Source organism: Kitasatospora sp. NPDC001603 (genome assembly GCF_040298365.1).
Lineage (GTDB): Bacteria > Actinomycetota > Actinomycetes > Streptomycetales > Streptomycetaceae > Kitasatospora.
The window spans coordinates 1-53,760 of sequence record NZ_JBEPAA010000041.1 but is presented as its reverse complement, the minus strand read 5'-3'; the positions used below and the strand labels follow the sequence as shown (position 1 = coordinate 53,760).

General features: G+C 73.0%; 61 protein-coding genes and 1 tRNA gene (1 of these 62 only partly in view). 36 read left to right on the top strand and 26 right to left on the bottom strand.

What is annotated here, in order from left to right; translation table 11 throughout:
- Window positions 1-157: the 5' end (the start) of an NAD(P)-dependent oxidoreductase gene (locus ABT263_RS24425; RefSeq protein WP_352293211.1), read on the bottom strand. 503 nt of this gene lie to the left of the window's left edge; the window shows 157 of its 660 coding nt (coding positions 1-157); its start codon is at window positions 155-157; its stop codon lies beyond the left edge, outside the window.
- Window positions 158-286: 129 nt separating this feature from the next.
- On the opposite strand from ABT263_RS24425, the gene ABT263_RS24420 reads away from it, so the two are divergent.
- Both ABT263_RS24420 and ABT263_RS24415 read left to right on the top strand, forming a co-directional pair.
- Window positions 287-682 (top strand): winged helix-turn-helix transcriptional regulator, encoded by a 396-nt coding sequence (locus ABT263_RS24420; RefSeq protein WP_352293209.1) that lies wholly within the window; start codon window positions 287-289, stop codon window positions 680-682.
- A 133-nt stretch (window positions 683-815) separates the two neighbouring features.
- A complete protein-coding gene (locus ABT263_RS24415; RefSeq protein WP_352293207.1) occupies window positions 816-1,418 on the top strand; it encodes a DinB family protein in 603 nt (200 codons plus the stop codon).
- Window positions 1,419-1,484: 66 nt separating this feature from the next.
- Here the strand turns inward: ABT263_RS24415 and ABT263_RS24410 are convergent, their stop codons facing one another.
- Both ABT263_RS24410 and ABT263_RS24405 read right to left on the bottom strand, forming a co-directional pair.
- Window positions 1,485-1,919, bottom strand: coding sequence for an RNA polymerase sigma factor (locus ABT263_RS24410; RefSeq protein ID WP_352293205.1), 435 nt, complete (start codon window positions 1,917-1,919; stop codon window positions 1,485-1,487).
- Window positions 1,920-2,623: 704 nt separating this feature from the next.
- Window positions 2,624-3,136 (bottom strand): hypothetical protein, encoded by a 513-nt coding sequence (locus ABT263_RS24405; protein WP_352293203.1) that lies wholly within the window; start codon window positions 3,134-3,136, stop codon window positions 2,624-2,626.
- 255 nt (window positions 3,137-3,391) lie between these two features.
- On the opposite strand from ABT263_RS24405, the gene ABT263_RS24400 reads away from it, so the two are divergent.
- Window positions 3,392-4,423, top strand: coding sequence for a hypothetical protein (locus tag ABT263_RS24400; RefSeq protein WP_352293201.1), 1,032 nt, complete (start codon window positions 3,392-3,394; stop codon window positions 4,421-4,423).
- Between the two features lie 19 nt (window positions 4,424-4,442).
- Here the strand turns inward: ABT263_RS24400 and ABT263_RS24395 are convergent, their stop codons facing one another.
- Both ABT263_RS24395 and ABT263_RS24390 read right to left on the bottom strand, forming a co-directional pair.
- Entirely contained in the window at window positions 4,443-5,033 is a 591-nt protein-coding gene (locus ABT263_RS24395; RefSeq protein ID WP_329487842.1) for an isochorismatase family protein, read from the bottom strand.
- Between the two features lie 159 nt (window positions 5,034-5,192).
- Entirely contained in the window at window positions 5,193-6,509 is a 1,317-nt protein-coding gene (locus ABT263_RS24390; protein WP_352293200.1) for a nicotinate phosphoribosyltransferase, read from the bottom strand.
- A 152-nt stretch (window positions 6,510-6,661) separates the two neighbouring features.
- On the opposite strand from ABT263_RS24390, the gene clpS reads away from it, so the two are divergent.
- The 7 genes from clpS (at window position 6,662) to ABT263_RS24355 (ending at window position 11,442) form a co-directional block, all read left to right on the top strand.
- Window positions 6,662-6,955, top strand: coding sequence for an ATP-dependent Clp protease adapter ClpS (gene clpS, locus ABT263_RS24385; RefSeq protein WP_329487840.1), 294 nt, complete (start codon window positions 6,662-6,664; stop codon window positions 6,953-6,955).
- Between the two features lie 59 nt (window positions 6,956-7,014).
- Window positions 7,015-7,590, top strand: a complete 576-nt coding sequence (locus ABT263_RS24380) for a DUF2017 domain-containing protein (protein WP_329487839.1) — start codon at window positions 7,015-7,017, stop codon at window positions 7,588-7,590.
- Between the two features lie 187 nt (window positions 7,591-7,777).
- Window positions 7,778-9,232, top strand: a complete 1,455-nt coding sequence (locus ABT263_RS24375; protein ID WP_329487838.1) for an amino acid permease — start codon at window positions 7,778-7,780, stop codon at window positions 9,230-9,232.
- Window positions 9,233-9,320: 88 nt separating this feature from the next.
- Window positions 9,321-9,752: a M67 family metallopeptidase gene (locus tag ABT263_RS24370; protein ID WP_329487837.1), complete on the top strand. Its 432-nt coding sequence runs from the start codon at window positions 9,321-9,323 to the stop codon at window positions 9,750-9,752.
- Window positions 9,753-9,890: 138 nt separating this feature from the next.
- Window positions 9,891-10,010 carry a putative leader peptide gene (locus ABT263_RS24365; protein ID WP_327677307.1) on the top strand — a complete coding sequence of 40 codons (120 nt, stop codon included), beginning with the start codon at window positions 9,891-9,893 and terminating at the stop codon, window positions 10,008-10,010.
- Window positions 10,011-10,113: 103 nt separating this feature from the next.
- Window positions 10,114-10,392, top strand: coding sequence for a MoaD/ThiS family protein (locus ABT263_RS24360; protein WP_030394231.1), 279 nt, complete (start codon window positions 10,114-10,116; stop codon window positions 10,390-10,392).
- An 81-nt stretch (window positions 10,393-10,473) separates the two neighbouring features.
- Complete coding sequence (locus ABT263_RS24355) at window positions 10,474-11,442, top strand: PLP-dependent cysteine synthase family protein (protein WP_329487836.1); 969 nt, start codon at window positions 10,474-10,476, stop codon at window positions 11,440-11,442.
- Window positions 11,443-11,488: 46 nt separating this feature from the next.
- On the opposite strand, the gene ABT263_RS24350 is transcribed toward ABT263_RS24355, so the two are convergent.
- Window positions 11,489-11,941: a type II toxin-antitoxin system PemK/MazF family toxin gene (locus ABT263_RS24350; protein WP_352293198.1), complete on the bottom strand. Its 453-nt coding sequence runs from the start codon at window positions 11,939-11,941 to the stop codon at window positions 11,489-11,491.
- A gap of 184 nt (window positions 11,942-12,125) precedes the next feature.
- On the opposite strand from ABT263_RS24350, the gene ABT263_RS24345 reads away from it, so the two are divergent.
- Both ABT263_RS24345 and ABT263_RS24340 read left to right on the top strand, forming a co-directional pair.
- Complete coding sequence (locus tag ABT263_RS24345; protein ID WP_329487833.1) at window positions 12,126-12,317, top strand: helix-turn-helix transcriptional regulator; 192 nt, start codon at window positions 12,126-12,128, stop codon at window positions 12,315-12,317.
- Between the two features lie 183 nt (window positions 12,318-12,500).
- A complete protein-coding gene (locus tag ABT263_RS24340) occupies window positions 12,501-13,247 on the top strand; it encodes an MBL fold metallo-hydrolase (RefSeq protein WP_352293196.1) in 747 nt (248 codons plus the stop codon).
- A 4-nt stretch (window positions 13,248-13,251) separates the two neighbouring features.
- On the opposite strand, the gene ABT263_RS24335 is transcribed toward ABT263_RS24340, so the two are convergent.
- Window positions 13,252-14,166: a branched-chain amino acid transaminase gene (locus ABT263_RS24335; RefSeq protein WP_352293194.1), complete on the bottom strand. Its 915-nt coding sequence runs from the start codon at window positions 14,164-14,166 to the stop codon at window positions 13,252-13,254.
- 172 nt (window positions 14,167-14,338) lie between these two features.
- Between ABT263_RS24335 and ABT263_RS24330 the strand changes: the two genes are divergently transcribed.
- The gene (locus ABT263_RS24330) at window positions 14,339-15,418 is read left to right on the top strand and encodes a LuxR C-terminal-related transcriptional regulator (RefSeq protein ID WP_352293191.1); all 1,080 of its coding nucleotides are present in this window, start codon (window positions 14,339-14,341) and stop codon (window positions 15,416-15,418) included.
- 37 nt (window positions 15,419-15,455) lie between these two features.
- Here ABT263_RS24330 and ABT263_RS24325 read toward each other — a convergent pair whose 3' ends face one another.
- The 4 genes from ABT263_RS24325 to ABT263_RS24310 all read right to left on the bottom strand — a co-directional run bounded on the left by ABT263_RS24325 (window position 15,456) and on the right by ABT263_RS24310 (window position 21,613).
- Complete coding sequence (locus ABT263_RS24325) at window positions 15,456-16,736, bottom strand: LLM class flavin-dependent oxidoreductase (RefSeq protein ID WP_352293189.1); 1,281 nt, start codon at window positions 16,734-16,736, stop codon at window positions 15,456-15,458.
- Entirely contained in the window at window positions 16,733-17,788 is a 1,056-nt protein-coding gene (locus tag ABT263_RS24320; RefSeq protein WP_352293187.1) for an LLM class flavin-dependent oxidoreductase, read from the bottom strand. The genes ABT263_RS24325 and ABT263_RS24320 overlap by 4 nt, the downstream gene beginning before the upstream one ends.
- A gap of 408 nt (window positions 17,789-18,196) precedes the next feature.
- Window positions 18,197-19,474: a PTS transporter subunit EIIC gene (locus ABT263_RS24315; protein ID WP_329487827.1), complete on the bottom strand. Its 1,278-nt coding sequence runs from the start codon at window positions 19,472-19,474 to the stop codon at window positions 18,197-18,199.
- 849 nt (window positions 19,475-20,323) lie between these two features.
- Window positions 20,324-21,613 (bottom strand): PTS transporter subunit EIIC, encoded by a 1,290-nt coding sequence (locus tag ABT263_RS24310; protein WP_352293185.1) that lies wholly within the window; start codon window positions 21,611-21,613, stop codon window positions 20,324-20,326.
- Window positions 21,614-22,013: 400 nt separating this feature from the next.
- Here ABT263_RS24310 and ABT263_RS24305 point away from each other — a divergent pair, with 400 nt between their 5' ends.
- The 4 genes from ABT263_RS24305 (at window position 22,014) to rdgB (ending at window position 24,353) form a co-directional block, all read left to right on the top strand.
- Entirely contained in the window at window positions 22,014-22,247 is a 234-nt protein-coding gene (locus ABT263_RS24305; RefSeq protein ID WP_030060521.1) for a PTS sugar transporter subunit IIB, read from the top strand.
- A 194-nt stretch (window positions 22,248-22,441) separates the two neighbouring features.
- On the top strand, window positions 22,442-23,167 hold the full coding sequence (gene rph, locus ABT263_RS24300) for a ribonuclease PH (protein WP_352293183.1): 726 nt from the start codon (window positions 22,442-22,444) through the stop codon (window positions 23,165-23,167).
- A gap of 170 nt (window positions 23,168-23,337) precedes the next feature.
- Window positions 23,338-23,727: a hypothetical protein gene (locus ABT263_RS24295; RefSeq protein ID WP_329487824.1), complete on the top strand. Its 390-nt coding sequence runs from the start codon at window positions 23,338-23,340 to the stop codon at window positions 23,725-23,727.
- Window positions 23,728-23,747: 20 nt separating this feature from the next.
- Window positions 23,748-24,353, top strand: coding sequence for an RdgB/HAM1 family non-canonical purine NTP pyrophosphatase (rdgB, locus tag ABT263_RS24290; RefSeq protein ID WP_352293180.1), 606 nt, complete (start codon window positions 23,748-23,750; stop codon window positions 24,351-24,353).
- Between the two features lie 66 nt (window positions 24,354-24,419).
- Here the strand turns inward: rdgB and ABT263_RS24285 are convergent.
- From ABT263_RS24285 to ABT263_RS24275, 3 genes are all read right to left on the bottom strand, one after another.
- A tRNA-Leu gene (locus tag ABT263_RS24285) sits at window positions 24,420-24,506 on the bottom strand.
- 12 nt (window positions 24,507-24,518) lie between these two features.
- Window positions 24,519-25,220, bottom strand: coding sequence for an HNH endonuclease signature motif containing protein (locus ABT263_RS24280; protein WP_352293178.1), 702 nt, complete (start codon window positions 25,218-25,220; stop codon window positions 24,519-24,521).
- Window positions 25,221-25,295: 75 nt separating this feature from the next.
- Window positions 25,296-25,781, bottom strand: coding sequence for an HPP family protein (locus tag ABT263_RS24275; RefSeq protein WP_329487821.1), 486 nt, complete (start codon window positions 25,779-25,781; stop codon window positions 25,296-25,298).
- Window positions 25,782-25,853: 72 nt separating this feature from the next.
- On the opposite strand from ABT263_RS24275, the gene ABT263_RS24270 reads away from it, so the two are divergent.
- Entirely contained in the window at window positions 25,854-26,480 is a 627-nt protein-coding gene (locus ABT263_RS24270; protein WP_352293176.1) for a CGNR zinc finger domain-containing protein, read from the top strand.
- 243 nt (window positions 26,481-26,723) lie between these two features.
- Window positions 26,724-29,156: a chitinase C-terminal domain-containing protein gene (locus ABT263_RS24265; protein ID WP_352293244.1), complete on the top strand. Its 2,433-nt coding sequence runs from the start codon at window positions 26,724-26,726 to the stop codon at window positions 29,154-29,156.
- Between the two features lie 109 nt (window positions 29,157-29,265).
- Here ABT263_RS24265 and bcp read toward each other — a convergent pair whose 3' ends face one another.
- Entirely contained in the window at window positions 29,266-29,742 is a 477-nt protein-coding gene (bcp, locus tag ABT263_RS24260; protein ID WP_352293174.1) for a thioredoxin-dependent thiol peroxidase, read from the bottom strand.
- 143 nt (window positions 29,743-29,885) lie between these two features.
- Between bcp and ABT263_RS24255 the strand changes: the two genes are divergently transcribed.
- The 3 genes from ABT263_RS24255 to ABT263_RS24245 all read left to right on the top strand — a co-directional run bounded on the left by ABT263_RS24255 (window position 29,886) and on the right by ABT263_RS24245 (window position 32,025).
- Window positions 29,886-30,227 carry a DUF3618 domain-containing protein gene (locus tag ABT263_RS24255; protein ID WP_352293172.1) on the top strand — a complete coding sequence of 114 codons (342 nt, stop codon included), beginning with the start codon at window positions 29,886-29,888 and terminating at the stop codon, window positions 30,225-30,227.
- Between the two features lie 190 nt (window positions 30,228-30,417).
- Window positions 30,418-30,720: a GroES family chaperonin gene (locus tag ABT263_RS24250; RefSeq protein WP_057237824.1), complete on the top strand. Its 303-nt coding sequence runs from the start codon at window positions 30,418-30,420 to the stop codon at window positions 30,718-30,720.
- 114 nt (window positions 30,721-30,834) lie between these two features.
- Entirely contained in the window at window positions 30,835-32,025 is a 1,191-nt protein-coding gene (locus ABT263_RS24245) for a winged helix DNA-binding domain-containing protein (protein WP_352293170.1), read from the top strand.
- A gap of 48 nt (window positions 32,026-32,073) precedes the next feature.
- Here ABT263_RS24245 and ABT263_RS24240 read toward each other — a convergent pair whose 3' ends face one another.
- Window positions 32,074-34,467 carry a transglycosylase domain-containing protein gene (locus ABT263_RS24240; protein ID WP_352293168.1) on the bottom strand — a complete coding sequence of 798 codons (2,394 nt, stop codon included), beginning with the start codon at window positions 34,465-34,467 and terminating at the stop codon, window positions 32,074-32,076.
- A 331-nt stretch (window positions 34,468-34,798) separates the two neighbouring features.
- Here ABT263_RS24240 and ABT263_RS24235 point away from each other — a divergent pair, with 331 nt between their 5' ends.
- The 8 genes from ABT263_RS24235 (at window position 34,799) to ABT263_RS24200 (ending at window position 42,764) form a co-directional block, all read left to right on the top strand.
- Window positions 34,799-35,599, top strand: coding sequence for an ABC transporter permease (locus tag ABT263_RS24235; RefSeq protein WP_352293166.1), 801 nt, complete (start codon window positions 34,799-34,801; stop codon window positions 35,597-35,599).
- A complete protein-coding gene (locus tag ABT263_RS24230; protein WP_352293164.1) occupies window positions 35,592-36,509 on the top strand; it encodes an ABC transporter permease in 918 nt (305 codons plus the stop codon). Before ABT263_RS24235 ends, ABT263_RS24230 begins: the two co-directional genes overlap by 8 nt.
- A gap of 35 nt (window positions 36,510-36,544) precedes the next feature.
- Complete coding sequence (locus ABT263_RS24225) at window positions 36,545-37,504, top strand: ABC transporter ATP-binding protein (RefSeq protein ID WP_329487814.1); 960 nt, start codon at window positions 36,545-36,547, stop codon at window positions 37,502-37,504.
- A gap of 127 nt (window positions 37,505-37,631) precedes the next feature.
- On the top strand, window positions 37,632-38,927 hold the full coding sequence (locus tag ABT263_RS24220) for a DUF445 domain-containing protein (protein WP_329487813.1): 1,296 nt from the start codon (window positions 37,632-37,634) through the stop codon (window positions 38,925-38,927).
- A gap of 62 nt (window positions 38,928-38,989) precedes the next feature.
- Window positions 38,990-40,060 (top strand): adenosine deaminase, encoded by a 1,071-nt coding sequence (locus ABT263_RS24215; protein ID WP_352293162.1) that lies wholly within the window; start codon window positions 38,990-38,992, stop codon window positions 40,058-40,060.
- Window positions 40,061-40,217: 157 nt separating this feature from the next.
- Complete coding sequence (locus ABT263_RS24210) at window positions 40,218-40,748, top strand: hypothetical protein (protein ID WP_352293160.1); 531 nt, start codon at window positions 40,218-40,220, stop codon at window positions 40,746-40,748.
- Between the two features lie 81 nt (window positions 40,749-40,829).
- Window positions 40,830-41,666: a DUF4097 family beta strand repeat-containing protein gene (locus tag ABT263_RS24205; RefSeq protein ID WP_352293158.1), complete on the top strand. Its 837-nt coding sequence runs from the start codon at window positions 40,830-40,832 to the stop codon at window positions 41,664-41,666.
- Window positions 41,667-41,714: 48 nt separating this feature from the next.
- Window positions 41,715-42,764, top strand: coding sequence for an ABC transporter ATP-binding protein (locus ABT263_RS24200; RefSeq protein ID WP_352293156.1), 1,050 nt, complete (start codon window positions 41,715-41,717; stop codon window positions 42,762-42,764).
- 73 nt (window positions 42,765-42,837) lie between these two features.
- Here the strand turns inward: ABT263_RS24200 and ABT263_RS24195 are convergent, their stop codons facing one another.
- The 4 genes from ABT263_RS24195 to ABT263_RS24180 form a co-directional block, all read right to left on the bottom strand.
- Window positions 42,838-43,164, bottom strand: a complete 327-nt coding sequence (locus ABT263_RS24195) for a nuclear transport factor 2 family protein (RefSeq protein ID WP_352293154.1) — start codon at window positions 43,162-43,164, stop codon at window positions 42,838-42,840.
- A 40-nt stretch (window positions 43,165-43,204) separates the two neighbouring features.
- Window positions 43,205-43,774 carry a PH domain-containing protein gene (locus ABT263_RS24190; protein ID WP_352293152.1) on the bottom strand — a complete coding sequence of 190 codons (570 nt, stop codon included), beginning with the start codon at window positions 43,772-43,774 and terminating at the stop codon, window positions 43,205-43,207.
- Between the two features lie 62 nt (window positions 43,775-43,836).
- A complete protein-coding gene (locus ABT263_RS24185; protein WP_352293150.1) occupies window positions 43,837-44,022 on the bottom strand; it encodes a DUF397 domain-containing protein in 186 nt (61 codons plus the stop codon).
- Window positions 44,023-44,026: 4 nt separating this feature from the next.
- Window positions 44,027-44,872 carry a helix-turn-helix domain-containing protein gene (locus tag ABT263_RS24180; protein WP_352293148.1) on the bottom strand — a complete coding sequence of 282 codons (846 nt, stop codon included), beginning with the start codon at window positions 44,870-44,872 and terminating at the stop codon, window positions 44,027-44,029.
- Window positions 44,873-45,146: 274 nt separating this feature from the next.
- On the opposite strand from ABT263_RS24180, the gene ABT263_RS24175 reads away from it, so the two are divergent.
- Complete coding sequence (locus tag ABT263_RS24175) at window positions 45,147-45,509, top strand: ATP-binding protein (protein ID WP_329487804.1); 363 nt, start codon at window positions 45,147-45,149, stop codon at window positions 45,507-45,509.
- A complete protein-coding gene (locus ABT263_RS24170) occupies window positions 45,506-45,781 on the top strand; it encodes a hypothetical protein (protein WP_352293146.1) in 276 nt (91 codons plus the stop codon). Before ABT263_RS24175 ends, ABT263_RS24170 begins: the two co-directional genes overlap by 4 nt.
- 102 nt (window positions 45,782-45,883) lie before the next feature.
- Here the strand turns inward: ABT263_RS24170 and ABT263_RS24165 are convergent, their stop codons facing one another.
- Both ABT263_RS24165 and ABT263_RS24160 read right to left on the bottom strand, forming a co-directional pair.
- Window positions 45,884-46,624 (bottom strand): CDP-alcohol phosphatidyltransferase family protein, encoded by a 741-nt coding sequence (locus ABT263_RS24165; RefSeq protein ID WP_352293242.1) that lies wholly within the window; start codon window positions 46,622-46,624, stop codon window positions 45,884-45,886.
- A gap of 156 nt (window positions 46,625-46,780) precedes the next feature.
- Complete coding sequence (locus tag ABT263_RS24160) at window positions 46,781-47,212, bottom strand: DoxX family protein (protein WP_352293144.1); 432 nt, start codon at window positions 47,210-47,212, stop codon at window positions 46,781-46,783.
- A gap of 105 nt (window positions 47,213-47,317) precedes the next feature.
- On the opposite strand from ABT263_RS24160, the gene ABT263_RS24155 reads away from it, so the two are divergent.
- Window positions 47,318-47,872 (top strand): TetR/AcrR family transcriptional regulator, encoded by a 555-nt coding sequence (locus ABT263_RS24155; protein ID WP_352293142.1) that lies wholly within the window; start codon window positions 47,318-47,320, stop codon window positions 47,870-47,872.
- A gap of 54 nt (window positions 47,873-47,926) precedes the next feature.
- On the opposite strand, the gene ABT263_RS24150 is transcribed toward ABT263_RS24155, so the two are convergent.
- Together ABT263_RS24150 and ABT263_RS24145 are read right to left on the bottom strand one after the other, a co-directional pair.
- Window positions 47,927-48,646, bottom strand: coding sequence for a YidC/Oxa1 family membrane protein insertase (locus ABT263_RS24150; RefSeq protein WP_352293140.1), 720 nt, complete (start codon window positions 48,644-48,646; stop codon window positions 47,927-47,929).
- Between the two features lie 90 nt (window positions 48,647-48,736).
- Complete coding sequence (locus ABT263_RS24145) at window positions 48,737-49,030, bottom strand: DUF6412 domain-containing protein (protein ID WP_329487799.1); 294 nt, start codon at window positions 49,028-49,030, stop codon at window positions 48,737-48,739.
- 242 nt (window positions 49,031-49,272) lie between these two features.
- On the opposite strand from ABT263_RS24145, the gene ABT263_RS24140 reads away from it, so the two are divergent.
- Together ABT263_RS24140 and ABT263_RS24135 are read left to right on the top strand one after the other, a co-directional pair.
- Window positions 49,273-49,557: a type II toxin-antitoxin system Phd/YefM family antitoxin gene (locus ABT263_RS24140; protein ID WP_329487798.1), complete on the top strand. Its 285-nt coding sequence runs from the start codon at window positions 49,273-49,275 to the stop codon at window positions 49,555-49,557.
- Entirely contained in the window at window positions 49,550-49,972 is a 423-nt protein-coding gene (locus ABT263_RS24135) for a type II toxin-antitoxin system VapC family toxin (RefSeq protein ID WP_329487797.1), read from the top strand. The genes ABT263_RS24140 and ABT263_RS24135 overlap by 8 nt, the downstream gene beginning before the upstream one ends.
- Window positions 49,973-50,049: 77 nt before the next feature.
- Here ABT263_RS24135 and ABT263_RS24130 read toward each other — a convergent pair whose 3' ends face one another.
- Window positions 50,050-51,153 carry a Gfo/Idh/MocA family protein gene (locus ABT263_RS24130; RefSeq protein WP_352293138.1) on the bottom strand — a complete coding sequence of 368 codons (1,104 nt, stop codon included), beginning with the start codon at window positions 51,151-51,153 and terminating at the stop codon, window positions 50,050-50,052.
- Window positions 51,154-51,364: 211 nt separating this feature from the next.
- On the bottom strand, window positions 51,365-52,417 hold the full coding sequence (locus ABT263_RS24125) for a lytic polysaccharide monooxygenase auxiliary activity family 9 protein (RefSeq protein ID WP_352293136.1): 1,053 nt from the start codon (window positions 52,415-52,417) through the stop codon (window positions 51,365-51,367).
- 431 nt (window positions 52,418-52,848) lie between these two features.
- Here ABT263_RS24125 and ABT263_RS24120 point away from each other — a divergent pair, with 431 nt between their 5' ends.
- Window positions 52,849-53,628, top strand: coding sequence for an HAD-IIA family hydrolase (locus ABT263_RS24120; RefSeq protein ID WP_329487794.1), 780 nt, complete (start codon window positions 52,849-52,851; stop codon window positions 53,626-53,628).
- The last annotated feature ends 132 nt before the right edge of the window (window positions 53,629-53,760 follow it).

Here is a 53,760-nt window from a genome sequence, read left to right as displayed (position 1 = left end):
CGGTGTCCGCGAGGTCGCGGTGGCGCTCGGGGTCGCGCACGGCGGCGGTGACGGTCAGCCCGCGCCGCCGGGCCTCGGCGACCACGGCGCGCCCGACCTGCCCGCCCGCGCCGAACACGATGACGTCTGTTCCGACCTGCTCGCCGGTGCTGCTCATGGCGGTCTCCGTCCGCTCGCCGGGGGCGCTGTCGCCCGCCGTTGCCGGGACGGTAGACCGGGGGGTGCCGGTTACTTCAACGGTACCGGCGCGGGGCCGGCCGGACGCCGCGTCGGCTACCTTCGGGGCATGACCCGGCCCGTACTCGAACCGCTGCCCCCGGACTTCTTCGACCCGGACTGCCCGGTGCCGACGATCCCGGTGCTGGGCGGCCGGAAGTGGTCCTGGAGGATCATGCGCTGTCTGGAGGGCGGCCCGCGCCGCTTCTCCGAGCTGCGGGTGCCGCTGGTCGGCATCACCTCGAAGGTGCTGGCCGAGTCCTTGCGCGCGATGGAGCAGGACGGCGCGGTGAGCCGCACCGAGTACGACGAGAACCCGCCCCGGGTGGAGTACGCGCTGACGCCGCTCGGCCGCACGCTGCTGGAGCCGATGGACGCGCTCTGCGACTGGAGCCGCCGGAACCTGGCCGGCCTGCTGGAGGCGCGGGAGGCGTACGAGCGGGACGAGGCCGGGCGGAACGGCTGAGCCGGGCGGGACGGCTGAGCGGGGCGGTGCGGCTGAGCGGTGCGGCGCGGCCGTGCGGCGCTGGCAGGATGTCGGCGGTCGCTGGCGGCCGGGCCGCTGGTGGCGGGCCGTTCCCCGCGGCCATCCTGGACGCATGACCAGCCCTGAGAACGCCCCCGCCCCGAAGGCTCCGGCCGCCGCCCCCGGAACCGTCGGCACCCCCGACGCCGTCGTCCCGGACACCAAGGACTGGACCTGGGTCCTGGAGCGGGCCTGCCCGGACTGCGGCCTGGACTCCGGGGCCGTGGCCCGCGAGGCCGTCCCCGGGCTGATCCGGGCCAACGCGGAGGCCTGGGTGGCGGTCCTGTCCGGTGACGGTGAGGCGCTGCGCCGGCGGCCCCGCCCGGAGACCTGGTCGGACCTGGAGTACGCCTGCCACGTGCGGGACGTCTTCCGACTGTTCCACGTCCGGCTGAACCTCATGCTCGACCGGGAGGGCCCGGACTTCCCGAACTGGGACCAGGACGAGACGGCCGTCGCCGAACGCTACGGGGAGCAGCGGCCGGACGCCGTCGCGGCGGATCTGGCCGCGGCGGCGCGGATCCTGGCGGACGCCTTCGAGCGGGTCACGGACGAGCAGTGGCGGCGCACCGGCAACCGCAGCGACGGCGCGCGCTTCACGGTGGAGTCGTTCGCCCGCTACCTGGTCCACGACCCGGTCCACCACCTCTACGACGTGACGGGCGAGCGGGTCTGATCCACCGGTCGCGGGTCCGGGCGCCGGTACGCGGCGCGGCGGCCCGGCGCGAGGGCTCGGCCGGGGTCACCAGCCGGAGGCCTCACGCAGCATGGTGCGGCGGAGTCGGCCGGCCACGCTGGCGGTGTCGGTGCCGATGACATCGGCGATCTCGGGTGCGGCGAGGCCGACCACGTAGTGCAGGATCGCCAGGTCGTCGTCGGCGGCCGGGTGGTCGGGTCCGGGCCGGCGGGTGTGGTCGCCGACCGTGCCGCGCAGGATCTGCCAGGCGTGCGCCGTGGGGTTGGAGCTGCCCAGCAACTCCCGCCAGTGGACGGCGATTTCGGCGAAGGCCTGTTGGACCGCGCCGGCCGCCTCGGTCTGGTCCGGCAGCCATACCCGGGCGTAGCTGAGGTACCGCGGTCGGTGCAGTTCGCAGAAGGCCGCGAACTCCAGCGGTACGGCAGGCGGTTCGTCGAGCCCCGGGGGAGGCTCGGCGGTGCTGTCATGACGGTTGGTCATCTCGGCTTCTCGGCAAGTGAGATGGGCTTCTGACGGTCGATCATCTGTGCTCACTCTACGGTAGGCGCTCGGTGCGCTGGGTGACCAATCGGATTGAATGCCCGGAACGCACCGCCGCTCGGCCGGTTCCGGCGGTGGCCGGATGCGGGCGAGCGGACGGCAAGGTGGTGCGGGGCCGGTGGTGGAGTGGGGCGCAGTGGTGCGGCAGGCGCGGATCTGAGTGCGTCGTGGCCGGTCAGAGGGGTGGGGCGAGGGAGTCGCGGGGCGGTTGATGAGCCACCGTAGGCGGTTCGGCGGCTCACGTCCACGCCATCGGCGTGAAGCCGCACGCGCGCAACCGGTCGCGCGCGTGGCGGGCCTGGGCAGGTGTTCGGACGGTCCCCGGGGCGGGTCGGCGAAGGGGTGGTGCGCTCGCGCCGCCGGGGGGCGGTGCCGGGTGGGAGCCGGCCGGCCGGGGAGGGGTCGCGCGGGGCCGGATGAGGCCTGACGGAGTCCCCGGTGCAGCCCTGTGGGGCTGTGCGTGCTGGGCGGGGCTGTGCGGAGACGGTGGGGACGGGTGGGCCGGGACCGGGGTCGGGTCGAAGCGGTGCGGTCGAGGCGGCGGGGCGGGCGGTCCGGCCCCCTCCGGCCGCCCTGTCCGTGTCGGTGGCGCTCCGGCGCCCGGCGCGCGGGCGCGTGACGCGGGTCGCTCGTCCGAGCGAACGTCAGCCGGTGCGCCCGGCCTCGGAAGTGGTGATCCGGCCGTCCGCCGCGGCGGCCCGTCCGAGCTGGGCGGGAAACGCCTCGACGGCCCGCCGCCGGGCCAGTTCGGCCGCCGCCGCGGCGGCTCCGGCGGCGCTCGCGCTGGCGGCCGGGTCCGGCCCGGTGGGGTCGTCGGTCCGTCGTTCGCGGCCGACCGCGATGCGGGCGGCCTGGTCCTCGGCCGCCTGTCTCGCGGCCAGGTAGGCCTGGACGGCGGCCATCCCGTAGACGGGCTGGATCAGCTGGTGGCCCTTGAAGAAGGGCCTGGCCGGGGCGAATCCGGCGGCGACCACCAGGTCGCGGATCTCGGCTATCTCCGCCTCGCTGCGGGCGGTGAAGCGAACCTCCCAGCCCTTCTTGTACGTATGGCCCTGTTCGCCGCTGCGGCGGGCCGGGTCCGGCCGGCGGACGTATCCGGGCAGGCGGCCAAGGCGGAGCTGGGCCGCGCGGAGGCCGGCGGTCTCGTCACGTGACATGCACCAAGAGTAGGCAATCCGGGGAGTGGGAGTGACGTCCGGACGCGCTTCATCGTATGCCCTTGGTCACGCACGGTCAGACACCCTGGTGGTCGATCGGCATCGATCAATGATGACAAGTATATGAACGCCTATTACGCCGAATGAGTGAGGGTATGAGGACTTTAGTGCGGGCTGGTCCCGGTTTCGCGACGGTTGGGTAACAGTGCGTCAGGTGGCCGATGGTCGGTGCGGGCGGTTGGGGATGGTGTCGGCATGAGCTACCGGATCCCCTCGCCGCCGCCCTCCCTGGAGGAACTGGCGAAGCGTCAGCAGAACGTCATCACCGCCAGCCAGCTGCGCGCCCGGGGCGTGCCGGCCCGGGTGGTCACCGAGCACTGCCGCCGCGGCGGCCCCTGGCAGCGGCTGCTGCCCAGGGTCTACCTCCTGCAGTCCGCCGAGCCGACCCCGGAGCAGCGGATGTGGGCGGCCCTGCTCTACGCCGCGCAGAACGGGCGCGAGGAGGGCCGCCGGGAGGGCGCGGTGATCACCGGGACGGCCGCGCTGGCGCTCTACGGCTTCGCTGCCGTGCCCCGGCTGCCCGCCGTCACCGGGGTGGACGTCCTGGTGCCCCGCCAGCGCCGTCTGAAGGACGCCGGCGGGGTGCGGATCCGGCGCACCGAGCGGGAGTTGGTCGCCAGCTCGGTGCACGGCCTGGCCTGCGCGCCGGTCGCCCGGGCGGTCGCCGACGCGCTGCGCGAGTGGACGGCGGACGGCGCCGCGCCGGCGTTCGGCGAGGGCGTCGCGCTGCCGGTCCGCGCGGTGCTGCGGGAGGCCGTGGCGCGCCCCGGCATCCGCTGCACCGTCCGGGAGTTGGTCGCCGAGCTGACCGAGTCCGGGCTGGCCGCCGACCTGCGGGTGCGGGCCGCGCTGGACGAGCTGCTGGCCGCCGAGCGGGAGGCGGTGCTGGAACGGGTCGGCGCCCTGCTGGACGAGTGGCTGCTGCCCGCCCCGCTGACCGGTCCCGAGCTGCGGATGCGCGGCGGCACCTACATCGCCGTCCCGGACCTCTACTGGCCGCGGTCGGGGGTGGCGGTGGAGGTCGACTCCGAGCTGCGCTGCGTCAGCGAGGGGGAGGCCGCCTGGGTGCGTGCCGGCCAGCACCGGATGGAGTACCTCGGGGTCCGGGTGGTCTACCTCTCCGGTGCGCGGCTGGCCGACGAGCCGGAGGCCGTCGGCGCCGAGCTGCGCGAGGCCTTCCGGCAGGGCGGCACCGACGTGGTGGAGCTGCTGGTCACCGAGCGGTGAGCCGGCGCCGCTCCGGGGCTCAGCCCCGAACCGTCGGCGTCCCGACCAGTTCGACGCCGGCCGCCCGCAGCTCCTCCAGCGCGGCGGCGGTGGTCCGCGGCGACACGCCGGCCGTGAGGTCGAGCAGGATCCGGGTCGCGAAGCCCGCCCGGACGGCGTCCAGCGCGGTGGCCTTGACGCAGTGGTCGGTGGCGAGCCCGACCACGTCGACCTCGCTGACCTGACGCTCGCGCAGCCACTCGATCGGGCCGCGGTTGTTCTCGTCGACGCCCTCGAATCCGCTGTACGCCGCCGCGTAGGCGCCCTTGTCGAAGACCGCCTCGATCGCGCCGGAGGTGACGGAGGGCGCGAAGTTGGGGTGGAAGCCGACGCCCTCGGTGCCCGCCACGCAGTGCACCGGCCAGCTGTTGACGTAGTCCGGGTGGTCGGAGAAGTGGTCGCCCGGATCGATGTGGTTGTCGCGGGTCGCGAGGACGTGCTGGTAGCCGGCGGGGGACTCGGCGATCAGGTCGGTGATCGCGGCGGCCACCTCGGCCCCGCCGGCGACGGCCAGGCTGCCGCCCTCGCAGAAGTCGTTCTGCACGTCGACGACGATCAGTGCCCGGTGCATGGCTTGCATCCTCGGTGGTGTGGTGGGGGCGGTGCGCTGGTTCTCCGCGCTTCCGGTGGAACTCTACGGTCGACTGTAGGCAGTGGCACCCGGTGGCGGAAGGCCCGGGGAGCGCCCGGGCCCTCCGCCGCCGGTCGTGCGGCCCGCGCCGACCGGCGGTCAGACGATCAGTTCGGTCGGCAGCACCGGGTCGCCCTTGGACAACTGGGTCGCCGACAGCGGCAGCCCGGCCAGGGCCCGGACGAGCCGCTCGCGGGCCGCGCCGAGCGGCTCCCGGCCGACCACCTCGCCGGCCCGCACCAGCGGTACCTGAAGGAGGTGCGGTTCCAGCTCGGCCGGGATCGGCCCGGTGCCGACCACCTCGGCCTCGGCGACGCCGTCCTGGTCGGGGCGGCGGGCCGCCCACTTGCGGCCGCCGACACTGCTCTTGGCGCCCGCCGAGCGCTTGGCGACCGGCAGCAGCGGTCCGTCCGGCACCTGGGCGCGGGCGACCAGCTTGTAGACCATCGCGCAGGTCGGGTGGCCGCTGCCGGTGACCAGGCTGGTGCCGACGCCGTAGCCGTCGACCGGGGCGGCGGCCAGCGCGGCGATCGCGTACTCGTCCAGGTCGGAGGTGACGATGATCCGGGTCTTCTCGGCGCCGAGCTCGTCCAGCTGACGGCGGACCCGGTGGGCCAGCAGGGTGAGGTCACCGGAGTCGATCCGCACCGCGCCGAGCTCGGGGCCGGCCACCTCGACGGCGGTGCGCACGGCCTCGCGCAGGTCGAAGGTGTCGACCAGCAGGGTGGTGCCCCGGCCCATCGAGGCGATCTGCGCCCGGAACGCGCCCCGCTCGTCGTCGTGCACCAGGGTGAAGGCGTGGGCGGCGGTGCCGGTGGTCGGGATGTCGTAGGTGAAGCCGGCCTCCAGGTCGGAGGTGGCCGCGAAGCCGGCCACGTACGCGGCGCGGGCGGCGGCCACGGCGGCCTGCTCGTGGGCGCGCCGGGCGCCCATCTCGATGCACGGGCGGCCGCCGGCGGCCGCGGTCATCCGGGCGGCGGCGGCCGCGATCGCCGAGTCGTGATTGAGGATCGAGAGGATCACCGTCTCCAGGATCACCGCCTCGGCGAAGCTGCCCTCGACGGTGAGCAGCGGCGAACCGGGGAAGTAGACCTCGCCCTCCGGGTAGCCGTGGATGTCGCCGGTGAACCGGTAGTCGGCCAGGAAGCGCAGGGTGTCCTCCTCGACCACGCCCTGGCCGGCCAGCCAGTCGAGCTGCGCGCTGGTGAAGCGGAAGTTCTCGACGGCGTCGAGCACCCGCCCGGTGCCGGCCATCACGCCGTAGCGGCGGCCGGCCGGCAGGCGGCGGGTGAACACCTCGAAGACGGAGCGGCGGTGCGCGGCTCCGCTGCGCAGGGCGGCCTGCAACATGGTGAGCTCGTAGCGGTCGGTGAGGAGCGCGGTCGAACCGGCCGCGCGCACTGAAGTGGCGTCCATGGGGATGATGCTACTACCACTTAGCGTCAGATTGACGATTTCTCGTCGGGGGTCTTCGCGGACCCCGGGCCGGAATCGCCCGGAGGTTCCCCGGATGGCAGCATGGGGGCTGAAGGGGTATGTGCGGGAAGAACGGCGAGGAGGACCCAGCGGTGAGTGTCGCGCCCGTGGAGATCGAGCGCCCGGAGGTCGAAGGCCTGCCGGTGGCGGAGCCGGACACGCCCTGGGTGACCATCGTGCACAACGACCCGGTCAACCTGATGAGCTACGTCCAGTACGTGTTCCAGGCCTACTTCGGCTACCCGAAGGACAAGGCCCGGAAGCTGATGATGGAGGTGCACAGCAAGGGCCGGGCGGTGGTCTCCAGCGGGTCCCGCGAGGAGATGGAACGCGACGTGCAGGCGATGCACGGCTACGGACTGTGGGCCACGCTGCAGCACGACTGACCCGCGGACCGCGTCCCCGCACCCCACCGAAGACGACGAAGACGGGCTGACCGATACAGATGGCTGGGTTGTTCGAGAGTGCCGGCGGCGGGAGCGCGGCGATCGCGCTGGACGAGCTGGAGGCCTCCATCCTGCGCTCGCTGGAGGTGCAGATGCTGGAGCTGATCGGACCGGGCCCGGGCGGGGACTCCGACGACCCGCTCGCCGCGCTGTTCGCCGACGGGCCGACCGAGGCCCCCGCCGACCCGGCGCTGGCCCGGCTCTTCCCCGACGCCTACGGCGACCCGGAGAAGCCGGACGACGCCGAGGCCAGGGAAGCCGCCCGGGAGTTCCGCCGCTACACCGAGCTGGACCTGCGGGCCCGCAAGCGCGAGGACGCGCTGCAGGTGGTCCGCGCGCTGGACGGTCTCGGCGGCGAGGGCGGCGTGCTCAAGCTGGCCGCCGCCGACTGCCTGCGCTGGCTGGGCGCGCTCAACGACCTGCGGCTCACCCTGGGGGTGCGGCTGGAGGTCGAGGAGGAGGACGAGCAGGGCCTGTACGACCTGCCGGACAGCGACGAGCGCAAGCCGCTGGTGATGGCCTACCTGTGGCTGGGGGCGCTGCAGGAGTCGCTGCTGGAGGCGATCGCGGACTGATCCCGCCCCGCCGCCGGGCCGCCGTGACCCCCCGTCCGCATGCTGGACGGGGGGTCACGGCTTTTCCGCTCAAAACGGGCGGAATCATATGACGACATGCTCAAATATCGCTCAGATGAACACCGCTATCCGGAACCTGCGTGGTACGACTGCTCCACCCCACGAGACCCACCCAGGACGGTGCACCATGGCCGAACAGATCTACGACGAGGTCGTCGACTCCAAACCGGACGAGGAGGGCTACGAGCGGGGTCTGGGCAGTCGCCAGATCCAGATGATCGCCATCGGCGGCGCCATCGGCACCGGGCTCTTCCTCGGCGCCGGCACCGCGATCTCCAAGTCCGGACCGAGCCTGATCCTCTCCTACGCCGTGGCCGGCGTGGTGATCTTCGTGATCATGCGGGCCCTCGGCGAGCTGCTCACCTACCGCCCGGTCGCCGGCAGCTTCGCCGAGTACGCCCGGGAGTTCCTCGGCCCCTTCGCCGGCTTCGTGACCGGCTGGACGTACTGGCTGTTCTGGGTGGTCACCGGCATGGCCGAGACCACCGCCGCCGCCGTCTACGTGAAGTTCTGGGCGCCCGGCATCCCGCAGTGGCTCAGCGCCCTCACCTTCCTGGTCATCCTCTACGGGGCCAACCTGATCTCGGTGAAGCTGTTCGGCGAGATCGAGTTCTGGTTCTCGATGGTCAAGGTCACCGCCATCATCGGCATGATCCTGATCGGCATCGGCGTGCTGACCCTCGGCTTCAGCGACGCCGGTGACACCGCGTCGATCACCCACCTCTGGGACAACGGCGGCTTCTTCCCCAAGGGGATCGGCGCCACCGTGATGACCCTGCAGATCGTCATGTTCGCCTACCTCGGCGTCGAGCTCGTCGGCGTCACCGCCGGCGAGAGCGAGAACCCGCAGAAGACCCTGCCGCGCGCCATCAACACGCTGCCCTGGCGGATCGCGCTCTTCTACATCGGCGCCCTGGTGATCATCCTGTCGCTGGTGCCGTGGACCGAATTCCAGCCCGGCGTCAGCCCGTTCGTCGCCGCCTTCGGCAAGATCGGCATCCCCGCCGCGGCCGGCATCATCAACTTCGTGGTGCTCACCGCGGCACTCTCCTCCTGCAACTCCGGCATGTACTCCACCGGCCGGATGCTGCGCGACCTCGCCCTGCGCGGCCAGGCCCCCGGCCGGCTCACCAAGCTCAACTCCCACCGCAGCCCCGCCGTCGCGATCACCCTCTCCTCGCTGCTGATGGGCGCCGGCGTGGTGCTCAACTACCTCGTCCCGGCCAAGGCGTTCGAGTACATCACCTCGGTGGCCACCGTCTGCGGACTCTGGACCTGGGCGGTCATCCTGGTCTCCCAGATCCGCTACCGGAAGGCCTGGAAGGGCGGCCACCTGCCGCCCCCCGGCTTCAAGGCGCCCGGCGGCCTCTGGAGCAGCTGGGCCGCCCTCGGCTTCCTCGCCCTGGTGATCGTCCTGATCGCCCTCGACAAGGACAACCGCATCTCGCTGTACGTCTTCCCCGGCTGGGCCGTCCTGCTCGTGGTCGGCTACCAGGTGCTCAAGCGCCGCCGCCCGCAGGCCGTCCACGCCGTCGCCCACGACCACCTGCACGCCCGCAACGGCAACGGCGGCGGCCACTGAGCCGCCCGCCGTCCGCCTCCCGGACCGGCGCCGACCACGCCCCGGACGCCCCGGCGGACACCCGCCGGGGCGTGGCTATCCTGACCGCATGCTGACCATCACCCGAGAACTGCGCGACGCCATCGTCGCCCACGCCCGCGCCGACCACCCGGACGAGGCCTGTGGCGTGGTCGCCGGACCGGCCGGCAGCGGACGGCCCGAGCGGTTCGTCCCGATGCTCAACGCCGCCCGGTCGCCCACCTTCTACGAGTTCGACTCGGGCGACCTGCTGAAGCTCTACCGCGAGATGGACGACCGGGACGAGGAGCCCGTGATCGTCTACCACTCGCACACCGCCACCGAGGCCTACCCCTCGCGCACCGACGTGAGCTACGCCTCCGAGCCGTTCGCCCACTACGTCCTGGTCTCCACCGCCGACGGCAACGGCCCGGACGACCCGTACCAGTTCCGATCGTTCCGCATCGTGGACGGCGCGATCACGGAGGAAGACGTCCAGGTCGTCGAGGCCTACCAGCCCTGACCGGCACCCCCCTGGGCGCGGCCCGCCGACCGTCCGAGCGACGGCGGCGGGCCCTGCCGTCTCAACCAAAGAAACGGAAACATCCGGATTCCGAGACAGGCATGTCGGAGCGAGCCCGGGAATCTATACGATGAGCCCATGCGTTCCGTCGATGTGAGCACTCAGGCCCCGGGCACCCGCCTCGTGGCGCGCCTGCACGTCGACCTGTGCCGGCTCGCCAGCGCGATCTGTCCCGGCACGCCGGCGCGCTCGCGCTGAGCCGCCCGCCCAGGCCCGCCGCACGCCCTGCGCACCGGGCCGGACCCGACCTGCCGCGCCCGCTGCGGCCCACCCACCTCACGACTCGCACAGGAGCGCACCCATGGCCATCGAGGTCCGCATCCCGACCATCCTCCGCACCTACACCGACGGCGCCAAGGCCGTCGAGGGCACCGGCAGCAACCTCGGGGAACTCTTCCAGGACCTCGACGCCCGCCACCCGGGCATCGCCGCCCGCCTGCTGGACGGCGGCGAGCTGCGCCGCTTCGTCAACGTCTACCTCAACGACGAGGACGTCCGCTTCCTGGAGGGCATCTCCACCGCCCTCGCCGACGGCGACAGCGTCACCATCCTGCCCGCCGTGGCCGGCGGCGCCCGCTGACCTCCGGCCCTCCCGCCCGCCGGCCGCGCGGGCGGGAGGACCGCCGCACCCGACCCTCACCGCCGTTGCCGGAGGCACCCCTTGCGTTACGACAGCCCGCTCGAAGCCGTCGGCAACACCCCGCTCGTCCGCCTGCCCCGACTCTCCGCCGCCGTCCCCGGCAACACCGACGGCCTGGTGACCCTCTGGGCCAAGCTGGAGGACCGCAACCCCACCGGCTCCATCAAGGACCGCCCCGCGCTGCACATGATCGAGCGCGCCGAGGCCGCCGGGCTGCTCACCCCCGGGTGCACCATCCTGGAGCCCACCAGCGGCAACACCGGCATCTCGCTCGCCATGGCCGCCAAGCTCAAGGGCTACCGGATGGTCTGCGTGATGCCGGAGAACACCAGCGAGGAGCGCCGCGAACTGCTGCGCATGTGGGGCGCGGAGATCATCCCCTCACCGGCCGCCGGCGGCTCCAACACCGCGGTGCGGATCGCCAAGGAGATCGCCGCCGAGCACCCCGACTGGGTGATGCTCTACCAGTACGGCAACCCCGACAACGCCGGCGCCCACTACGCCACCACCGGCCCCGAGATCCTCGCGGACCTGCCCTCCGTCACCCACTTCGTGGCCGGCCTGGGCACCACCGGCACCCTGATGGGCGTCGGCCGGTTCCTGCGCGAGAAGGTGCCCGGGGTGCGGATCGTCGCCGCCGAGCCCCGCTACGACGACCTGGTCTACGGCCTGCGCAACCTCGACGAGGGCTTCGTCCCCGAGCTGTACGACGCCGAGGTGCTCACCACCCGCTTCTCGGTCGGCTCCGCCGACGCCGTCCGCCGCACCCGTGAACTCCTCCAGCAGGAGGGCATCTTCGCGGGCGTCTCCACCGGCGCCATCCTGCACGCCGCGATCGGCGTCGGCCGCAAGGCCGCCACCGCCGCGGAGCGCGCCGACATCGTCTTCGTCGTCGCGGACGGCGGCTGGAAGTACCTCTCCACCGGCATCTACACCGCCGAGTCGACCGAGGCCGCGGTCGAGGCCCTGCAGGGCCAGCTCTGGGCCTGACGAAGGCTCCGGGCCCGTCCCTGCGGCCCGGCCCGGCCGGACGCCCCTAGCCCGAGACCGCCTGCCGGGCCCGGGCCCAGATCCGCCCGTCGACCACACCCGCCCGGCGGCGGAAGGCCGAGAGCGGCACCTCGCGCAGCTCGTCGGTCTCCAGCCAGCTGGTCCGCCCCTGGCGGTCGCCCACCGAGCCGGGCGGCAGCGCCAGCACGCCCGGCCGCTCCGCGTGGTGCTTGCTGGTGATCTTCGCGACGGTCGCGGTCCGGCCGCCGACCCGCAGCACCAGGCAGGGGCGGTCCTTCGCCCCCGAGCCGTCCTCGAACGGCACCTCCGCCCACCAGATCTCCTGCGGCGCCGGGCCCGGGCGCCCCTTCGCCGGGCGCGGCCGCGGCGCCGGCCGGGTCGGCGCGGGCCCGCCGCGCGCCCGCCGCACCAGCACCGACACGACAACGGCCAGCAGCGCGGCACCCGCCACGGCCAGCAGCACCCAGAAGCCAGTCATCCGCCAGACCGTACCCGGCACCCGGCCGGCCCCACCACCACGACGGCTGTGACAGTCGGGCATTTATCCGTTCCCTGCTCCCGGTTCGTCACGGAATGACCACGGAGTCCGTTGTGCGCCGGATGCCGCTCCCGGGGCCCGGAAAGCTGATCACGCACGTCCCCCCTGCACCCCGAGGTGACCCGTGAGCCGCAGCACCGACCTGTGGTCGTACGCCGAGATCGCCCGCCACATCAACGTCCAGCCGGAGACCGTCCGCAACTACCGCCGGCACGGCCTGCTCCCCGACCCCGATGCCGTCGACGGCAACGGACACCCCCGCTGGCACCCCGACACGATCAAGGCCTGGGCCCGCCGGCGCCCCGGCCACCGCTGAACCACCGCACCGAGCCGCCCCCGGCGTTCTGGTGATTCCAGCCACAGCCCGGCACGGAGACGGGGGCAAAGTGCCCCTCCGCCCTTACTCTCGACACGCGAACGCAGTGCTACCCGCCGGTTCACCGGCCGGTACTGCCATTGACCAGCAGCAGCCGAAACGTGTCGGGGCGGAGGGGCTCGGATGAAACTGACCGTGGTGGGGTGCTCGGGGAGCTTCCCGTCCGCCGACTCGCCGTGCTCCAGCTACCTCGTGGAGGCCGACGGCTACCGCGTCGTACTCGACCTCGGCAACGGCGCGCTCGGCGCCCTGCAGAAGTACGTCAGCCTCTACGAGGTCGACGCCGTCCTGCTCAGCCACCTGCACGCCGACCACTGCGTCGACCTCTGCGCCTACTGGGTCGCCCGCAACTACCGGGCCGAGGGCTGCCCCGACCCGTTGCCCGTCTACGGCCCGGCCGGCACCGCCGAGCGGATGGCCCGCGCCTACGACATGCCCGAGAACCCCGGCATGAAGGGGGTCTTCGACTTCCGGACCCTCACCCCCGGCGCCTTCGACCTCGGCCCGTTCCGGATCGAGGTCGCCCAGGTCAACCACCCCGTCGACGCGTTCGCCTTCCGGCTCGAACACGCCGGCCGCGCCCTCGTCTACTCCGGCGACACCGGCGAGAGCGCCGCGCTCGTCGAACTCGCCCGCGACAGCGACCTCTTCCTCTGCGAAGCCGCCTACATCGACGGCCGCGACACCTACCGGGCCGTCCACCTCAACGGCCGCGAGGCCGGCGAACACGCCACCGCCGCCCGCGCCCGCCGGCTCGTCCTCACCCACATCCCGCCGTGGACCGACGCCGAACACAACCGCCGGGACGCCGCCGCCGCCTTCGCCGGACCGGTCGACATCGCGAGAGCCGGCGCCGTCTACGACCTCTGAACGCTCACCCCACCGGCGTCAGCCAGCGCCGGTAGCGCGGGTCCTCGCCGGAGACCGCCGCCGCGTACGCCTCGCGCAGCCGCTCCGTGACCGGGCCGGGGGAGGACGGCAGCTCGCGGTCGTCCAGTGACCGCACCGGCACCACCCCGGCCGCCGTCCCGCACAGGAACACCTCGTCCGCCGCGTACAGGTCCGAGCGCAGCAGACCCTCCACCCGCACCGGCACCCCCAGACCGGCGGCCAGCTCCAGCACGGTGTCCTGGGTGATCCCCTCCAACGCGCCCGCGCTCGACGGCGGCGTCCGCAGCACCCCGTCACGCACCAGGAACACGTTCTCGCCGGTGCACTCGCTCACCGAACCGTCCGACCCCAGCAGCAGCGCCTCGTCGTACCCCGCGTCGCTCGCCTCCCGGCGGGCCAGCACCGAGTTCAGATACGGCCCGGTCGCCTTCGCCGCGGGCGGCACCGCGTTCGGGTCGTTCCGCCGCCAACTGCTCGTCTTGACCCTGATCCCACCACCGCCGTCCGGCAGTTGGGACTGCCACTGCCAACTCGCGATCGCCGTGGTGGTGGGCGAGAAGCGCATGTCCAGGCCCATCGAGCCGTACCCCAGGAACGCGAAGTGCCGCAGATAGCACGACCGGTGGCCGTTCGCCCGGACCAGCTCCACCGTCGCCTTGGTCAAATCCTCCACACTGTAGGGGAGTTCCATCCGCAGCATCCGCGCACTGCGGTCCAGCCGGCGCAGGTGCTCGGGCAGCCGGAACACCGCCGGACCGTCCGCCGTCTCGAACACCCGGGTGCCCTCCAGCACCCCCGTGCCGTAGTGCAGGCCGTGCGTCAGCACATGCGTCCGCGCCTGCTGCCAGGGCACCAGCGCGCCGTCCATCCAGATCGTCGAAGCCTCGGGAAGAGCCATGGCCCCATCCTGGCCGCCGACGGACCGCGGCCGGGCCCTCCCGGCGCTGCCGCAACCGGACATGACCGGGAGCGGAACCGGCCCGCCGCCCCGCCCCTCGGAAACCCCGGCCCGCCGTCTCGCTCCTCGGAAACCCCGGCCCGCCCGCGCCCGGCCTCACTACGCTGCGCCGATGGAGCGCATGGAGAGTGCGGCGCGGGCCGACCACCCCGCCGGCGGCCCCGACCGCGACGCCACCCGGCTCTACGCCCGGCTGCTCGCCGAACCCGGCCGCCCGGCCGCCGACCTCGGCCTCGGCTGGGACGAGCCCCGCTTGGCCGCCGCCACCGCCGAACTCCGCGCCCTCGGCCTGCTCCAGCCCACCGCGGCCGCCGGGGCGGACGGCACCGGCACGGCCGGACACGCCGCCGTCTCCGTCGACACCGCCGTCCGCCAGCTGCTGCTCGACGCGGACACCCAGGTCACCGCCCTCGTCGAGGCCCTGGGCCGGGCCCGCGACTCCGTCGACCGCCTGCACACCGGCTACCTGCCGGTCCAGCACCGCCGGCCCGGCGGCGCCGCCCTCGAACTCGTCCGCGGCGCCGACCGGATCGCCGCCCTGCTGGAGGACGCGGCCCGCGGCGCCCGCACCCGGGCCCTCTCCCTCCGGCCCGGCCAGGACCTCTCCGGCCCGGCCCTGGCGGGCAAGCTGGCCCGCGAACGCCTCGCTCTCGACCGCGGCGCCGCCCTGCGCTCCGTCTACCCGGCAGCCGCGCTGCGCCGGCCCGCCGTGCTCGCGCACGTCCGGGAGCTGACCGGGGCCGGGGCGCGGATCAGGGTCGCGCACTCGCTGCCGCTCCGGCTGATCGTGGTCGACGCCCGGCTGGCGATCCTGCCCGCGCCGGGCGACCTGTCGGACGAGGTGTCCGAGGACGGGCCGGACGCGGCCGCTCTCCGGGTCCGGGGCCGTGCGGAGGCCGCCGTGGTGGTCCGCGAGCCGGCCCTGGTCGCCCTGGTCGCGGAGCTGTTCGAGTACTTCTGGTCGGCGGCCTCGACCCCGCCGGAACTGCATCCGGGGGCGGCGGGGAGGACGGACCGTCATGACGTGGTGCTGCGGCTGCTCGCGGCCGGGCTGACGGATGCCGCGATCGCCCGGAAGCTGGAGGTCTCCGAGCGGACGGTGCGCCGGCTGGTCGCCGAGCTGACCGCCGACCTGGGCGCGGAGAGCCGCTTCCAGGCCGGCGTCCACGCGGCCCGCCTCGGCCGGATCTGAGGCCGTTCCGGGCGGGGTGCCCGCCCGTCCGAGGCGCTCAGCGCCGCCCGGGGACGGGCAGGCCGAGGTGGTCGCGCAGGGTCGTCCCGGTGTACTCGGTGCGGAACACCCCGCGTTCCTGGAGCAGCGGCACCACCTGGTCGACGAAGTCGTCCAGGCCGCCCGGGGTGAGGTGCGGGACGAGGATGAAGCCGTCCGCCGCGTCGTTCTGCACATAGGCGTCGAGCTGCTCGGCGACCGCCGCCGGGGTGCCGATGAAGGACTGCCGGCCGGTCACCTCGATCACCAGCTCGCGGCTGCTGAGCCGCTTCTCGGCGGCGACCGCGCGCCACCGGGCGGCGATCTCCAGCGGGTCCCCGATCCTGGTCCGGCCCTGGACGACGGTGCTGTCGACCACCGGGTCGGCGGTGGGCAGCGGGCCGTCCGGGTCGTGGTCGGACAGGTCGATGCCCCAGACCTGCTCCAGGTAGGCGAGGGCGGTCCGCGGTCCGACCTGGGCGCGGCGGATCTCGGCGGCCCGCTCGGTCGCCTCCTCGTCGGTGTCGCCCAGGACGTAGGTGACCCCGGGCATGATCTTCAGCTCGTCCGGCTTGCGCCCGTACGCGGCCAGCCGGCGCTTGACGTCGGTGTGGAAGGCCTGGCCGGCGGTGAGGGTCGAGTGCCGGCTGAAGATGATGTCGGCGGTGGCGGCGGCGAACTCCCGGCCCTCGTCGGAGTCCCCGGCCTGGATCACCACCGGGTGGCCCTGCGGCGGGCGCGGCAGCGACAGCCGGCCCTCGACGTCGAACTGCGGGCCGCTGTGCCGGACCAGCCCGCCGTCCCAGAACTCCCGTGCCAGCTGGACGAACTCGGCGGCCCGGGTGTACCGGTCGGCGCGGTCGAGGAAGCCGCCGCGGCGGAAGTTCTCGCCGGTGAAGGCGTCCGAGGAGGTGACCACGTTCCAGGCCGCCCGGCCGCCGGAGAGGTGGTCGAGCGACGCGAACCGGCGGGCCAGCTCGTACGGCTCGTTGAAGGTCGCGTTGACGGTGGCGGCCAGGCCGAGGTGGGTGGTGACGGCGGCCAGCGCGCCGAGCACGGTGATCGACTCGGGCCGGCCGACCACGTCCAGGTCGTGGATCAGGCCGTTGACCTCGCGCAGCCGCAGGCCCTCGGCGAGGAAGAAGAAGTCGAACCGGCCGCGCTCGGCGGTCTCCGCGAGGTGGCGGAAGGAGGCGAACTCGATCTGGCTGCGGGACGCCGGGTCGGTCCAGACCGTGGTGTTGTTGACGCCGGGGAAGTGCGCGGCGAGGTGGATCTGCTTCAGCGGTCGGTCCGTCATCGGGTCACCTCGGCGTGGGCGGCGGCGGTCGCCGTGGGAACGGCGGGAGCGGGAGTGGCGGGGGCGTACCGGTTGGCCGGGCGGGCCAGGCCGAGGTGGTCGCGCAGGGTGGTGCCGGTGTAGCCGGTGCGGAACAGGCCGCGCTCGCGCAGGGCCGGGACGACGTGGTCGGCCACCGCGGCGAGGTCCCGGGCCGGGTCGGCGGGGACGAGGTGGAAGCCGTCGACGCCGCCGCCGCCCTCGGTGACCTCCCTGATCAGCGCGCTGATCGAGGGGCCGTCGGGGAGGTCCGCGGTGAGCCGGGCGAGGATCCGCAGGCCCTCGCCCGCCCGCAGCCGCAGTTCGGTGGCGGCGGTCAGCCGGGCCGCCGGGCCGGGGGCGTCCAGCAGGACGACGTCCGCGTACCGGGCGGCCGTCTCCACCCGGGCCCGGCCGCCGGCGGGGGCGTCCGGGGCGAGGTCGGCGGCGGAGACCGGGACGGCGATCACCGGTCGGCCCTGGGGCGGCCGAGGGGTGATGGAGGGGCCGCGGACCGAGAAGTGCGGGCCCGTGAAGTCGATGTAGTGCAGCTTGTCCCGGTCGATGAACCGGCCGGTGGCCACGTCGCGGATCTCCGCGTCGTCCTCCCAACTGTCCCAGAGCCGCGCGGCGACCTCGGCGGCGTCGGCCGCCTCCGCCCAGAGCTCGTCGGCCGGGGCGACGCCCTTGCGCCCGAAGGCCCGGGCCTGCGCCTCGGTGTCGGAGATCCCGATCAGCCAGCCGGCCCGGCCCTCGCTCACCCAGTCCAGGGTGTTGACCGATATCGAGGTGTGGAACGGCTCGGTGTGCGTGGTGGTGACGGTCGGGACCAGGCCGAGCCCCCGGGTCAGCGGCGCGAGCCGGGCGAAGGTGGCGAGGGCGTCGAGCCGGTGCGGCTCGGGTGCGTAGGAGTCGTCGAGGGTGACGAAGTCGAGCGCGGCGCGCTCGGCGTGGCGGGCGAGGGCGGTGAAGTGCCCGGCGTCGAAGCGGCCGGGGCTGTCGACGGCGGCGGACAGGTGCAACTGGCGCGGCATGGCGTGGCCTTGACTTTCCTCGTGCGTGCGCGGCTTCATCTTCGGTTCGCGCACGGGACGCAGCTGGGTACGTGGCGGTGGCCCGGGTACGGGCCGACACGAGAGGCGGGGAAGCGGGGGCCGGGGCGCGGCGGGAGGTCAGCCGGGCGGCGGCGGGGGGAACGGACGGGTCAGGCGCAACACGCGGCCGACCACACACGACCGAAGTCGATGTGGCAGCGGCTGACCAGGATGCGCGGCGCGTTCACCGCCTCAGTTGACCAGCGCGGTCGCCGGTTCGTCAACCGTCGTCCCACCGGCCGGGCGGTGGCCGCGGGCCGGACCGGGACGCGCGACGGCCCCGCCCCGCCGCTCGGGGGAGCGAGCGGCGGGGCGGGGCCGTGGGGTGGTGCGGGTCGTTCCTCGGCGTCAGGCCTTGGTGACGTCCTCGATCTCCTCGTCGTCCTCGCGACCGGGGGTCTTGAGGTTGAACTTGACGATCGCGAAGCGGAACAGGAAGTAGTACAGCGCCCCGAACACGAGACCCAGCGGGATGATCATCCACGGGTCGGTGGCCTTGTTCCACGCCAGCAGGTAGTCGATCAGACCACCGGAGAAGGTGAAGCCGTCGTGCACGCCGAGCGCCCAGGTGACGGCCATCGAGACGGCGGTCAGCAGCGCGTGGATCACGTACAGGACCGGGGCGATGAAGACGAAGGAGAACTCGATCGGCTCGGTGACACCGGTCACGAAGGAGGTCAGCGCCAGCGAGAGCATCATGCCGGTGACGGCCTTGCGGCGGTGCGGCTTGGCGGTGTGGGCGATGGCGAACGCGGCGGCCGGCAGGGCGAACATCATGATCGGGAAGAAGCCCGACATGAACTGTCCGGCGGTCGGGTCACCGGCGAAGAAGCGGGTCAGGTCGCCGTGCACGACGGTGCCGTCGGGCTTGGTGAAGTCACCGGTCTGGAACCAGGCGTAGGAGTTCACGAACTGGTGCATGCCGACCGGCAGCAGACCGCGGTTGACCAGGCCGAACGCACCGGCACCGAACGCGCCGGCACCGATCAGGGAGTCGTTCAGGCTCTTGATGGCGTCGCCGATCGGGCCCCAGGTCAGGGCGAAGACCACACCGACGGCGGTGCCGACGAAGGCCATGATGATCGGGACCAGGCGGCGGCCGTTGAAGAAGCCGAGCCAGTCGACCAGCCGGGTGCGGTGGTACTTCTGCCACAGCACGGCCGAGAGCAGACCGATCACGATGCCGCCGAGCACGCCCGGGTTCTGGTACGTGGCGGCCGCGTCCTTGCCGGGCAGGACCTGGGCCTCGGTGACCGGGAACGCGGTCAGCACGTTCTTGTACACCAGGAAGCCGACGAGGGCCGCGAGCGCGGTGGAGCCGTCGGCCTTCTTGGCGAAGCCGATCGCGATGCCCACCGCGAACAGCAGCGGCAGGTTGTCGAAGACGGCGCCACCGGCGGTGTTGAACACCGCGGCGACCTTGTCCCAGCCGAGGCCGTCCTTGCCGAACACGTCGTCCTGGCCGAGCCGCAGCAGCAGACCGGCGGCGGGGAGAACGGCGATGGGCAGCTGGAGGCTGCGGCCGATCTTCTGCAGACCCTGCAGCAGGTTCTGGCCGAACTTCTTGGTGGGGCTTGGCGTGGCCGGAGCCGCGGCGGGCGCCGGTGCCTGCGCAGACTGACTCATGGGGGTGGGTTCCTAACGGCAGGGCGGGTCGGTCGGGGGGTAGGTGCACAGAGGGGCCGAACCGCGAACTGGTCTACACCACACGTGGTGTAGACCAGTTTTGTAGCACGGGTGGAGAAGGGGGGGAAGCCCTGAAAGCGGTGCTGGTGAGAAGCGCTATGAAATCGAAACCTACTTGCGGATCGACGATCATGATTACCCGCCGTGATTGGGATTTTGGCTATTTGCGCAACAAAAAGGCCGGGGCAACCCCCGGCGGGCCCGGCGACCCCCGGACGGACGGCCGGGAGGGCGGCGGCAGCGGGCGGGCGCGGGCGGCCGGACGCTCCCGCCGGGTGCCGTCCGCCGCCGGGCCGGGGGTCGCCGCGGGTGCCGGGCGGCCGGGGCGCGGCCGGTGCCGGGCTCGCGGCGAGGGGCCGGTGCGATGTGCCGGACCCCCCTGGATCCGCCGGGGGTATTCGCCGCCGCATTGCGACCGGACTCGGCGACCGCCCTCGCCGGCTCGGAGAAACCAAAGGCGAAGCCGGTGGGCGAGTACGGTGACGCATTGCCGCGCGGTGCGCCGCGCGGCGGCGGTGATCTTCCCCCCACCCGGGTCGCCGGCTTCGTCGGCGACCGCCCGTCCGGCCGCCGTCTGGGCGCCGCGGCCCTGTCCCGGCCGGGCCCCGGGCCGCCGGGCGCCGGGCGCCGGCCCGGCGCCCAGGCGGCGGCGGGACCGGCCACCGAATTTCCCGGACCGGTCCGGGAATGGTTTTCCGGCCGGGACCATCCTCCTTTTACCAATATGCCGAAGGCCCCCGGACCAAGGGTCCGAGGGCCTATTCCGGCGGGCGTCCGGTGACGCTCGGTTTATGCCTTGGTCACGTCCTCGACCTCGTCGTCGTCCTCGCGTCCGGGTGTTTTCATGTTGAATTTCACGATGATGAACCGGAAGAGCGCGTAGTACACGACGGCGAAGCAGAGCCCGATCGGGATGATCAGCCAGGGCTTGGTGGCCAGGCTCCAGTTGATCGCGTAGTCGATCAGGCCGGCCGAGAAGCTGAACCCGTCGTGCACCCCGAGCGCCCAGGTGATCGCCATCGAGGCGCCGGTCAGCAGCGCGTGCACCGCGTACAGCGCGGGCGCGACATAGGCGAAGGAGTACTCGATCGGTTCGGTGACGCCGGTCACGAAGGACGTCAGGCCGACCGAGAGCATTAGCCCGTAGATCTCCTTGCGGCGGTGCGGCTTGGCCGCGTGCGCCATCGCCAGCGCCGCCGCCGGCAGGGCGAACATCATGATCGGGAAGAAACCGGAGGTGAACTGGCCCGCCGTCGGGTCACCGGCCAGGAAGCGCGGGATGTCGCCGTGCACGACCATGCCGTCGGGCTTGGTGAAGTCGCCGAACTGGAACCAGACGAAGGTGTTCAGCAACTGGTGCATGCCGATCAGCAGCAGTACGCGGTTGGCCACGCCGAAGATGCCGGCGCCGCCCGCGTCCAGGTCGGCCAGCCACTGGCTCACGTCGTTGAAGGCGCGGCCGATCGGCGGCCACGCCCAGACCGCCAGCACCGCCAGCAGCATGCCGACCACGGCGGTGATCATCGGGACGAGCCGGCGGCCGTTGAAGAAGCCGAGCCAGTCGACCAGCCGGGTGCGGTGGTAGCGCACCCAGAGCCACGCCGACAGCAGGCCGATCAGGATGCCGCCCAGGACGCCCGGGTTCTGGTAGGTCGCGGCGGCCGACTTGGCCGAGGTGAAGTCCACGCACTGGTTGCCGACCAGGACGGTCGGCAGCTTGCAGTCCTCCGGGAAGGCGTGCAGCACGGCGTAGAAGACCAGGAAGCCCACCACGGCCGCCAGCGCCGTGGAGCCGTCCGCCTTCTTGGCCATGCCGATCGCGACCCCGATGCAGAACAGCAGCGGCAGGCCCAGCGAGGAGTCCAGCAGGGCGCCGCCGGCCGCCGCGAACACCTTGGCGACGTCGTCCCAGCCGAGGCCGTCCTTCCCGAACACGTCGGGCTGTCCGAGCCGGTTGAGGATGCCCGCCGCCGGCAGCACGGCGACCGGCAGCTGGAGCGAGCGGCCCATCTTCTGGAGTCCGCCGTAGAAGGTGTGCCACCACGTGGTCCGCGGGGCTGTGGCGCCTGCCGAACTCATCCTTCGCCCTCCGAGAGCAGTTGCCGAACGCTGGCCCCCTGGGGGACCCTCGGACGGGGCTCAGGAACACCCGGGGCGCTTCCTGCGTTTATCGGAGTACACATATATTGGTGTAGACCACTTTGGGAGGCAGGCCGCGCGCACCGGGGCAGAAGCCCCGCTGATCGTCATCCTCGGACGAAGATCCAGACCGTGCGCGCCGGAATGGGCCAAAAGTGGACTAACGTGGCAGATCGGTCCAACTCGGGTGATGCTGGTCGCGCTGCGGCGCAGCGCGACGGCAGCTGAACCCGCGTCAGCACCGACAGCGACGACCCCGGCCGGCGGCCGGGGCACCCCGCACAGCGCAGGACGGCACCCGGCAGAGCAGCCGACGGGCCGAGACAGAGGGAGAAATCAGATGGCCAGCAAGGCTGAGAAGATCGTCGCCGGTCTGGGCGGCATCGACAACATCGAAGAGGTCGAAGGCTGCATCACCCGCCTGCGTACCGAGGTGAAGGACGCCTCCCTCGTCGACGAGGCCGCGCTGAAGGCCGCCGGCGCCCACGGCGTCGTCAAGATGGGCACCGCGATCCAGGTCGTCATCGGCACCGACGCCGACCCGATCGCCGCCGACATCGAGGACATGATGTGAGCTGAGCCCACCAGGCTCGGCACCACCAGGCTCGGCACCACCCGGCCCGCCGCCCCCCGTGGACGGCGGGCCGGCGCCGTCCGGCGCACCGGGCACAACCGTTCGGGCACCCCGCCACAGGCCCGCCGGGCACCGCCGACGACCCGTCCGACCCTGCCGGAACCACCCGACCGGACCGACTACGCTCGGTGCCTATGTCACGCATCGACGGCCGCACCCCCGACCAGCTCCGCCCCATCACCATCGAGCGGGGCTGGAGCAAGCACGCCGAAGGCTCCGTCCTCATCTCCTACGGCGACACCAAGGTGCTGTGCACCGCCAGCGTCACCGAGGGCGTCCCGCGCTGGCGCAAGGGCAGCGGCGAGGGCTGGGTCACCGCCGAGTACTCCATGCTCCCGCGCGCCACCAACACCCGCGGCGACCGCGAGGCCGTCAAGGGCCGCATCGGCGGACGCACCCACGAGATCAGCCGCCTCATCGGCCGCTCGCTGCGCGCCGTCATCGACCACCGCGCCCTCGCCGAGAACACCATCGTCCTCGACTGCGACGTCCTCCAGGCCGACGGCGGCACCCGCACCGCCGCCATCACCGGCGCCTACGTCGCCCTCGCCGACGCCGTCTCCTGGGCCCGCGAGAAGAAGATCCTCCGCGCCAAGGGCCAGCCCATCACCGGCGGCGTCAGCGCCGTCAGCGTCGGCATCATCGACGGCGTCCCGATGCTCGACCTCCGCTACGAGGAGGACGTCCGCGCCGAGACCGACATGAACATCGTCTGCACCTCCGACGGCCGCTTCGTCGAGGTCCAGGGCACCGCCGAGGGCGCCCCCTTCGACCGCGCCCTGCTCGACCAGCTCCTGGACCTCGGCACCCTCGGCTGCGCCGAGCTGGACGAGATCCAGCGCAAGGCCCTGGAGGGCTGAGCCCACCACCGGTGCCCGAAGGGGCTCCGGCGCGTGGCCGAACCGCGACACCAGCGCTGTACAGGCCGGGCCCGGAGCCCTTACGGTTCCCGCAGCACCCCGTTGTGGGAACCGCGCACCCCCGGGGGCGCGTCATTCCGTTCCGGAACCCGCGCACCCAGGAGGACCGGATGCCCCAGAGCATCGCCCGCCCCGCCACCCTCGCCGTGGCCGGCCTGATCGCCATCCTCCCGCTCAGCGCGGTCAGTTGCTCGGCCGCCCAGAAGGCGCTCGACTGCGGCAACACGGCGGTCCGCATCACCGGGGACATCAGCGACGTCACCACCGCCTTCAACAACGCCAGCAACGACTCGGCCGCCGCCGGCCAGGCCCTGCAGAAGCTCAAGAACGACCTCGACGACCTCGGCAAGAACTCCAAGAACACCGACGTCGCCAAGGCCATCACCGACCTCAACACCCAGGTCGGCAAGGTCCAGCAGGCCATCAACGACAAGCAGGCCCCCGACCTGAAGCCGCTCGGCGACGCCGCCGGCAACCTCACCCAGGTCTGCACCGGCTGACGTCCGGTTAGGGTGGGTTCATGCCCACCCGTCTGATTCTCGCCACCCGCAACCTGAACAAGGTCGCCGAGCTCCGCGCCATCCTCGGCGAGGCCGGCCTCGACGTCGAACTGGTCGGCGCCGACGCCTACCCGGAGATCCCGGACGTCCGCGAGACCGGCGTCACCTTCGCCGAGAACTCGCTGCTCAAGGCGCACGCCCTCGCGCAGGCCACCGGCCTGCCCGCGGTCGCCGACGACTCCGGCCTCTGCGTCGACGTCCTCGGCGGCGCCCCCGGCATCTTCTCCGCCCGCTGGGCCGGCAAGCACGGCGACGACCGCGCCAACCTGGACCTGCTGCTGGCCCAGCTCGGCGACATCGCCCCGGAGCACCGCGGCGCCCACTTCTTCTGCGCCGCCGCCCTGGCCCTCCCGGACGGCACCGAGCGCGTCGTCGAGGGCCGCCTCCTCGGCACCCTGCGGACGGCCCCGGCCGGCGAGGGCGGCTTCGGCTACGACCCGATCCTGGAGCCCCTGGGCGAGACCCGCACCTGCGCCGAACTGACGGCGGCGGAGAAGAACGCCATCAGCCACCGCGGCAAGGCCTTCCGCGCCCTGGCCCCGGTCCTGAAGGACCTGCTGGGCTGACGGGTCATCGATAACGACGAAGGCCCACCCGGGAGATCATTCCGGGTGGGCCTTCGATTCAAAGGCTGGTGCGGCCTGAGGGACTCGAACCCTCACGGGATTTCTCCCACTGGATCCTAAGTCCAGCGCGACTGCCAGTTCCGCCAAGGCCGCATGGCCTCCAGTCTAGGGGTTTGCGCGGCCTTCGGGCACAGCCGTTTCTCCCTCGGTGCGGTCGGGTGCGGGCTTCGCGCGCCTGTTCTTGTTGCGCCCGCAGTACGTGGGGGTGACGGCATGGCAGTTCGGGCAGAGCAGCCGGAGGTTGTCGGGGCGGTTGTCGGACCAGTCCCCGTTGATGTGGTCCACCTCCAACGTGAGCGGGCGGCCCCGCCACTCCGGCCCGGTGCCGCAGGACTCGCACGACTCCGGCCGGCCGAGCTCCGAAAGGGCCTGGCGGATGCGCACTCCCGGAAGCCGCTTGGCCTCCGAGGGGCGCTGGACGAGGAGTTGTTCGGCCGGGATCCTGCTGGGGAACCGCTTCCCGCGGCTGTGGGCCTGCCCGGTGAAGTGCGAGGTGTCGATGCCGAACGCCTTGATCCGGCGGCCGATGTGCGCCTGGGTGCCCCCGGCTTGGCGCTGGCCGAGGTGGCGCACCACGCCCGCCACGCTGTACGAGGCCGAGACCGCCTCCTGGAGGAGCTCGCGGGTGTAGACGGTTCCGGTCGGGCGGAAGTGCGACGTGTCGATCGCGAACTCGGTCAGCCTGCGTCGCAGGTACTTGCGGCTTTCCCGGTTCGGCTCCCTCCCCAGGGCGGCCAGCATCTCGTCGAGTGAGGCGGCGGCTGCCGCGGTGGTCGCCAGCAGCTCACGGGTGTACTTGACCGGCATGGTCGTCCCCCTTCGGGCCTGTGTGCGCCCGTCCCCCGTGGGGGCGAACGAGTGGGGGGCGGGGTGGTTACGGGGTCACCACCAGTACGTCGGGTAGGTGCGGCGGGTGAGGCGGGCGGCGGCGAGGCCGGTGGCGGTGAGCAGCAGGGTGGCGAGGAGCAGGAGGGGGAGGAAGCGGGTCGGGTCGGGGGCGGTGAGGGTGACGATGACGGCGGTGGCGGCCGCGGGGGAGTGGGGGGTGCGGGCGAGGGTCATGGCGCCGAGGGCGAGGCCGCCGGCGAGGGCGGCGGACCAGTAGGCGGGGGTGGTGGCGGCGAGGACGGCGTAGCCGGTGAGGGCGGAGACGAGTTGGCCGCCGATGACGCTGCGGGGTTGGGCGAGGGGGAGGGCGGGGGCGCCGGCGATGAGGGCCATGGAGGCGGCGAGCGGGGGGATGAGGAGGGGTTGGCGGGTGAGGGTGCCGAGGGCGGCGAGGGTGAGCAGGGCGGTGACGGCGGTGGCGGTGGAGGTGAGGACGGCGGTGGGGGCGGGTCGGGCGGGGGCTTGGCTGGAAAGGGGCATGGCGAAGGCGATTCCTAACGCTTGGGACGGCGGGTAAGCGTTAGTCTGCGGGCTTTGACTAACTGGTGGCAAGTGGCGTTACCGTTAGGCATGGGCATGGGCATGGTGGAGCGTGGCGCGGTGGACGAGATGCCGGTCGGCGGCGAGCATCTCGCGCTGGATCTGGTGAACAGCACCTTCGTGCGGGGTGGTCTGCGCGGGCATCTGGTGGACGTTCTGGTGGAGCCGTCGGACCTGGCGGTCTGGGTGGACCGGCACGCCGTCGAGCTGGACCTGGCGAGCGTCCCGGCCGGGGAGCCGGGGCCGGCGGAGCTGGCGGCGTTCCTGGAGCTGCGCGGGGCCCTGCGGGCGGTGCTGACGGCGGTGGTGGCGGGTGAGCCGGCGGGGGCGGCGGACGTGGCGGTGGTGAACGCGGCGGTGCGGGCGGCGCCGGGGTGGGTGGAGCTGGGGCCGGGGGCGGCCGCGCGGGGGGTGCACCGGACGGCCGCGGGGGAGCGTGGGGCGGTGCTGCTGGGGCGGGTGGCGCAGGCGGCGGTGGAGTTGCTGACGGGGGGTCGGCGGGAGCTGGTGCGGGCCTGTCCGGCGCCGGGCTGCATCCTGTTCTTCCTGCAGCGGCACGCGCGTCGGGCGTGGTGTTCGACGGCCTGCGGGACGCGGGTCCGGGTGGCCCGGCACGGTCGTCGGCATGCGGACGGCTGACCGACGGGTATCAGCCGTTCGACCGGTGTTGTTGGGGAATTGATTACCAATTGGTACAGACCTATTGACCTTTGTGGTTCAGACCACATAGCTTCAGCGCCAATCTGCATTCCCCCACGTGCGTGCTCCCCCACAGGCATGCGCCGACACTCTCTCCCGGAGGACCGAGTGTTGATCCGAAGCACGGCCGAGCGGCGTCCCACCGCTGCCCGGCATTCCAAGAACCCGGCCGCCCGGGCGGGCATGGCCTCGCTGGCGGTCGCCGGCCTGGCCGGCCTGCTGATGGCGACGCTGGGTGCGGCGCCCTCGCAGGCGTCCGCCACCGTCGACAACGCGGCCTGTCGGCCGGACGGCATGTACCAGACGCCCGGGGTGGACGTCCCGTACTGCAGCGTCTACGACACCGAGGGCCGCGAGAAGATGGGCGCGGACCACCAGCGCCGCGTCATCGGCTACTTCACCGGCTGGCGCACCGGCAAGGACGGGACCCCGCCCTACCTGGTGAGCGACATCCCCTGGGACAAGGTCACCCACCTGAACTACGCGTTCGGGCACGTCGGCAGCGACAACAAGATCTCGGTCGGCACCGACAACGACAAGAACGAGGCGACCGGGATCTCCTTCCCGGGCGTGCCCGGCGCCGAGCTGGACCCGTCGCTGCCCTACAAGGGCCACTTCAACCTGCTGACGAAGTTCAAGAAGCAGCACCCGAACGTCAAGACCATGATCTCGGTGGGCGGCTGGACCGAGACCGGCGGGTACTTCGGCGACGACGGCAAGCGCGTCAACTCCGGCGGCTTCTACTCGTTGACGGTCAACCCGGACGGCAGCGTCAACCAGGCGGGCATCGACGCCTTCGCCAACTCCTCGGTCGACTTCATCAAGAAGTACGGCTTCAACGGCGTCGACGTCGACTACGAGTACCCGACCTCGATGAAGGACGCGGGCAACCCGCTGGACTGGCAGCTCGCCAACGGCAAGCGGGCCTCGCTGGCCAAGGGCTACGCGGCGCTGATGAAGACGCTGCGCGAGAAGCTGGACCGGGCCGGCGCCGCCGACGGCAAGCACTACCTGCTCTCGGTCGCGGCCCCGTCGTCCGGTTACCTGCTGCGCGGCATGGAGACCTTCCAGATCGCGCAGTACCTGGACTATGTCAACATCATGTCGTACGACCTGCACGGCGCCTGGAACAAGTACGTCGGCCCGAACGCCTCGCTGTTCGACGACGGCAAGGACGGCGAGCTGGCGGCGGCCAACGTGTACGGCACCGGCCAGTACGGCGGCATCGGCTACCTGAACGCCGACTGGTCGTACCACTACTTCCGCGGCTCGATGCCGGGCGGCCGGATCAACGTCGGCCTGCCGTACTACACCCGCGGGTTCAAGAACGTCACCGGCGGGACCAACGGCCTCTGGGGCACCGCGTCCGCGACCACCTGCCCGGTGGGCGCCGGGCTGACCTCGTGCGGTGACGGCGCGGTCGGCATCGACAACATCTGGAACGACAAGGACGACGCGGGCAAGGAGTCCCCGGCGGGCTCGAACCCGATGTGGCACGCGAAGAACCTGGAGAAGGGCATCGTGCCCGACTACCTCTCCAAGTACGGCGTGACCGACACCGCCCTGCAGGGCACCTACACCCGCAACTACAGCTCCACCCTGGTGGCGCCGTGGCTGTGGAACGACACCAAGAAGGTGTTCCTCTCCACCGAGGACGAGCAGTCGGTGGCCGCCAAGGCGGACTACATCGTCAACCAGGGCGCCGGCGGCGCGATGATCTGGGAGCTCGCGGGCGACTACAAGTGGGACGCGGCGGCCAACGGCGGCAAGGGCCAGTACGTGCCCGGCTCGACGCTGACCTCGCTGATGTACGACAAGTTCAAGGCGGCCTCGCCGTACAACGCGACCCGCTCGACGATCGCGCTGCCGCAGCAGACCCTGCCGGTCGACGTGTCGTTCACCAACTTCGCGCTGGGCGACTCGAACTACCCGATCAACCCGAAGATCCACATCGTCAACAACTCGACGCTGACCCTGCCGGGCGGCACCGAGTTCCAGTTCGACTACGGCAACTCGGCCCCGGGCAACGCCAAGGACCAGTCCGGCTTCGGGCTGACCGTCATCAAGCAGGACAACCCCGGTCCGGGCAACGTGGGCGGCCTCAAGGGCACCTACAACCGCGTCTCGGTGAAGCTGCCGGGCTGGCAGTCGCTGGCGCCGGGCGCCTCGGTGGACCTGGACTTCGTCTACTACCTGCCGGTCTCGACGCCGTCGAACTGGACGGTCAACGTCGCCGGCACGCTGTACGGCCTGAAGGGCGACCTGACCCGCGGCAGCACGGGCGGCGGCACCGCGACGCCGACCGCGACGCCGACGGTCACCCCGACCGTGACGCCCACGGTCACGCCGACCGTGACGCCCACCGTGACCCCGACGGTCACGCCCACGGTGACGCCGACCGCCACGCCGACCGTGACGCCCACGGTGACCCCGACCGCGACCCCGACCTCGGGTGCCTGCACGGGCGCGCCGGGCTGGGACGCGGGCACCACCTACGCGTCCACCACCAAGGTGTCCTGGAAGGGGCACTACTACCAGAACAAGTGGTGGACCAAGGGCGACGACCCCAGTGCCAGTGGCTCGTGGGGTGTCTGGAGCGACCTCGGGGCCTGCTGATCGGTCGATCCGATGAGCGTGGCTCGCTGAGGTGAGAGACGCGGTGGCGGTGCACCCGGTCGGGGGGTGCGCCGCCACCGCTTCGTTTCCGCCCCCGCGGGGGCGGCTGTCAGGCCGCCTCGACCTTGAGGTCGCGCAGCAGCTTGGCGACGTGGCCGGTGGCCTTGACGTTGTACAGGGCGTGCTCGACCTTGCCGTGCTCGTCGACGATCACGGTGGAGCGGATCACACCGGTGACGGTCTTGCCGTACAGCTTCTTCTCGCCGAACGCGCCGTAGGCCTCCAGCACCTTCTTCTCCGGGTCGGAGAGCAGGGTGACCTTGAGGTCCTCGGCCTCGCGGAACTTGCCCAGCTTCTCCGGCTTGTCCGGCGAGATGCCGATGACGTCGTACCCGGCGCCCGCGAAGGCCTCCAGGTTGTCGGTGAAGTCGCAGGCCTGCTTCGTGCAGCCGGGGGTGAGCGCGGCGGGGTAGAAGTAGACGATCACCTTCCGGCCGAGGTGGCCGGCGAGGGACACCTGGTTGCCGTCGGCGTCGGACAGGCTGAAGGCGGGTGCGGTGTCGCCGGGCTGGAGACGCTCACTCACGGGGGACTCTCCTGGTGCGTGGACGGGTGGTCGTACCACGGTCAACTTACCTCCGATGGTGGGTGGGGCCGCGCGGGCCGGGGCGGCAGCTGACAAACTGGGTCAGTCGCACAGGACAACATCAGTGAATTGGGGTGGCCCGAGTGGGCGAGGCGAGCACGAAGGACAAGTCGGCGCGGACGACGGCTCAGATCGAGGCGGACATCACCCGCACCCGCACCCAGCTGGCCGCGACCCTGGACGAGCTCGCCATGCGCGTCCACCCGAGCACCATCACGGCCCAGGTCAAGGCGAAGGCCGTGGCCTCCGTGGAGGAGAAGGCCGGCCGGGTGTACGTGGCGGCCAGCGGGCTGGTCGAGCAGGCCAGGGCGCAGTTCGTGGACGAGAAGGGGCAGCCGCGCAAGGAGCGGATCGTGCCCGCCGCGCTGGTCGGCGTGGGCCTGGCGCTGCTGGTCGCCTCGGCCCGCAAGCGCCGCAAGGGCTGAGCGGCGGGGTCCTGCCGGGCCGGGTGCCACCGCACCCGGCCCGCCGGATGCCGGTCCGGGGTCACGCGGGGCGCCGCGGAGCGGTACCTTCGGGGTCGTGAGTACGAACGACGAACCGAACCGGCGGACCACCTCCCCCGAGCAGGACCCGCCGCGCCACGACCGGCTGGGCGAGAAGCTGCCGATCAAGATGCTGCACGACCGCGTCCTGGTGAAGACCGAGGGCAGCGAGGGCGAGCGCCGCTCGACCGGCGGCATCCTCATCCCGGCCACCGCGGAGCTCAGCAAAAGGTGCACCTGGGCCGAGGCCGTCGCGGTGGGCCAGAGCGTCCGCTCGGTGGAGCCCGGTGACCGCGTGCTGTACGACCCGGAGGACAAGCTGGAGGTCGAGGTCCGCGGCGCCACCTACGTGCTGCTGCGCGAGCGGGACCTGCACGCGGTGGCCGCGATGCGCTTCGGCGACGCGGAGGGCTCGACCGGGCTGTACCTCTGAGGGTCCGGGCGGGCGCCCCGCGAGGGCTTTCCGGGCGGGTCGGCGCGCCGAGGGCGCGGCGGCCCGCCTCGTCGTGTCCGGGCGGTTGTCGGGGGCCGGCAGTAGGGTCCGGGCATGAGCAGCGGTGTGCCTTCGGGCGGAGTGCCTTCGATCGGTGACGACCAGCGCCGGGCCCGGGTCGGGCGGCGGCACCTGCTGGCGCGGGCCGAGCGGGCGGCGCGGGTGGAGGAGGTGGCGGACGCGGTCGTCGGGCTGCACGCCACGGACGCGGCGACGGTCTACCTGTCGGCCTGCGCGCGGCTGGCGGAGCCGTCGGCGGCGGAGGTCGAGCGGGCGCTGTACGAGGACGTCTCGCTGGTGAAGCTGCTGTCGATGCGGCGCACCCTCTTCGCGGTGACGGAGGAGTTCGCCCCGTACGTCAGCTCCGCGGCGGCGCGGGCGATCGCGGTCAAGGAGCGGGCCACGCTGGTGAAGCACCTGCGGGAGTTCGCCGAGGGGTGGGACGAGCCGCGGCTGGCCGCGACGGAGCGGGCCGTGCTGGCGGCGCTGGCCGTGCGGGGCGAGGCGACGACGTCCGAACTCGCCGAGGACGTAACGGCGTTGCGCGAGACGATGCTGATGGCGCAGGGCAAGCCGTACGAGGCCCGGCAGAGCGTCGGCAGCCGGCTGCTGCGGCTGCTGGCCTCGGACGGGCACGTGCGGCGCTCCCGGCCGCGCGGTTCGTGGCTGAGCAGCAGCTATCCGTGGGCGCCGGTGCCGCAGTGGCCGGACGTGCCGGTGCGGGAGGCGAAGGCCGAGGTGGTCCGGCGCTGGCTGGCGGCGTACGGTCCGGCGACGGTCGAGGACGTGAAGTGGTGGACGGGCTGGACACTGGGGGACACCCGCAGGGCGCTGGGGGACGTCGGCGCGGTGGAGGTGGCGCTGGCCGGCGCGGTGGCGGCCCTGGTGCTGCCGGGGGACGACGGGCCGGTGGCGGAGCCGGAGCCGTGGGCGGCGCTGCTGCCGGCGCTGGATCCGACGGTGATGGGCTGGCGCGGGCGGGACTGGTACCTGCGGCCCGAGGACGTGCCGGCGCTGTTCGACCGGGCGGGCAACGCCGGGCCGACGCTCTGGTGGTGCGGCCGGGTGGTCGGCGGCTGGGCGCAGCGCCCCGGCGGTGAGCTGGTGTGGCGGTTCCTGGCGGACGCCGGGGCCGAGGCGCGGGCGGCGGTCGAGGTGGAGGCGGCGCGGTTGGCGGGCTGGTTGGGCCCGGTGCGGGTGACGCCGCGGTTCCGGACGCCGCTGGAGCGGGAGCTGGTGTCCTGAGGTCCCGAGGTCCTGGGGGCGCCGATAGGGGGCTCTGGGCGCCGGGCGCTACGGGGCCTGTCCGGCGGGGTGTCCGTCGGCCGGTGCGGGGGGCTGGGCGGTGGCCGGGCGGGTCGGCGGGGTGCTGGTGTCGCCGGCCGGGGGCGGGGTGCTCGGGGGCGCGGTCGGGGTGTGCGTCGGCCGCGGCGGCGCGGTGGGTCGGTTGGTGGGCGCGGGCGGCTGTTCCGGGGTGCCGGTCGGGGCGGGGGCCTCGGGGCTGGGCGCCGGCGCCGTCTCGGTGGGCCGGCCGCTGGGGCTGGGCGGGGCGGGGGCGGACGGCGTCGGGGTGTGCGTCGGCGCGGTGGTGGCGGTGGCCGTGGCGCTGGGCGACGGCGACGGGGAGGGTGAGCCGCTGCCGGTCGGCCCGCCGGTCTGGGTGGTGCCGCGGCCGGTCTGGAGGTCGAAGCGCTGGACGTCGGTGCCGTCGAGGGCGTCGGCCATGTAGGCCGTCCAGATCCGGGTGGGGAAGGCGCCGCCGTTGATCCGTTCGTAGCCGGCGGTGCCGGACAGCGGCTCCTTGGCGTGGGTCTTCGGGTTCTCCCGGAACAGGCCGACGGTGGTGGCGAGTTCGGGGGTGAAGCCGGCGAACCAGGCGGAGAGGTTGGAGTCGGTGGTGCCGGTCTTGCCGGCGGCGGGGCGGCCGAGGTCGAGGGCGGCGGCGCCGGTGCCGCGGGTGCTGACGACGTCGCGCAGGACGTCGGTGACGGCGTCGGCGGCGCCCCGGTCGAGGGCGCTGGTGGGGACGTGTTCAGGCATCTTGGGGACGTCGATGGCGCCGCCGGAGTTGACGCGTTCGAGTTTGCCGACCGACCAGGGGGCGTACGTCTGGCCGTGGTTGGCGAGGCCGGCGTAGGCGCCGGCCAGGTTGAGGGCGCTGGGGGTGGCGGTGCCGAGCGTCATCGAGGTGTTGGCCGGGTCCATGCCGGGGACGTTGTCGGGGATGCCGAGCCGGACGGCGGTGTCGCGGACGTGGGCGAGTCCGGCGTCGACGCCCTCCTGGGCGTACACCGAGTTGACGGACTTCACCATGGCGTAGCGCAGGGTGATGCTGCCGTAGTCGATGCCGTCCTCGTTGGGCGGGGCGTACGGGGTGGGGCCGCCGGTGACGGGGCGTTCGCTGGTGCCGTCGTAGCGGGTCTCGGTGGTGATCGGGCGGCCGTCGCCGCTGCTGCGGCCGGAGGTGAGGCCGGCGGCGAGGTCGAAGGCCTTGAAGGTGGAGCCGATCTGGTTGTCCTGGCGCAGGACGTCGTTGTAGGGCTGCTTGGCGTAGTCGGGGCCGCCGTAGACGGCGACGACCCGGCCGGTGGCGGGTTCGACGGAGGCGCCGGCGACCCGGACGTCGGTGTCGGTGGCGGGCCGGGCCACGGGGTCGAGTTCGGCGGTGAGTTCCTGCTGGACGGCCTGGACGAAGGCGTCCTGGCGGGGCTTGTCGAAGGTGGTGGTGATGCGCCAGCCGCCGGACTTGAGGGTGGCGGCGTCGATGATGCCGGCGGAGACGAGGTAGTCGTCGGCGACGCCGACCAGGTAGCCGGACTGGCCCTTGAGCCCGGTGGCGGGCTGGGGGTCGATCGGGTCGGGGAAGGTGGTGGCGGCGCGGTCGGCCGGGCTGAGGAAGCCGAGTTGGACCATGCCGTCGAGGGTGTAGTTCCAGCGGGCGACGGCCTTCTCGCGGTTGGCGGGGGTGGCGGTCTTGACGTCGTAGGCGCTGGGGGCCTGGAGCAGCGCGGCGAGGTAGGCGCCCTGGGGGAGGGTGAGGCGGGAGACGTCGGTGCCGTAGTAGGCGTGGGCGGCGCTCTGGATGCCGTAGGCGCCCCGGCCGAAGTAGCTGCTGTTGAGGTACCCGGTGAGGATCTGGTCCTTGCTGCGCTGCTGGTCGACCTTGAGCGCGATGAAGAGTTCGCGGCCCTTGCGCTCGATGGTCTGGTCCTGCGTCAGGTAGTAGTTCTTGACGTACTGCTGGGTGATGGTGGAGCCGCCCTGGGTGCCGCGTCCGGTGAGGGTGTTCCAGCCGGCCCGGACCATGCCCTTCAGGTCGATGCCGCCGTTGCGGTAGAAGGTGCGGTCCTCGGCGGAGACGACGGCGTGCCGGGTGTCGAGCGGGATCTGGTCGATCGTGACGTCGGTGCGGTTCACGGCGCCGGTGCGGGCGATCTCGGTGGTGCCGTCGGCGTAGAGGTAGATGTTGTTCTGGGCGACGGCGTGGGCGTTGGCGTCGGGCACGGGGACGATGAGGTAGAGCACGGCGAAGGAGCCGACGGCGAGCAGCAGGGTCGCGGTGAGCGCGCCGAGGGTGACCCGCCAGGTGGGCAGGAGCCGGCGCCACAGCGGCTTGGCGCGGCGGGCTTCGCGGCGGGCGGCCCGTCTGGCGCTGCGCCGGGTGCTGTGGTCTGCCCTCAAGGTCATGCCGCGATTATGTGCTATTTGACCCGTGATCAGGCGTTGGAATAACCGGGTGCGCGGGAAGATCGCCGGAGGTACGGTGAAAGGTGCGAACCACATAGCGCACCCAGTTCGGGCAGCTCCGCCCGCCTGACCCGGCACCCCCGGGTGGGGCCGGCCGGGGCCGGTCCGCGTGCGCCGGTGTCCCCGGGGACACCTGCCCGCTCCTATGTGTCGACAAGGAGACAATATGTCGAACGCTCTTCCCGCCGAGTCGCGGTTCCGACACCCTCCCGATCCCGGTCCCCGTGGTGCTCCACATCCCGCGGGCGCCGCAGGCGGTCCGGGCGCCGCGGTGGCGCTCTACCTCGCCATCGCCCGCGGAGCCTTCCGCCGCTACGCCACCTACCGGGCCGCCACCCTGGCCGGGGCCTTCACCAACACCGTCTTCGGCTTCATCCTCGCCTACACCTTCGTCGCCCTCTGGCAGGCCCGGCCCGGCCTCGGCGGCTACGACCAGAGCGCCGCCGTCACCTACATCTGGGTCAGCCAGGCGCTGCTGGTCACCGTCGCGGTCTGGGGCGGCGGCTTCCAGGACGACGTCCAGGACCGGTTCCGCAGCGGCGACATCGCCATCGACCTCTACCGCCCGGTGGACTTCCAGGGCTGGTGGCTGGCCACCGACCTCGGCCGGGCCGGCTACCACCTGCTCGCCCGCGGCACCCTGCCGATGCTGGCGGGGGCGCTGGTCTTCCGGGTCCGGCTGCCCGAACACCCGCTGACCTGGCTGTACTTCCTGCTGTCGGTGCTGCTCGCGGTGGTGGTCAGCTTCGGGCTGCGCTTCCTCGTCTCGCTCACCGGCTTCTGGCTGCACGACTCGGAGGGGGTGCGCTCGGTGATGCTGGTGGTGTCGATGTTCTTCTCCGGGATGCTGCTGCCGCTGGCGCTCTTCCCCGGCCTGCTCGGCGAGATCGCGCCGGTGCTGCCGTGGGCCGCGCTGATCCAGGTGCCGACCGACGTTTTCCTGGAGCGCTCGACCGGGGCCGCGCTGCTCGGTGCGCTCGGCTTCCAACTCGCCTGGGGCCTCGGGCTGGTCCTCCTCGGCCGGGGCGTCCAGCTGCTCGCGACCCGCAAGGTGGTGGTCCAGGGTGGCTGAGCCGGCCCTCGCCCGCGCCGCGGCCCCGCCCGCCGGAGGCGACCCGCTCCCGAACGACCCGCTCCCCACCGGTCCGCTCCCGACCGAGCGGGGCCTGCTCGCCCGGACCCGCTGGGCGCTGCGCGCCTGGTGGCTCACCGCCGCGATGTGGACCAGGGCGACGATGTCCTACCGGGCGTCCTTCGTGCTGATGCTCGTCGCCAACCTGGTGATCACCTTCCTCGACTTCGTCGTGGTGATCCTGATGTTCCGGCACACCGACCGGCTCGGCGGCTGGACGCTGCCCGAGCTCGGCTTCCTCTACGGCACCTCGGGCTTCGCGCTCGGCATGGCCAACCTGCTGGTCGGCAGCGTCGACGGCCTGGGCCAGCGGATCCGGGCGGGCACGCTGGACACCATGCTGATCCGGCCCGCCCCGGCGCTGGCCCAGGTCTGCGCCGAGCGCTTCTCGCTGCGCCGGATCGGCCGGCCGGTGCAGGCGGTCGGGGTGCTGGCCTGGTCGCTGGCCGCCCTGGACGTCGACTGGACCTGGGACCGGGTGCTGCTCGTCCCGTCCCTGCTGGTCTGCGGCACGGCGATCTTCGCCGCGGTGTTCGTGGGCTTCGCCACCCTCCAGTTCTGGTGGGGCGAGGCCAAGGAGATCCAGAACGCCTTCACCTACGGCGGCGCCACCGTGCTGCACTACCCGCCGACCGTCTTCGCCAAGGAGCTGGTGGCGGGCACCGTGTTCGGCGTCCCGCTGGCCTTCGTCAACTGGCTGCCCGCGCTGCGGATCCTCGACCGGCCCGACCCGCTCGGCCTGCCGACCGCCTTCCAGTACGCCTCGCCGATCGCCGCCGTCCTCGCGCTGGTGGCGGCCGGGCTGGCCTGGCGCGCCGGGCTGCGGGCCTACCGCGGCACCGGCAGCTGACCCGGCCCCGAACCCCCTCCGAAAGCAGGACTCCCATGGCACTGATCGAACTCGACGACGTCCGCCGCACCTTCACCGTCCGCGCCAAGGCCGGCCGGCTGAAGCGCGAGAAGCGCGAGGTCCGCGCGGTGGACGGGCTGAGCTTCACGGTGGAGGCCGGTGAATGCGTCGGCTACATCGGCCCGAACGGCGCGGGCAAGTCCACCACCATCAAGATGCTCACCGGCATCCTGGTGCCCTCCGGCGGCCGGCTGCGCGTCGCCGGCGTCGACCCGGCCCGGGAGCGCGTCGCGCTGGCCCGCCGGATCGGCGTCGTCTTCGGGCAGCGCACCACGCTCTGGTGGGACCTCCCGCTCCGGGACTCCTACGAGCTGGCCCGCCGGATCTACCGCATCCCCGAGCACCGATACCGGGCCAACCTCCGACGCTGCGTCGAACTGCTCGACCTCGGCGCCCTGCTGGACACCCCGGTGCGCCAGCTCTCGCTCGGCCAGCGGATGCGCGGGGACCTGGCGGCGGCGCTGCTGCACGACCCGCAGGTGCTCTACCTGGACGAGCCCACCATCGGGCTGGACGTGGTGAGCAAGGGCCGGGTGCGCGACTTCCTGCGCGAGGTCAACCGCGACGAGGGCACCACCGTGCTGCTCACCACCCACGATCTCACCGACATCGAGCAGCTCTGCGGCCGGGTCATGGTGATCGACCACGGCCGGGTCGTCTACGACGGCGGCCTGGAGGGGCTGCACGCGGCGGGCGACAGCGAGCGGACCCTGGTCGTCGACCTCGCCGAGGCGCGGCCGCCGATCGAGGTGCCCGGCGCCCGGGTGGTGAAGGTCGACGGGCCGCGGCAGTGGCTGGCCTTCCCGGCCCAGCAGAGCGCCGCCCCGATCGTCGCCGCGGTCGCCGACCGGTACCCGATGGTCGACCTGTCGGTCCGCGAGCCGGCCATCGAGGACGTGATCGCCCGGATGTACGCGGAGGTCGCGATCGGCTGACCGGCCCCGGCGCGGCGGGCGTGCGTCCGGTCCGGTGGCCGGGCCGGGCGCACGGCGTTCCCACGGCGGGGGCGCGTCTTTGTGGGGCGCGCCCTCCGCATGCGCCGGCAACGGGCAGACTGGCGGGGTGAGTGACGATGCCTTCAGCGGGACCGGGCCCGGGGTCCGGTTCACCGCGGCCGACGAGGAGAAGAGACGCGGCGTCCGCCGGATGAAGACCATCGCGACCGGCCTGCTGGCCTTCGCGACCCTGGTCTTCGCCCTGGCCACCTGGGCGAAGGCGGCCGGTGCCGGCGCCTGGGCGGGCTACCTGGCCGCCGCCGCCGAGGCGGGCATGGTCGGCGCGCTCGCCGACTGGTTCGCGGTGACCGCGCTCTTCCGCCGTCCGTTCGGCCTGCCGATCCCGCACACCGCGATCATCCCGACCAAGAAGGACGCCTTCGGCAAGTCGCTCGGCGACTTCGTCGGCGACAACTTCCTCTCCGGCCAGGTGGTGCGCGGCCGGCTCGCCGCGCTCGGCATCGCCCGCCGGCTGGGGGAGTGGCTGGCCGCGCCCGGCAGCGCCGAGCGGGTCACCAAGGAGGCGTCGGCCGCGCTGCGCGGCGTCCTCGCGGTGCTGCGCGACGACGACGTCCAGGCGGTCGTCGGCGAGGCGGTGACCAGGCGGGCCGCCGCCACCTCGGTCGCCGAGCCGATGGGCCGGATGCTCGGCAGGGTGGTCGCCGACGGCGGCCACCACGGCGTGGTCGACCTGATCGCCGTCCGGGTGCACGACTGGCTGACCGAGAACCACGAGGAGGTGGTCCAGCGGGTCACCCAGAAGACCCCGGGCTGGACGCCGAGGTTCCTCGACCACCAGGTCGGCGAGCGGGTCTACAAGGAGCTGATGCGGTTCGTCACCGACATCCGGGACGACCCGCACCACGCCGCGCGCGGCGCCGTCGACAACTTCCTCGCCGACTTCGCCACCGAACTGCAGAGCGACCGGGAGACCATCGCCCGGGTCGAGCGGGCCAAGGCCGACCTGCTGGTCCGCCCCGAGGTGCAGGAGCTCATCGCCTCCACCTGGGCCGCCGTCCGCGCCCTGGTGCTGACCGCGGCCGAGGACGAGGACAGCGAGCTGCGCCGGCGCATCCGTGACGGCGTGCGCGACTTCGGCGCGCGCCTGGCGACCGAGCCGAAGCTCCAGGCCAAGGTGGACGGCTGGCTCCAGGACGCCGCCCAGTACCTCGTCGACACCTACCGCGCGGAGATCACCTCGCTGATCTCCGAGACCGTGGCCGGCTGGGACGCGGACGACGCGTCCCGCAAGATCGAGGCCAACGTCGGTCGTGACCTGCAGTTCATCCGGATCAACGGGACCGTGGTCGGAGCGCTGGCCGGACTGCTCATCCACACCGTGGCGGTGGCCCTCGGAGGGTGAGCCACCTGTGCTTATCCTTGCGGACACAGCTTGATACGCGTGTAGAGAAGAAGGGCACCACCGTGGTCCAGCCGGACGGAAGTCGGATCGGAAACCCCACCGCGAACCGGGGCATCGAGGCGTTCATCGCCGGGATGCCCAAGGCGGAGCTGCACGTCCACCACGTGGGCTCGGCCTCGCCGCGGGTGGTCGCCGAGCTGGCCGCGCGCCACCGCGGCCGGTCGAAGGTGCCGGTCGACCCGGCCGCCCTCGCCGAGTACTTCACCTTCACCGACTTCGCCCACTTCATCGAGGTCTACCTCAGCGTCGTCGACCTGATCCGCGACGCCGAGGACGTCCGCGCGCTGACCTACGGCGTCGCCGAGGACATGGCCCGGCAGAACATCCGGTACGCGGAGCTGACCATCACGCCGTACTCCTCGGTCAGCCGGGGCATCCCCGACGTCGCCTTCATGGAGGCCATCGAGGACGCCCGGGTGCGGGCCGAGAAGGACCTCGGCGTCGTGCTCCGCTGGTGCTTCGACATCCCCGGCGAGGCCGGTCTGGCCGCCGCCGAGGAGACCGCCCGGCTCGCCGTCGACCTCGCCCCCGAGGGCCTGGTCAGCTTCGGCCTCGGCGGCCCGGAGATCGGCGTGCCGCGCCCGCAGTTCAAGCCGTACTTCGACCGGGCGCGGGCGGTCGGTCTGCGCAGCGTCCCGCACGCGGGCGAGACCACCGGCCCCGAGACGGTCTGGGACGCCCTGCGGCTGCTCGGCGCCGAGCGCATCGGCCACGGCACCCAGGCCGTGCGGGACCCGGCCCTGGTGGACCACCTCGGTGAGCACCGGATCGCCCTGGAGGTCTGCCCGACCTCGAACATCGCGACCCGCGCGGTCGAGCGGATCGAGGAGCACCCGATCCGGCAGATGGTCGACGCGGGCCTGCTGGTCACCGTCAACAGCGACGACCCGCCGATGTTCGGCACCGACCTCAACACCGAGTACGCGGTCGCGGCCCGGCTGCTGGACCTGGACGAGGCGGGCGTCGCCGCGCTGGCGCGCAACGCGGTCGAGGCGTCCTTCCTGGACCCGGCCGGCAAGGCCCGGATCGTCGGCGAGATCGACGCCCACCTGGCCGGGTGGGGCACGGTCTGACCTTCCCCCGGAGTGCCTGCGGGCCGGTGCCGTCCTGGACGGCACCGGCCCGCGGTGCGTCCGGCGGCGGGGCCCGCGCCGACGCGTGGCGCCACTCTTTCGGGTTGTGGCGCCAAAAGGGCTTGGTGTGGCGCCATCGGTGTGCCATCCTTGGGGCATGGACCTCTCGCCGTACGTCGACAACCTCCGGAACGAGCTCGCGGTCGCAGCGAGCGCGGGCGGAGACGAAGCCCGTGCCCTGGCCGAGCGCCTGACTCTTCCGCTGGAGTCGGCCGTGCGGCTCACCCTTCTCAACGCCCTCTCCGCCGCGATGGGCGAGGTCACCCGTGATCTCGCGCCCGGCTCGGTGGACGTCCGGCTCCGGGGGCTGGATCCGGAGTTCGTGGTGATGGCGCCACCGTCGCCGGAGGTGTTCCACGACGCCGGTGAGCGGTCACCGGCGCCGGTGGCGCCGCCGGTGGCACCGGTGGGGCCGGAAGGGGAGGACGGCAACACCGCCCGGATCAACTTCCGTCTGCCCGCCCACCTCAAGACCAGGGTCGAGGAGGCGGCCGGCCAGGAGGGCCTCTCGACCAACGCCTGGCTGGTCCGCGCCGTCGCCGCCGCCCTGGAGCCGGGCGAGCCCGTCCGGGCCGTCGGGCGGACGGTGTCACCGACCGGGCAGGGGTTCACCGGCTGGGTCCACTAGGTCCCGCGCTTCCCACTCCTTCTCCTTCCACCCCGTCCGACCGGCGGGTTCATCCATCAGAGCCAAGAGAACGGGACAGCCATGCCTTCTTTCGACACTCCGGGCCCGATCAGCGCCACCATCGAGTTCGACATCGCGTCCGTCCGGATCGCCGCGGGCAAGCGCACGGACACCGTGGTCGAGGTCCGGCCGGCGGACCCGGCGGTCGAGGCGGACGTCAAGGCCGCGGAGCAGACCAGGATCAGTTACGCGGGCGGCGCCCTGGTGGTGAAGGGCCCGAAGAAGCGCTCGCTCTTCGGGCGGGCGGGCTCGGTCGACGTCACCGTCGAGCTGCCGGCCGGTTCGGAGGTCCACGGCAACGCGCCGATGGGGGACTTCCTCTGCGAGGGGCTGCTGGGCGACTGCCGGGTGCGGACGTCGGTCGGCCGGATCCAGGTCGAGCACGCGGACTCCGTCCACCTGCGGACGGACCACGGGGACGTCCGGCTGCGGCGGGCCGACGGGGACGCCGAGGTCAACGGCTCCGGCCGGGTCGAGATCGGCACCGTGGCGGGCACGGTGACGGTGAAGAACCTCAACGGCGAGACGGTGATCGGCGAGGCCGGCGGGGACCTCAAGGTCAATTCCTCCAACGGCCAGATCCAGGTCGGCACGGCCCTCGGGGACGTGGACATCAAGACGGCCCAGGGCGCCGTCCGGATCGGTGAGGTGGTCCGCGGGAGGGTCGTCCTGCAGAGCGCCATCGGCGAGCTGGAGGTCGGCATCCGCGAGGGCACGGCCGCCTGGCTCGACGTCCACACCAAGCTCGGCAGCCTCCGCAACTCGCTCGGCGCCGCCGCGGGCCCCGGCGAGGCGACGGAGCGGGTCGAGATCCGGGGGCGGACGCAGCTCGGTGACATCGTGATCCGGCGCTCCTGACCACCCGGTCACGGCCCGGCGTACCCGGTAGCGAAGGAGGCGTGAGCCATGACCCTGAGGCCGGTCCCCGCCGCCCCGATCACGGCGGCGCTCTCCGTGGCCGGACTGACCAAGTCCTACGGGGGGAGGGTGGTGCTGGACGGCATCGACCTGACGGTCCCCGAGGGCACGGTGTTCGCACTCCTCGGGGCGAGGGGAGCCGGGAAGAGCACCGTCGTGCGGATCCTCTCCACGCTCGTCCCGGCCGACGGCGGGGTGGTGCGGGTAGCCGGGCACGAGCTGGTGCAGCGGGCGGGCAGGGTTCCGCAAAGGGGCAGGGCGCTGCGAGGGGGCAGGGCTCGGGGCGCGGGCGCGGGTGCGGTCCGGGGCGTGGGCGGAGTTCGGGGCGCGGGTGAGGTCCGGCGGGCGATCGGTGTCGTCGGCCAGGTCTCGGCGGTGGACAAGCTGCTCACCGCCGAGGAGAACCTGCTCCTCATGGCGGACCTCCACCACCTGGGCCGTCGGGAGGGGCGCAGGCGGGTCGCGGAGCTGCTGCGGCGCTTCGAACTGAGGGAGGTGGCGAACCGGCCGGCCGCCGGTCTCCCGGTCGGCGTGCTGCGCACGCTGGATCTGGCGATGGCGCTGGTCGGGGAGCCTCGGGTCGTCCTGCTCGACGAGCCGACCGCCGGCCTCGACGCGGCGGGCCGGCGGGCGCTGGGGGAGACGGTCCGGGGCCTCGCCACCGACCACGGCCTCACCGTCCTGCTCACCACGCGGCACCTGGAGGAGGCGGACCGGGTCGCCCACCGGACGGCCGTGCTCAACGGCGGCCGGATCGTGGCCGAGGGCACGGCGGCCGAGCTGAGACGGTTCGTCCCGGGCAGCCACCTGCGGCTGAGCTTCGCCGGCCGGGCCGAACTCCGGGCGGCCGCGGCGCTCTTCGACTACGCGGCGCCGGACGAGGAGGCGCTGGCGCTGTCCATACCCGGCGACAACTCGATCGTCACGGTGAAGGCCGTGCTGGACGCCCTGGACCTCGCCGCCGTCCGCGCGGAGGCGCTGACGGTGCACGGCCCTGACCCGGAGGAGGTGCTCACCGCCCTGCTGTCGGCGGGGTGACGGGTGAGGGCGGTCGAGCAGGGCGGGGCGAGCAGGGCGGGGCGAGCAGGGCGGGCGAGCAGGGTGCGCGGGCTCAGCCGAGGAACTCGACGCGGTCGATGAGGCCTTCGCGGACCCGGTAGGCCACCAGGACGCGGACCGGTTCGTCGGACAGGCCGTGGGCGACTTCGTGGTCGACCACCCAGTCGCCCTCGGTGAGCCCTCCCACGATCTCCGCCCGGCAGCGGCCCGCGGCGAACTGCCGGGTGTAGGTGTCGCGCAGGGCCTGACGGCCTTCCAGCCGGCTGCCGTCCCGCCGAAGAACGAGGACGTCCTCGGCGTAGGTGGCGACGAAGGCGTCGATGTCGTGGTTGTTGTAGGCGGTGAGCTGCTGCTCGACCACGTCCTGCGGGCTGGTCATGCGGGGTGTCCGTTCGGGTCGGATTCGGTTCGGAGCCGGGTCAGTTCTTCAGGACGAAGACGAGTCCGACGACGACCGCGATGAGGAGGCCGGCGATCATCCCGATCGCCATGGGGCCCACCCGGTCGCGAAGTTGCCTCGACGGCTGGACACGGATGCTCGGATCCGTGCTCAGGTCCCACCAGTTGATGATGCGCTGGAAGTCCACGTGGAAGTCGGGGGAAGGGTAGATGTCGCTGTGCTGCAGCCCGGGCAGTGAGCGGCGCCGACCGTTCGTGAGGTGGATCCGGGGCACGAGCGAGTACCCGTACTGGTTGTCGGTCTCGCGGATGTCGATCCAGCGGATCTCGTGCCAGGGATAGGTGCGGCCGCGACCGAGGCCCCAGCAGATGGTGATGCCGGAGGCGTCGACGGTGGTCCAGGACCGGAGCACGACGAAGGTGGCGAGGCCGACCAGCACCAGGGTCCCGCCGAGCACCCAGCCGAAGCCCGCCGGGCCGAGACGGTAGGCGGCGAACACTCCCTCCACGGCCAACACCACGCAGAGGACGCCGAGGTGAAGCCAGGACGGGCGATACCGGTCTTTCCCCCGGAAGCTCAGTTCGATCACCGTTCGCACACTACGCCCCGGGCCCCGGTGGAGAGGGGGTGGGGCCCGGGCGGGCCCGGGCGTCAGACGTCGAACTCCCCGTTGCGGATCCCGGCGAGGAGGTCACGCCACTCGTCGGTGGTGAGTTGGGCGACGGCGGAGGGCTGGAGGCTGCTGCGGAGGTAGACGGTGTCGGGGGTGATGGCCACCTCGGGGCAGTTGGCAGAGTTTGCGCACGCCTCGGGGCGTATCCAGGTGAGGTCATCCATTGGTCTACATCTCCTTCTTGATCTTTGAAATCAGATCGCGAGAACGGTCGACCGACAGAGCCCTTTCGGTCATCTCCTCTATGATCGCGCGATACTTGTCCAGGTGTTCTGTTGAATGAAGGAACGTCGGCCCGTCGACGGTGTCATAGAGGACGGTGTCGAGGCGTGGCGCGCTGCCGTTCATGTAGATGATCGCTTGGCCGGATCCCTTGAATCCACCCGACTCGAAGGTGATCGCGCGAAGCGTGACATGCTGACGTTGTGAGAGCTCCAGTAGCCAGTCCAACTGCTCTCGTGCCGCTTCTCGGCCACCAAACTGCATGCGCAGTGCGGCCTCGTGCACGATCGCGAGATACGGCGGGGCACCCTCTGTCATGAGAGTATCGGCGCGTCGCATGCGATGTTCGATACGAGTTTCCACCACGCGTGGACTCAGTGGTACCTGGGCATCGCGGAAGATGGCTCTGCTGAATCGCTCGGTCTGCATTGGCCCTGGAGGATGGCAGATCTGGTAGGACTGCGTTCCGCGAGCGAGGTATTCCTGCTCGGCGATATCGAGGAACCCGATCGGGACGGCTCCCCGATACTCCTCCCACCATCCCTTGGAGCGGTCGCCCGCCATAGCCGCGAGAGCTTCGACGAAGTCCTGGTCGGTCTCGCCGTACTTGTTGGCCAGCGCGATCACACGTTCAGCGCTGACCGGATAGGTCCCCTGCTCGATGAGTGTGACCTTGCTGCGGTCCACCCCGAGAACGGTGGCGGCCTCTCCTGCCGTGCAGCCGGCGGCATCTCGCATCTTCCGTAGCTCGATGCCGACCCGCTTGCGGCGTGCTGTTGGGGTAGGTGGCATCTGCCAAGCATCTACCCCCGCAGCTGTGTCAGTCCAGCTGATCCATCGGCACATCTTCTACGGATCGGCTGGCAAATTTGCCGTCCAGTGCCCTACAGTCTGTGATGCACCGCTCACCGAACGGGTTGTCAGTAACGCCAACCCCTAGGGCAGTTGGTACCTGCTGCCCGGGCACCGAAGAGCATCCGTATGTGGTCCTTCCAGCGCCGCTGCGGACTGGCTCACGGCGACACCCTCACCGGTGTGCCCCACCTACACCGCAGGGAGATTCCCCGTGTGTAACCGCAACTCCCCTTCCCTCACCCTCGCCCGCGAGGGCCTCCGCAGCGCCATGGCGCGGAGCGGCTGGCACCCCGAGGTCATCGCCGACGCCGAACTCGCGCTCGCCGAACTCATCGTGAACGCCTGGCGGCACGGCCGGACGTCCTCGCCGGTCGTCCTGGTGTTCATCAACGACACCACGCTGCGGGTCTCCGTCAATGACGACAGCTGCGAGCTGCCGGAGCAGCGCCACCCCTCCGACCTCGCCGAGTGCGGGCGCGGCCTCCAGCTCATCGAGGGCCTCACCCACCGGTGGGGCGCCGAGCCCTGCAAGCGCGGCAAGGCCGTCTGGTTCGAGCTGGACGCCGTCGCGTGAACGTCATCCACCTGCCCGTTCCCCCGCGGCCGCACGAGGCCGGCACCACCACCGTCCCCTACCTCGCCGTCGAACCCTCTCCGGACGCCGCCGTCCAGCTCCGGCTGGCCGTCGACGACCCCGTCGGTGCGGATCCCGACGAGCAGCTCGTCTTCCGTCTCACCACCCGGCAGGCCGAGGACCTCATGCACGGCCTCGCCTGGCGGCTGGGCTGGCGCTGCGGCAGGCCCCTCGGCACCATCTCGACGAGTCCGCCGTGCTCGGACTCCTGAGTCTGATCGTCCTGTCCGCCGTCGTCGGCGCGGTCTGTCAGGCGAGGAGCGACGCCCTGCGCCGCGACGCCGCCGACCGCGCCGGGGCGGTCCGGCGGCCGGTCAGCGCAGGCGCGACGAGGAGAGGATCGACGCCAGGTGGGCGACGACCATCCCCCAGGTGATCACCGCGATCGCGGCCAGCGCGATCCGGGTCGGCCCGAGGCCGCCGACCGCCGCGTCCGCCACCGCCGTGGCCAGCAGCACCAGCGAGGCCTCGATGCCGTTGGTCACCCGGTGAATCTTGAAGATGGAGGCGAACCGTCGCGCGGTGGCCATGCCCTGCGAGCGCGGCTGGGTCGACTCCTCGTCGGCGGGCGCCAGCCCGCTGCGGGCCCGGGCCACGTCGACCAGGTCGGTGGAGGCCTTCAGCAGGACGACGCCCAGCGCCGTCGCCAGGCCGACCGAGATCCACAGGTCGGACCCGCCCCGGGCGGCCCGGATGCCCGCACCGATCATCAGCGCGGCATCGGCCAGGTAGGCGCCGAGCCGGTCGACGTACACACCCGCCGTGCTGAACTGCCGCTTCCAGCGGGCCACCTCGCCGTCGACGCAGTCGAACAGCAGGAACCCCTGGAACAGCAGGGCGGCCAGGACCGCGCCCGTCAGCCCGGGGATCACCAGGGCGGCCCCGGCGCCGACGCCGCAGACCACCATCACCCAGGTCAGGGTGTTCGGCGAGACGGACGTCCGCACCAGCCGCCGCGTCGTCCGCAGCGAGATCCGGCGCATGTAGAGGCGGCCCGCCCAGTGCTCACCGTTGCGGCTCTGCATCTTGGCCTGCGGCTGGCAGACCTCCCGCATCTCGGCCAACGTCGGTGCTGCGACCTTCACGAATTCCTCCACCTTGTCCGGCCGGACTCAGAAACGATCAAAGGCTACGGCCTGCCGTGGCCACGGTCCGGGGCGGGGCTCCGAGGTGGCGTCGCCGAGCCGGAGCGGAGGCGCGAGGGCGCGGGGTCAGCCCGCGAAGGTCAGTGCGGCGGCCGCGACGAACAGCACCTGGAGAGCGGTGCGGGGGCCGATCGGGGTGACGCCGGGGAGTCGGCGGCGGGCGGCCGAGACGTTCGCCGGGAACATCGCGATCATCATGAGGATCAGACCCGCGGACGCCAACCTGGTCGTCGCCGGGACGAGGACCAGGACGGCGCCGGCCAGCTCCAGCAGGCCGGTCAGCGTGATCAGCAGCTCCGGCCGGGGCAGGCCCGGCGGGACCATGGCGACGAGTCCGCTCCGCAGGCGCGGGAGGAAGTGCGCGGACGCGGTGAGCAGGAACATCGCGGCCAGTCCGACCCGCAGGGCGGGGTGCCAGCCGTCGAGCACGTCCACACCGGCCAGTCCGGCCAGGCGGGCGGCCAGGAATCCGGCGACAAGAGCGATCAGGGGTGCCATCTCGGCCTCCGAAGGTGCGGGTGGTGCCCTGCGCGCAGGGCATCTTGACACCATCAAGTTAGGTGCGGCCGCGCCATCTTGTCAATGGAAAGTTATGATCGGGGCATGTCTGCCCAGCCCTATCACCACGGTGACCTGAGGAATGCCCTGCTCGCCGCCGCCGCCGCGGCCATCGAACAGAACGGGCCCGCCGCGCTGAGCCTGCGCGAACTGGCCCGGCGGGCCGGCGTCTCCCATGCCGCCCCCGCCCACCACTTCGGCGACAAGGCGGGACTGCTCACCGCACTCGCCGCCCAGGGGTACGAACTCCTCGCCGACGCGGTACGCGCTGCCGGGCCGGACCTGGCCGGGGCGGGGATCGCCTATGTCCGGTTCGCCGTCGGGCACCGCGCCCACTTCACGGTCATGTTCGAGCCCGGCCTCTACCACCCGGACGACCCGCACCTGTCCGCCGCCCGGGCCCGCGCCGACGAGGCCCTCGCCGCCGCGCTCGCGGCGTCCGCCCCGCAGCACGCGCGGGACCGCGAGCTCAAACTGGCGGCCTGGTCGATCGTCCACGGCTTCGCCCAGCTGTGGAACAGCGGGAGCCTGCCCGACCGCGCCGGGGAGGACCCGGCGACGATCGCCCGCGCGGTGATCGGCAACCTGCTGCGCGCCTGACCCGCCCGGCGGCGGGTGGCCGCCCACCCGCCGCCGGACCGTACGGCGCGCCGGTCAGATCAGCGCCACCGCCGGCACCGGAGCGGTCCCGCCCCGGTGCAGCCAGCCGCGTTCGGCGGCCGACCAGGCGGACGTGGTCAGCAGGTAGAGCGCGGCGGCCAGCGGCACCAGCGCCGCGAACAGCACGGTGCCGAACGACAGGTACGGCATGACCGCCATCAGTCCGGCCTGCCCGGGCTGGCCCGGCTGCGCCGGCTGCTTCGGAGCGGCCGCCTGCGCACGGCGGGCCCGGCGGAAGTTGACGTACCCCACGGCGGCCAGCCCCGCGTACAGCGCGCCGAACACCACCCACTGCGCGGCGCTCTGCGCGCCGCCCGCGTGCAGGCCGAGCGGGACGCCGAAGAGGGTGTGGCCGAGCAGGTCGTTCGGGGTGGTGAACAGCCGGTACATCACCGAGAAGAACGGGATCTGGATCAGCATCGGCAGGCACCCGGCGAACGGCGAGGCCTTCTCCTCCCGGTACAGCTCGGCGAGCGCGGCCTGGAGCTTCTCCGGCTTGCCCTTGTGCTTGCGGTTCAGCTCGGCGACCTTCGGCGCGAGCCGGGCCCGCGACTTCTCGCCGCGCGCCGCCGCCCGCGCCAACGGGTGCAGGGCGAGCCGGACGCAGACGGTGAACAGGACGATCGCCAGCGCGGTGGGCACCAGGTGGGCGAGGGAGGCGACGACGTCGTGGGCCAGGCCGACGGCCGGGTCGAGCACTGCGAAAACGGACATGGTGGAGCGAGCCCTCCGGGGTCTCAGCGTCTCAGGACATGAGTGATCGGCGGAGGGCGGCCGCGTGGACGGCGGTGGAGAAAGGGGTGGTTACGCGGCCGCCGGGGCCGCGCCCGGGGCCCTGGGGCGTCGCCTGCCCCGGGCGTCGGGATCGCGCTGCGGGAGGAAGGCCGTCCGGAGCGCCCGGCGACGCAGCGTCCCGTCCCGGACGGCGGCCGGCGCCCGCGCGCCCAGCAGCCGGGCCGCGGCCAGCGTGCCCGCGACGGCGCCGGCCAGCAGCACCACGGCCGCGGCGGCGGCCACCGAGGTCAGCGTTCCACCGTCGGTGAGCGCCTCCCCGGTCAGCACCCGGAGCAGGCCGAGGAGCATCGCGACGAATCCCACGGTGAGCTCCTCTCCTGCCGAGTGCCGAGTGCCGAGTGCCCGGGCACCGAGTGCCTGGCGTACGGGCTGATGAACCGACTGGTGTGCCGACGGACGCGCCGGGCTCGGCGGTACCGAGTCCGGGCGTTGTCGACGATGGTACGACGCCCGGCGCTCCCGGGGGAGCGCGTGCTCACGGCGGGCGGCCCCCGGTGCTCCCGCGCACCGTAGCCAGCGGTGCTACCCGGGGCTACCTTGGAAGGATGAAGACAATTACCCAGCGGGAGTTCCGGAACAACTCCGCCGCGGTGATGGACGCGGTGGAGGCGGGCGAGACCTTCCACATCACCAGGAACGGGGTCGAGGTCGCGGAGCTGCGGCCGGTCGCGGAGCGGCGGCGGCTCACGGCCGAGGAACTGGTGGCGCGGCACGTGAAGCTGCCGCGGGTGGACTACCAGCAGATGCGCAAGGAGGCCGAGGAGTACTTCGGCCCCGAGGAGCTGGTGGGGGACGACGGCGACGACCCCTTCGAGCGGCGGCGTGGCTGAGCGGCGCAGGGCGCCCCGGCGCCGCCCGGCCGGGGTGCTGGACACCTGCGTCTACATCGACCTGGCGCTGCTCAACCCGGCCGAGCTGCCGGCCGTGCCGGAGCTGACCGCGATCACCTTCGCCGAGCTCCAGCAGGGCGTCTCGATGGCCCGGGACGCGGTCAGCCGGGCGTCGCGGCTGGAGGTGCTGGGCGCGGCGATGGCCGACTTCGACCCGCTGCCCTTCGACGCGGCCGCCGCCGCCCGGTACGGGACGCTGGTCACGCTGACCATCGCCGCCGGGCGCCAGCCGCGTCCGCGCCGGATCGACCTGATGATCGCGGCCGTCGCCTCCGCGCACGGGCTGCCGCTGTACACGCGCAACGTGGCGGACTTCCGGGGCCTCGGCGCGGCCGTCGAGGTCATCGGGATCTGACCGGATCCGACTCAGTCCGGCCGACTCCAGCCGGGGCCGACCGGGGCCGACCGGCCGCGCCGCGCCCCCGGAAGGGGTCAGCCGAGCCGGACGGTCGTGCCGGTGGCGGCCGAGGTGCGGGCGGCCTCCAGGACGGTCAGGGTGGCCACGGCGTCGAGCGGGTCGACCGGCGGCGGAGTGCCCGGGTCGGCCAGCGCGGCGGCGACGCCCGCGTAGAAGGCGGGGTAGTCGCCCAGGTCGGTCGCAACGGTGGTCGCGTCCTCGTCGGTGCCGACGGTGCCGTACCGGGAGGGCTGGTCGGCGCCCCACGGCGCCCCGGCGCGGCCGGTGCCGTCCGGGCGCTGACCGGCGCGGAGGTCCTCCTCCTGCGGGTCCATGCCGAACTTCACGTATCCGGCGGTGTCGCCGAGCACCCGCAGCCGGGGCCCGACGAGCGGGGTGATGGCGCTGGTCCACAGGTGGGAGCGGGTGCCGCAGGCGTGGGTGAGGGCGAGGAAGGCGTCGTCGTCGACCACCGCGCCGTCCCGGCGGGTGTCGATCTCGGCGTAGACCGTCTCGACCGGGCCGAACAGGGTGAGCGCCTGGTCGACCAGGTGGCTGCCCAGGTCGTACAGCGTGCCGCCGCCCTCGGCCGGGTCGGCCAGCTCGCGCCAGCCCGCCTTGGGCTTGGGGCGGAACCGCTCGAACCTGGACTCGAAGCGGTGCACCCGGCCCAGCGCGCCCTCGCGGACCAGCCGGGCGGCGGTGAGGAAGTCGCCGTCCCAGCGCCGGTTCTGGAAGACGGAGAGCAGGACGCCCTGTGACCGCGCCAGCGAGCAGAGCTCCCGTGCGTCGGCGGCGGTGGCGGCCAGCGGCTTGTCGACCACGGTGGCCAGCCCGGCGCGCAGCGCGGCCCGGGCGAGCGGGACGTGGGTGCGGTTGGGCGAGGCGATCACGATCAGGTCGAGCGCGTCCCGGTCGGCCAGCAGCTGCTCCGGGGTGTCCACGGCACGGGCGCCGGGGTGGTCCGTGCGCAGCTGGGCGCGGCGGTCGGGGTTGGCGGTGACCACCGCGTCCAGCCGGAGCCCGGGGGTGCTGGCGATCACCGGGGCGTGGAAGGCGGCTCCGGCCAGACCGTAGCCGATCAGGCCGACACGGAAGGGGCCGTCGTGGTCGCGGGAAGGGCGTGAGGAGGGGCTCATGCGCCTTACTCAATCACGGTGCGCCAGCACGAGGTGTCCGATTGGCCACGGTTTCGGCGCCTTCGATGTGACGGACGGTGAGGCGGCCGGGGTGGTTCGACCGGGACGCCCGCCGGTGGGGCGGCGGGCGTCCCGGCGGTCCGGGGGCGGGCCGGTCCGGGGTGGTCGGGGCCGGCGGGCCGGTCCGGGGTGGTCGGCGCCGGCGGGCGGGTCAGCGGGCGTGGGCACCCGGGGTGCGGCGGCGCTGACGGTGGATGACGGCGACGACGGCGCCGGCCAGGAGGAAGGCCGAGCCGATCGAGGCCAGGACGCCGAGGGAGCGGTCGGAGCCGGTCTGGGCGAGCCGCTCGTGATCGGTGGCCGGCACCGGGGCGGGCGCGGCGGCCTGCGCAGGAGCCTGCGTGGTGGGACCGGGGCCGGCCACCGCTGCGGGGCCGGTCGTGGGCGGCGGCGTGGTGGCGGAGGCGGCGGGGGTGGTGGCCGCGGCGGTCGGCGTGGCCGCAGCGGTGCTGTGGTCGTGCCCGGCGGGGTGGCCGGACGACGGAGCCGGGGCGGTGCCGCCCGGAGCGGGCGCGGGCGGCGTCGCGGGTGTCGTCGCGGGTGTCGTCGTCGGTGCGGTGCCGCTGCCGTCGAAGACCACGTCCGAACAGGAGTAGAACGCCTCCGGGCTGTCCGAGCGCTGCCAGATCGCGTAGATCAGCTGGCGCCCGGTCTTCCCCGCCGGGACCTTGCCGGGCAGCACGTAGGAGCCGTCCGTCAGCTGCGGGTCGGTGACCGTGAGGAACGGCTGGGGCTCCAGGTTCGCCCAGGTCAGCGGCTTGGTCGGGGAGTAGCTGGCATTGGTGACGAAGAGCTGGAAGGTGCCCCGGTGCGGCGCGGTGGCGCGGTAGCGGAAGGTGAAGTCCGACCCGGCCGTGAGGTTGGTGGCGGGCCAGTCGGCGCGCGGCAGGTCGAGGCCCTTGTACAGGTCCGAGCCCGCGCTGCACAGCCGGCCGTCCGGGATCAGCTCGCGGTGGCGCCCGGCGGCGTCCCCGATCCGCAGGCTCATCCAGTCGTAGAGGGCGGCCGTGCCCCCGGCGGCCACGGCGGCCTGGCAGGCCGCCGACTTCGGGTGCTCGGCGCCCTCCAGGTAGCAGCCCTCGATCCGGCTGAGCGGATTCTGCATCGAGCCGTGCGCGGCGGCGGGTCCGCCACCGACCCCGACGGTGAGGCCGGCGGCGGCGAGGGTGAGGACGGCGGCGGGGAGGCGGTGGCGCACGGGCATGGTGGGGGGACTCCTTCGCGGGAGCGGGGTGAGGGTGGTGCCGTTCACGCTAGCCGGGCGGCGGGGGCCTGCTGAGGGGTGCTCAGAGAGGTTAGGGGCGGCTTAAGGAGCCGTTGAGGCGGGAGAGCCGCAGGCCGGTCCCGGAGCCCGTCCGGAGCCGGTCCCGCCCCGGGGTCCGGTGCGGGCTCCGGCCCGGGGTCCGGTGCGGGCTCCGGCGCGGTCGTCCGGACCTGGGCGTTCCGGTGGGCGGGACGTACTGCCGTCGGGCTGGTGTGCGGATTAGGCTGTGCCCCGTTGGGGCAGCCAGCAGTACCCCCGGCGGTCCGGTGTCCCGAGGTGGGTCCGGCCGGTGGGAGGCGCAACGGTGACGGCGGTGCGCCGCAGATTTGGTACGACCATCGCAAGACGTTGCAACTTCGGGAGACACGCACGTGGCAGAGCGCAAGCCCATCGAGTCCTGGCTGACCGACATGGACGGGGTCCTCATCCACGAGGGCACGCCGATCCCCGGCGCGGAGGAGTTCCTGCGCCGGCTGCGGGAGTCCGGCAAGCCCTTCCTGGTGCTCACCAACAACTCGATCTACACCCCGCGCGACCTCAGCGCGCGCCTGGCCGGCATGGGCCTGGAGGTGCCGGAGGAGTGCATCTGGACCTCCGCCCTCGCCACCGCGAAGTTCCTCAAGGGCCAGCGCCCCGGCGGCACCGCCTACGTGATCGGCGAGGCCGGCCTGACCACCGCGCTGTACCAGGCGGGCTACGTGCTGACCGACAACAACCCGGACTACGTCGTCCTCGGCGAGACCCGCACCTACAGCTTCGAGGCGCTCACCAAGGCGATCCGCCTGATCAACCAGGGTGCCCGCTTCATCTGCACCAACCCCGACGAGACCGGCCCGTCCACCGAGGGCGTGCTGCCGGCCACCGGCTCGGTCGCGGCGCTGATCACCAAGGCGACGGGCGTCGAGCCCTACTTCGTCGGCAAGCCCAACCCGCTGATGATGCGCGAGGCGCTGAACAGCGCCGGAGCCCACTCGGAGACCGCCGTGATGATCGGCGACCGGATGGACACCGACATCGTGGCGGGCATGGAGGCCGGCATGGAGACCATCCTGGTGCTCACCGGCCTCACCGCCGCCGCCGACGTGGAGCGGTTCCCGTACCGGCCGACCCGGGTCGTCCAGTCGATCGCGGACCTGGTCGACCTGGTCTAGCCTCTGCTCTGATGACGCGGGCCCCGCCCGGCCGACGGGCGGGGGGGGGCCCGGCGTTTGGGAGGGCCGGTTTGGGTTGGGGGGGATGGGGGGGGGGTGGGTTAGGGGGGGGGGTCCATACAAGGGAAACGG

Coding starts and splice junctions, on each gene's coding strand:
- ABT263_RS24420 (WP_352293209.1), top strand. CDS start 287: ATGACCCGGCCCGTACTCGAACCGCTGCCCCCGGACTTCTTCGACCCG.
- ABT263_RS24415 (WP_352293207.1), top strand. CDS start 816: ATGACCAGCCCTGAGAACGCCCCCGCCCCGAAGGCTCCGGCCGCCGCC.
- ABT263_RS24410 (WP_352293205.1), bottom strand. CDS start 1,919: ATGACCAACCGTCATGACAGCACCGCCGAGCCTCCCCCGGGGCTCGAC.
- ABT263_RS24405 (WP_352293203.1), bottom strand. CDS start 3,136: ATGTCACGTGACGAGACCGCCGGCCTCCGCGCGGCCCAGCTCCGCCTT.
- ABT263_RS24400 (WP_352293201.1), top strand. CDS start 3,392: ATGAGCTACCGGATCCCCTCGCCGCCGCCCTCCCTGGAGGAACTGGCG.
- ABT263_RS24395 (WP_329487842.1), bottom strand. CDS start 5,033: ATGCACCGGGCACTGATCGTCGTCGACGTGCAGAACGACTTCTGCGAG.
- ABT263_RS24390 (WP_352293200.1), bottom strand. CDS start 6,509: ATGGACGCCACTTCAGTGCGCGCGGCCGGTTCGACCGCGCTCCTCACC.
- ABT263_RS24380 (WP_329487839.1), top strand. CDS start 7,015: ATGGCTGGGTTGTTCGAGAGTGCCGGCGGCGGGAGCGCGGCGATCGCG.
- ABT263_RS24375 (WP_329487838.1), top strand. CDS start 7,778: ATGGCCGAACAGATCTACGACGAGGTCGTCGACTCCAAACCGGACGAG.
- ABT263_RS24370 (WP_329487837.1), top strand. CDS start 9,321: ATGCTGACCATCACCCGAGAACTGCGCGACGCCATCGTCGCCCACGCC.
- ABT263_RS24365 (WP_327677307.1), top strand. CDS start 9,891: ATGCGTTCCGTCGATGTGAGCACTCAGGCCCCGGGCACCCGCCTCGTG.
- ABT263_RS24360 (WP_030394231.1), top strand. CDS start 10,114: ATGGCCATCGAGGTCCGCATCCCGACCATCCTCCGCACCTACACCGAC.
- ABT263_RS24350 (WP_352293198.1), bottom strand. CDS start 11,941: ATGACTGGCTTCTGGGTGCTGCTGGCCGTGGCGGGTGCCGCGCTGCTG.
- ABT263_RS24340 (WP_352293196.1), top strand. CDS start 12,501: ATGAAACTGACCGTGGTGGGGTGCTCGGGGAGCTTCCCGTCCGCCGAC.
- ABT263_RS24335 (WP_352293194.1), bottom strand. CDS start 14,166: ATGGCTCTTCCCGAGGCTTCGACGATCTGGATGGACGGCGCGCTGGTG.
- ABT263_RS24330 (WP_352293191.1), top strand. CDS start 14,339: ATGGAGCGCATGGAGAGTGCGGCGCGGGCCGACCACCCCGCCGGCGGC.
- ABT263_RS24325 (WP_352293189.1), bottom strand. CDS start 16,736: ATGACGGACCGACCGCTGAAGCAGATCCACCTCGCCGCGCACTTCCCC.
- ABT263_RS24320 (WP_352293187.1), bottom strand. CDS start 17,788: ATGCCGCGCCAGTTGCACCTGTCCGCCGCCGTCGACAGCCCCGGCCGC.
- ABT263_RS24315 (WP_329487827.1), bottom strand. CDS start 19,474: ATGAGTCAGTCTGCGCAGGCACCGGCGCCCGCCGCGGCTCCGGCCACG.
- ABT263_RS24310 (WP_352293185.1), bottom strand. CDS start 21,613: ATGAGTTCGGCAGGCGCCACAGCCCCGCGGACCACGTGGTGGCACACC.
- ABT263_RS24305 (WP_030060521.1), top strand. CDS start 22,014: ATGGCCAGCAAGGCTGAGAAGATCGTCGCCGGTCTGGGCGGCATCGAC.
- rph (WP_352293183.1), top strand. CDS start 22,442: ATGTCACGCATCGACGGCCGCACCCCCGACCAGCTCCGCCCCATCACC.
- ABT263_RS24295 (WP_329487824.1), top strand. CDS start 23,338: ATGCCCCAGAGCATCGCCCGCCCCGCCACCCTCGCCGTGGCCGGCCTG.
- rdgB (WP_352293180.1), top strand. CDS start 23,748: ATGCCCACCCGTCTGATTCTCGCCACCCGCAACCTGAACAAGGTCGCC.
- ABT263_RS24280 (WP_352293178.1), bottom strand. CDS start 25,220: ATGCCGGTCAAGTACACCCGTGAGCTGCTGGCGACCACCGCGGCAGCC.
- ABT263_RS24275 (WP_329487821.1), bottom strand. CDS start 25,781: ATGCCCCTTTCCAGCCAAGCCCCCGCCCGACCCGCCCCCACCGCCGTC.
- ABT263_RS24265 (WP_352293244.1), top strand. CDS start 26,724: ATGGCCTCGCTGGCGGTCGCCGGCCTGGCCGGCCTGCTGATGGCGACG.
- ABT263_RS24250 (WP_057237824.1), top strand. CDS start 30,418: ATGCTGCACGACCGCGTCCTGGTGAAGACCGAGGGCAGCGAGGGCGAG.
- ABT263_RS24245 (WP_352293170.1), top strand. CDS start 30,835: ATGAGCAGCGGTGTGCCTTCGGGCGGAGTGCCTTCGATCGGTGACGAC.
- ABT263_RS24240 (WP_352293168.1), bottom strand. CDS start 34,467: ATGACCTTGAGGGCAGACCACAGCACCCGGCGCAGCGCCAGACGGGCC.
- ABT263_RS24225 (WP_329487814.1), top strand. CDS start 36,545: ATGGCACTGATCGAACTCGACGACGTCCGCCGCACCTTCACCGTCCGC.
- ABT263_RS24210 (WP_352293160.1), top strand. CDS start 40,218: ATGGACCTCTCGCCGTACGTCGACAACCTCCGGAACGAGCTCGCGGTC.
- ABT263_RS24205 (WP_352293158.1), top strand. CDS start 40,830: ATGCCTTCTTTCGACACTCCGGGCCCGATCAGCGCCACCATCGAGTTC.
- ABT263_RS24200 (WP_352293156.1), top strand. CDS start 41,715: ATGACCCTGAGGCCGGTCCCCGCCGCCCCGATCACGGCGGCGCTCTCC.
- ABT263_RS24195 (WP_352293154.1), bottom strand. CDS start 43,164: ATGACCAGCCCGCAGGACGTGGTCGAGCAGCAGCTCACCGCCTACAAC.
- ABT263_RS24185 (WP_352293150.1), bottom strand. CDS start 44,022: ATGGATGACCTCACCTGGATACGCCCCGAGGCGTGCGCAAACTCTGCC.
- ABT263_RS24180 (WP_352293148.1), bottom strand. CDS start 44,872: ATGCCACCTACCCCAACAGCACGCCGCAAGCGGGTCGGCATCGAGCTA.
- ABT263_RS24165 (WP_352293242.1), bottom strand. CDS start 46,624: ATGCGGGAGGTCTGCCAGCCGCAGGCCAAGATGCAGAGCCGCAACGGT.
- ABT263_RS24160 (WP_352293144.1), bottom strand. CDS start 47,212: ATGGCACCCCTGATCGCTCTTGTCGCCGGATTCCTGGCCGCCCGCCTG.
- ABT263_RS24155 (WP_352293142.1), top strand. CDS start 47,318: ATGTCTGCCCAGCCCTATCACCACGGTGACCTGAGGAATGCCCTGCTC.
- ABT263_RS24150 (WP_352293140.1), bottom strand. CDS start 48,646: ATGTCCGTTTTCGCAGTGCTCGACCCGGCCGTCGGCCTGGCCCACGAC.
- ABT263_RS24140 (WP_329487798.1), top strand. CDS start 49,273: ATGAAGACAATTACCCAGCGGGAGTTCCGGAACAACTCCGCCGCGGTG.
- ABT263_RS24130 (WP_352293138.1), bottom strand. CDS start 51,153: ATGAGCCCCTCCTCACGCCCTTCCCGCGACCACGACGGCCCCTTCCGT.
- ABT263_RS24125 (WP_352293136.1), bottom strand. CDS start 52,417: ATGCCCGTGCGCCACCGCCTCCCCGCCGCCGTCCTCACCCTCGCCGCC.